Genomic DNA, 57,671 nt, shown 5'->3' on the forward strand with positions numbered 1-57,671 from the left:
GCGCCAGCGCGCCGGCGTCGCGCTCGTTCGACTTCGCGAACCTGGCGTCCGAGGGCATCGCGGCGGTGGAGGTCTACAAGACCGGACGCGCCGCGGTTCCCTCGGGCGGCATCGGCTCGACCATCAACATCCGGACGCCGCGCCCGCTCGATAAGCCGGGCATGCGCGGGTCGCTGGCGGTGAAGGGCGTGCTCGACAGTTCCCGCAACGAGGGCAACCCGATCACGCCGGAAGTGTCGGGCATCATCTCGACCACTTTCGCCGACGATCGCATCGGCGTGCTGCTGAGCGGCGCGTACCAGCGGCGCAAGGCAAGCGCCAACTCCGCAAGCGTCGGCTTCCGGGACGGCTTCTTGGGCTCGGACGAAGGCTGGGGTTCGCTGCCGCTGCCCGGGACTCCCGGCGCCGCCAATATCACCAACCGTCCTGGCCCGAACGACGTCTATGAAATCCCGCAGAGCGCGGCCTATGACCTCATCGACATCGATCGCGAGCGCATCAATGGACAGCTGGTGCTGCAGGCGAAGCCGACCGACACGCTGACCGCGACCGTCGACTTCACCTATTCGAGCAACGAGGTCGAGGTGCGCGACAGCAGCGTCGGCATCTGGTTCAACTTCGCCGACACGTCCAGCGCGTGGACGGATGGTCCCAACGCCGGCCCGCTTTTCTATTCGGAGCGGTTCGGACCGGGTAAGGACCTGTCGTACAGCGGCGCGCTGAGCGCCAACAAGTCCGAGAACAAGTCGCTGGGCGGCAACCTCACCTGGGAAGCTCCGGGCGGCGTCACGGTCTCGCTCGACGCCCACCACTCGACCGCGGAGTCGAAGCCGACCAACAAGTACGGCAGCAGCACGTCGATCGGCAACGCGATCTTCGGCTTGCAGAGCCAGACGATCGACTTCGAGCACGACATGCCCGTGCTCTCCTATACCATGTATCCGGGCGTCGACCCGCTCGACCGGTCACTGATCACGCCGACCGGCAACTCGTTCCGCAACGCCTACTTCAAGGACGAGATCAATCAGGTCCAGCTGAAGGGTCACTACGATCACGAGGGCAGCTTCCTCGACAGCATCGATGCCGGCTTCTCGTTCGTCGATAACAAGGTCCGTTCGGCCTATGGCTTCATCCAGAACGACACCTGGGGCGGGATCGGTCCGGCTTCGGACATCCCGGACGACCTGTTCGAGCAGGTGAGCATCCCGGACAAGTTCGACGGGCTGTCTGGCGCGAATGCGTCGGGCATCATCCCGGCGCTCTACATGTTCAACTTCGAGCGCATGGCGGACCTGCTGGAGAACAACTACGGCATCTGCAGCGATCCGCAGACCGGAACCGCGCAGCCGGGTACCTGCCTGTCCGACTATACGGTCGATCGGCGGCTCAGCGAGAAGACCATCTCGCCCTTCATCCAGTTCAACACCAAGTTCGACCTGTTCGCGCGCCCTGCGCACCTGATCGCCGGCATCCGCTGGGACCACACCAACATCGACTCCTCGGCACTGGTGCCGGTTCCCGTCGGCACGCGCTGGGTCTCCGCGAACGAGTTCAGCGTGATCTATTCCGGCGAAAGCACCTTCACCCGGCTGAAGGGGAGCTATCAGAACTGGCTGCCGGCCGTCGACTTCGACATCGAGCCGATCGAGAATGTGAAGCTGCGCGCCTCGTACAGCCACACGATCGCGCGCGCCGATTATGGCAGCCTGCAGGGTGGTCGTACGATCGACTCCAATCCGCGTATCGGCGGCGGCACCGGCAGCCAGGGCAACGCAGGCCTGCTGCCGTACAAGTCCAAGAACCTCGATTTCTCGGCCGAGTGGTACTACGATCGCGAAAGCTACGTCTCGGTCGGCTATTTCAACAAGGACGTGTCGAACTTCATCAGCACGACACAGGTGGACACGCCTGCGTTCGGGCTTCGCAATCCGGCGGCCGGTCCGCGCTATCAGGCGGCGGCCAATGCACTGGGCACCACCGATGCGGTGCGGATCCGCGATTATATCCTCCGCAACTTCCCAGACTCGTCGACCGTCACCGGCTCCACGGATGTGGGTGGCGTCACCTACCTGACCGGCGACATCTTCGCGACGGCCGAGGATCCCCTGTTCAACTTCCAGATCGCGCAGCCCTTCAACAGCGATCAGACGGCGAACATCCACGGCTGGGAGTTCGCAATCCAACACCGTCTGTGGGAAACCGGGCTCGGCGTCATCCTGAACTACACGATCGTGGATGGCGACGCGAAGTTCGACAACACGCTCGATCCGAACGTGGGGCAGTTCGCGCTGACGGGCCTGAGCGACAGCGCCAATGCGGTGCTCTACTACGACAAGGGCGGCATCCAGGCGCGCGTGGCCTACAACTGGCGTGACGAGTTCTACAACGGCGGCTCGTTCGATCCCACCTATGTCGAGGCCTATGGCCAGGTGGACGCCAGCGCGAGTTGGGAGTTCGTGCCCGGCCTCACCGCCTTTGTGGAGGCCATCAACCTCACGGGAGAGAGCCGGCGCGGACATCGGCGCTCCGACAATTTCGTGACGTTCGCACAGCCGGGCTATGCTCGCTACTCGGGTGGTATCCGCTTCACCTTCTGATCCGGACGCCCGCCGCCGACACGAAGCTGCGAAAGGGGTCGGCTCGAAAGAGTTGGCTTCTTTCGCGCTTCGGCGGCACCTTCGCTGGCGGTGCATCCGCGCCGCCGTGCCAGGATTGAACCGCCGACATGCCCAACCATGCCATTCTGACTGCCGACGCCCACCGCAACCTCAAGGTCCGCAGCGACCGTGCGGGGGACGCCGGGGACGCCGTGATGTGCGCCATGGTCGTGCCGGACGAGTTCCGGCAGGTGCAGAACGAATATCCCATCCTGTTCCGCCGCAACCTGGAGCAGGACAGCTTCGCGGCGTTCGCGATGTTCGGTTTCGAAGATGGCGAGAACCTGTTCCTCGAAGGCAGGCGCTGGGCGGCCCGCTACCTGCCGCTTTCGATCGCGATCCAGCCGTTCCTGATCGGACGACCGGCGGGCATCGATGCGCCCGAGCGGCAGGTACACATCGACCTCGACAGCCCCCGCCTGGGTTCCGAGGGTGTCCGCATCTTCGAGGAGGATGGGAGCCCCACTTCCTATCTAGAGGCCGTGATCGAGAAGCTGCGCGTGCTGGATGCAGGCTATGCCGCGTCTGCCGGCTTCTTTGCGGCATTGCGTCGGTACGATCTGCTCGAACCGCTGTCGCTGGAGGTGCCGCTTCCCGACGGGACCACCCATCGCCTGGTCGGCTTTCACGTCATCGACGAGGCCAGGTTGCGGGCGCTCGATCCAGCCGAAATCGCCGAACTGCATGGCGCCGGGCACCTGATGCCGCTCTACATGGCGCTCGCGTCCCTTGCCAACATCGGCGCGCTGGTAGCGCGCAAGAGCCAGCGCCTGCGCCATGGCTGAGGGCGGAGGCGGCATTTTCGCGGATCTGCCTCCGGTGCCGGGGGAGGCGGTGGCCGATGCGGCCGCACTCGACACGCTGCTGCACACCGCGACCCGGCCATTCGTGGTCCGGGGACTGGTGGCCGATTGGCCGCTGGTCGCCGCCGGCCGTCGATCGGCGCGTGACGCGCGTGCCTATCTGCTGGAGCGGCGGCGCGACCTGCCTTTCACCGTCTCGATCGGCCAGCCGGGATCGGACGGTCGGCTGTTCTACGACGATGCGATGGGGATGAACTTCCGTATCGCGCGTGCCAAGCTACCGGAGATCTTCGCCCAGATCGACCGCGCGGAGCAGGATCCGGCCGCCCCCCCGATCTACCTCGGATCGATCGACGTCCACGGCTTCTTCGACGGCCTGCATGCCGAGAACCACGTCGATCTGGGCGAGCGCCAGCCTCTGGCGAGTATCTGGATCGGTACGCGCACGCGCATCGCCGCGCACAACGACCATCCCGACAATCTCGCCTGCGTCGCGGCGGGGCGGCGACGTTTTACACTCTTCCCGCGCGAGCAGTTTCGTAACCTCTACCTGGGCCCGGTGGACAACACGCCCGCGGGGCGCGCGGTCAGCATGGTGGACTTCAACGCCCCCGACTTCGCCCGCCATCCCCGTTTTCGCGACGCGCTGGCGCATGCGCAAGTCGCCGAGCTGGAGCCGGGCGACGCCATCTACATCCCGTCGATGTGGTGGCATCATGTCGAGGGACTCGCCGCGTTCAACATCCTGGTGAACTATTGGTGGCGCGACACGCCGCGCTGGCTTGGCCAGCCGCAGGACGCGCTCAACCACGCCATGCTCACCATCCGCGACCTGCCCGAGGACGAGAAGCGCCACTGGCGCGACATGTTCGACTATTACGTCTTCCAAAACGGGGAGGAAGTTGTGGCGCATATTCCCGAAGGCGCACGCAGCGTGCTCAATCCGCTGACGCCCGAAAGCGCCGGGCGCATCCGGTCCTTCCTCCTGCGGGCGCTCAGCCGATGATCGGCGGCAAGCGCATGCGGCGCATCGTGGTCGCGGGCGGCGGCACGGCGGGATGGATGGCAGCCGCGGCGATCGCGCGCACCATGGGCCGCGCCGTTGAGGTAACGCTGGTCGAATCAGACGCGATCGGCACGGTCGGCGTGGGCGAATCGACCATCCCGCCGCTCATCAACTTCAACCGGCTGCTCGGGATCGACGAGGCCGCGTTCATGGCCGCCACCCAGGCGACCTTCAAGCTTGGCATCCAGTTCGAGAACTGGATGCTGCCGGGGCACCGCTACTTCCACTCCTTCGGCTTCACGGGGAAGGATCATTGGTCGGCAGGGTTCCAGCATTTCTGGTTGTACGGCCGCACCCGCGGGCACGACGCACCTTATGATGCCTATTGCGTCGAGCTGATCGCTGCGCTGGAGGGCAAGTTCGGTCACCTGCCGGGGGATCGGGCGAACTATGCCTATCAGCTCGACGCCACCCTTTATGCTCGCTTCCTGCGCACGATGGCCGAGGGGGATGGTGCTCGGCGGGTCGAGGGCAAGATCGCGCAGGTCGAACTCGACGGCGAGTCCGGCGACATCGCCGCGCTGGTGCTGGAAAGCGGCACTCGGGTAGGGGGCGACCTCTTCCTCGACTGCACGGGCTTTCGCGCGCTGCTGATCGAGCAGACGCTCCACACCGGCTATGATGATTGGACCCACTGGCTGCCGTGCGACTCTGCGATCGCGGTGCAGACGGACAATGTGGGTCCGCCCGTCCCGTACACGCGCGCGATCGCGCACGACGCGGGCTGGCAATGGCGCATCCCGCTTCAGCACCGCACCGGCAACGGTCTGGTCTATTGCAGCCGCTATCTTGGCCGCGACGCGGCGCTGGAACGATTGCTCGGCAATCTTGAGGGGGCGGTGCGCACCGAGCCCAATCACCTGCGCTTCACCACCGGCGTGCGCCGGCGGCAGTGGGTGCGCAACTGCGTGGCGATCGGCCTGGCCGGGGGCTTCGCCGAGCCGCTGGAGTCGACCAGCATCCACTTGATCCAGCGTGCGGTGCTCCGCCTGATCCGGATGCTGCCGCTGTCCGAGGTGAGCCCGCGCGACATCGCCGAGTTCAACGAACAGCAGCTCCAGGACATGACGCAGGTCCGCGACTTCCTGATCCTGCACTACAAGGCCACCGAGCGGCGGGACAGCGCTTTCTGGCGGCATTGCGCGGACATGGAGATCCCGGACAGCCTCACCCAAAAAATCGAGCTGTTCCGCGAAACCGGCCGCGTGTTCCGCAAGAATGAGGAGCTGTTCGCCGAGAACAGCTGGGTGCAGGTGATGATGGGGCAGGGGATCGAACCCCGCGCCTGGCACCCGATCGCCGAAAAGCTGCGCGACGAGGAGCTTGCGCGGCTGCTCACGACCCTGCGGGAAAATGTCGCACGGACGGTCGCCGCGATGCCGCGGCACGCCGACTATGTGGCGAGCTATTGCGGGGCCGCCCGCGAACAGGCGGCTTGAGGCGGATGGCGCGCCGCCGCCAGCGCGTGACGATCAAGCACGTCGCAGCCGACGCGGGCGTGTCGCTGCAGACCGTGAGCCGCGTCATCAACAAGGAGCCCAACGTCCGCGCGGAAATGGCGGAGCGGGTGCAGGCCTCGATCGATCGGCTCGGCTATGTTCCCTCGATCGCGGCGCAGCGCATGGGAGGATCGCGTTCCTATCTCATCGTGGCGCTGAACGACCGGCAGCGCACCATCGAGGATTGGCGCAACCGGCAGGGCACCGACTGGGTCGACCAGATGCTGCTGGGCGGCATGCTCACCTGTGCCGAGCACGGCTACCGCATGATCGTCGAACTGGTCGACACGCACAGCGACCATATCGAGCGCGAGCTGTCCGCCGCGCTCGCCGCGCTCCAGCCCGATGGAGTGATCCTGACGCCGCCGCACTCGCACAACCCGCTGATCACCGGCTTGCTTGCCGAGCAGCATATCTGCTTTGCGCGCGTAGGTTCGCTGGTCGAGGGCGCGGGCTTCCGGCTCACCATGGACGACCAGCATGCCGCCGTGCTGGCGACCGAGCATCTCCTGGAACTGGGCCACCGCCGCGTCGGCTTCATCGCGGGGCCGAGCGACTATGAACTGAGCGGCTGGCGCACCGAGGGCTGGCGCTCGGCCATGGCCGCAAATGGCTTGGCGGCAGAGCTGCTGGCGGTGGGCGACTTCGGCTATGACTCCGGCCGGGCGGCGGCGGAACGACTTCTGGCCAGCGCCGATCCCCCGACGGCGATCATCGCCAGCAGCGAGCAGATGGCGATCGCCACGCTTGACGCCATTCGCGCGCGCGGGCTGGAGGTGCCGGGCGACGTGTCGCTGGTGAGTTTCGACGACACGCCGATCATGCGCTTTACCCACCCGCCGCTTACCGCCGTGGTGCAGCCGATCGCGGAAGTGACTGCCCGCGCCGTCGAGTTGCTGATCGCGGCGCAGGGCGGCGGGGAGCGCGAGGGCGCGCCGGTGGTGGTGCCGGCGAGGCTGACGGTACGGGAGTCGACGGCGGCACCACGCAGATAGCAGGGGAGCGACGCAGGCCGCTCCCCTTCCGCCACGCTTACAGGTTCAGCAGCGCCGGGTCGCCGCCCTGGGCCGTGATGTTGACCGACACCGCGCGTTCCGTGGCGTAACGCAGCAGCGCGTGCGGGCCGCCCGCCTTGGGGCCGGTGCCCGACAGGCCCTCGCCGCCGAACGGCTGCACGCCCACCACCGCGCCGATGATCGAGCGGTTCACATAGACGTTGCCCGCGGGCACCAGGTCGCGGATCTGCTCGGCGAAGCGCTCGATGCGGCTGTGGATGCCCAGCGTCAGCGCATAGCCCGTGTCGGCGAGCTGCCGGCCGATGCTCTCCAGCTCGTCGGCGCGATAGCGATAAATGTGCAGAATCGGCCCGAACACTTCCTTGCCCAGGAAGTCCGGGCGCGGCACTTCGGCCAGCACCGGGCCGAAGAAATTGCCGCGCGTGCCCCACACGCCGGGATCGACGCGCTTGAGGATCTTCGCCTCGCGTTCCAGCCGGGCGGCGTGTTCCTCCAGCATCGCCTGAGCGTCGGCGTCGATTACCGGGCCGACGTCGGTGGCGGCATCGGCAGGGTCGCCGACCACCAGCGTGTCGACCGCACCGACCAGCGTCGCGATCAGCTCGTCTGCGGACTCCTCCGGTACGAACAACAGCCGCAGTGCCGAGCAGCGCTGCCCGGCCGAACCGAGCGCGGAGACGACCACGTCGTCGACCACCTGCTCCTTGAGTGCAGTGGTGTCGACGAACATCGCGTTGAGACCGCCGGTTTCGGCAATGAACGGCAGGATCGCGCCGGGACGGTTGGCGAGCTGCCGGTTGATGATCCAGGCGGTGTCGGTGCCGCCGGTGAAGGCGACGCCGTGGACCAACGGGTGGCCGACCAGCGCCGCGCCGACGGTCGCGCCGTCGCCCGGCAGCAGCGCGAGCAGGTCCGCGTCGAGCCCGGCGCGGTGGAACAGCCGGATCGCCTCGGCCGCAACCAGCGGGGTCTGCTCGGCAGGCTTGGCGAGCACGGCGTTGCCCGCAGCGAGCGCGGCGGCGATCTGGCCGGTGAAGATCGCGAGCGGGAAATTCCACGGGCTGATGCACACGAAGGTACCGCGGCCACGCAGTTCGAGGTGGTTCGTCTCGCCCACCGGACCGGTGAGCGGCTGGAGCCCGGAGAACTGTTTCTCGGCCAGATGCGCGTAGTAGCGGCAGAAATCGACCGCCTCGCGTACTTCGGCGACACCGTCGTTCAGCGTCTTGCCCGCCTCGCGCGACAGCAGCGCCACGAAGCGATCCATTTCGGCCTCGAGCGCATCGCCCATCGCGCGCAGCACGACGGCGCGACCGGCGCCGCCCTTGCGGTCCCAGGCCGGCTGGGCAGCGCGCGCGACACGGGCGGCGAGGTCGATGTCCTCCGCGGTCGCTTCGCTCACCGCGCCGATCAGGCGGCTGCGGTCGACCGGGCTGGTCATCGGCTGCGGTCCCTTGCCAGCCAGCAGGCGCCCGCCGACGATCGGGCCGGCGGAGATAGTGTCGGCAGCACCGAGATCGGCGGCCAGGCGTGCGGTGGCTCGCTCGCTGTCGCGGCTATAGTCCCGACCGAGCGGATTGCGGCGGGTGGCGCCATAGAGATCGCCCGGCACCGGGATGCGCGGATGGCGGCCGGGCTGCGCCTGCACCGCCGCGATCGGATCGCCGACCACGGTCTCGGCCGGCACGCGCTCGTCGAGCAGGGCGTGGACGAAGCTGGTGTTGGCGCCGTTCTCCAGCAGGCGGCGGACCAGATAGGGCAGCAGCTCCTCGTGCCCACCGACCGGCGCATAGGCGCGCAGGGTGAAGCGGTCGCCGGCCGAGCGGTACAAGGCCTCGCCCATGCCGTGCAGGCGCTGGTGTTCGATGCGGACGCCGGCGCGATCGGCCATGCGCCGCACCGCCGCCAGCGTGTGCGCGTTGTGGGTCGCGAACTGCGGGTAGAGGCTGGGTGCCGCGCGGATCAGCTGTTCGGCGCAGACGAGGTAGGAGAGGTCGGTCGCCGGCTTGGTGGTGAACACCGGATAATCCGGGCGGCCGCCGACCTGAGAGCGCTTGATCTCGCTGTCCCAATAGGCGCCCTTGACCAGCCGCACCATGATGCGTCGGCCGCTCGACTGGGCCAGCGCCTCCAGCCCGGCGATCACCGCACGACCGCGCTTCTGATAGGCCTGCACGACGACGCCGAGGCCGGTCCAGCTGCCGAGTTCCGGCTCGCGCACCAGCCGCTCGATCAGCTTGAGCGAGAGCACCAGCCGCTCCGACTCCTCGGCGTCGATGGCGAGGTTGAGGTCGTGCCTGGCGGCGATCTTCGCCAGCCGCACCATGCGCGGGTAGAGTTCTTCCCACACCCGCGCTTCCTGCACCGCCTCATAGCGGGGGCAGAGCGCCGACAGCTTGACCGAGACGCCGTGGCCGTCCTCCGGCGAAAGCCCGGCACCACGCGCGCGGCCGACCGCCTCGATCGCATCGGCATAGATGCGCTCGTAGCGCGCGGCGTCCTCGGCCGTGCGCGCGCCTTCGCCCAGCATGTCGAACGAGCAGAGATAGCCCTCGCGCTTCGCTCGGCTGAGCGCGCCCTCGATGGTGCGGCCGAGCACGAACTGCTCGCCCATCATCTTGACCGCGGCGCCGACTGCCTGGCGGATCACCGGCTCGCCCACGCGCGCGGCCAGGCGCTTGGCCCAGCCGGAAAGGTCGGTGCGCGCTTCCTCGTCCACGTCGATCAGCTTGCCGGTCAGCATCAGCCCCCAGGTGGAGGCGTTGACGAACAGGCTGTCGGAGCCGCCGAGATGGCTCGCCCAATCGGCCGAGCCGATCTTTTCCGCGATCAGCCGGTCGCGCGTCTCGGCGTCGGGCGTCCGCAGCAGCGCCTCGGCCAGGCACATCAGCGCCAGGCCTTCCTTGGTGCCGAGCGAGAATTCCTGAAGGAAGCTTTCGACCACGCCCTGCTTGCGGGTGGAGGCGCGCGCCGCCTTCACCAGCCCCACCGCATCCTGGCCGATCAGGCTGCGCTCCTCCAGCGACAGCGGAACCGCGCGCAGCAGGTCTGCGACCGTTTCCTCTTCGTCCTGGTACTGCAGGGCATCGAGGTGGTTCCAATCGAACGAACGAAGCATGCGGCTCTCCGGCGGGATTTCTTGCAAGTTGCTCCGGCAGCTATGCGAAAGCCTGCCGATTGTGCTTTGCATTTTGCCGGGTCCCGCCGAATCCTCGGGACCTAATGGCGGTTGAGCCGAAGGATCTTCGATGGACGCAATGGACCGCAAGCTGCTGCGCGTGCTGCAGGAGGACGGGCGCATTACCAACCAGGCGCTTGCCGAACGCTGCGGGCTATCGCCCGCCGCCTGCTTCGACCGGGTGAAGCGGCTGCGCGCCACTGGCGTCATCACCGGCTACACGGCGCTGCTCGATCCCGGACAGCTCGACCGCGCGCTGATGATCTTCGTCGAGGTGCTGCTGGATCGCACCACCGACGACGCCTTCGCCGCCTTTGCCGAGCATGTCCGCCGGGTGCCGGACGTGCTGGAGTGCCACATGGTCGCCGGAGGCTTCGACTATCTGCTCAAGGTGCGGGTCGCCGACATGGCCGCGTACCGCGCCTTTCTGGGAGATACGCTGGTGGCGATGCCCGGCATTCGCGAGACGCGGACCTATGCAGTGCTGGAGGAAGTGAAGGCGACGACGCGGTTGCCGCTGTAAGCGGTCAGCCGAGCAGTTGCCGATACAGCGCCGCATAGCGTGCGCCGCTGTTGTCCCAGGAGAAGTCAGCAGCCATGCCGCGGCGCTGCATCTGCCGCCAGCGCGGACCGTCCCGATACAGCGCGATCGTGCGCGCGATCGCGCCGCGGAGCGCCTGCGGTGTGACGCCGTCGAACTGCACGCCGGTTGCGACTCCGGCGTCCAGCGCGGCGACATTGGCGTCGATCACCGTGTCGGCCAGCCCCCCGGTGCGCGCCACCACCGGCACGCAGCCATAGGCGAGGCCGTAGAGCTGGGTCAGCCCGCACGGCTCGAAGCGGGACGGGATCAGGATCGCGTCGGCACCGCCCTGCAACAGGTGGGACAGCGGCTCGTCATAGCCGATCTCCACGCCGATGCGGCCGGGGTGGCGGTCGGCTGCGGCGCGGAACGCATGTTCGAGCGCCGCGTCGCCGGAGCCGAGCATCGCCAGGCGCCCGCCCATCGCGACCAGATCGTCCAGTAGCCCGGCAAGAACGTCCATGCCCTTTTGCCAGGTCAGCCGGCTGACGACGGTGAAGATCGGACCCTCGCCATTCAGGCCGAAGCGGGCTTCCACGGCGCGCGTGTTGGCGGCGCGCGCATCCAGCGTGTCGGCACCGTACCGCGCGGCCAGCAGCGGATCGGTCGCCGGGTTCCACACCGCTGGGTCGATGCCGTTGAGGATGCCCGTGACCCGGGCACCGCGCGCGGCGATCAGCCCCTCCAGCCCCATGCCGAACTCCGGCCGGCGGATCTCCTCGGCATAAGTGGGGCTCACCGTGGTGATGGCATCGGCCGCCCACAGCCCCGCCTTCAGCAGGCCGACTGCGCCGTAATACTCGACCCCTTCGATGCCCCAGGCATGCTGCGGCAACTCGAGGGCCGGGAACACGCCCGCATCGAAGCTGCCCTGGAAGGCGATGTTGTGGATCGTGGCGACGCTCTTCGTGCCCTGTGCGTTGCCGCCGAACCGCAGATAGGCGGGGGCGAGCCCTGCCTGCCAGTCATGGGCGTGCAGCACGTCGAAGCGCTGGTTGCCGATCGCGCCCGATGCCAGGTCCGCGGCTGCCCGCGAGAGGGCAGCGAAGCGGCGCCAGTTATCGTCCCAATCGCGCCCCGCTGCATCGGCGTAGGGGCCGCCCTCGCGTGCGAACAGTGCCGGTGCGTCCAGCACCCATAGCGGATGTTCACCGAGCGAACCGGCGAGCAACCGCGCCTCCACGCCCAGCAACGCGGGCCAGTGATGCACGACCTGCGCGTCGGCCATCTGCGCCAGGACCTTGGGATAGCCCGGCAGCAGCGTGGTCGTGGCCACGCCGTGCGGCGCCAGGGCATCCGGCAGTGCGCCGACCACGTCGGCAAGGCCGCCGGTCTTGACCAGCGGATAGGCTTCCGACGCGACCGACAGCGCGCGGATCATGCTAGCCGGTCGATCATCGGCTGGGTGATTAGGCACACGCCACTTTCAGTCCGACGGAAACGGCGTGCGTCGAGCACCGGATCCTCACCGACCACCAGCCCGTCGGGGATGTGGACGCCCGCGTCCACCACCACCTTGGTGAGCCGTGCGTTGCGGGAGATCTTGCAGCGCGGCAGGATCACCGCCTGCTCCAGCGTGGCGAAGCTGTGTGCGCGCACCCCGGTGAAGACCAGGCTGTTGCGGATGGATGCGCCCGAGATGATGCAATCGCCCGAGATCAGCGAGCTGGTCGCCTCGCCACGACGCCCTTCCTCGTCATGGACGAACTTGGCGGGCGGGGTGACTTCCGAATAGGTCCAGAGCGGCCAGCTGTGGTCGTAGAGATCGAGCTTGGGGACCACGTCGGTCAGGTCGATATTGGCTTCCCAATAGGCGTCCACGGTGCCGACGTCGCGCCAATAGGCCTCGCGCTCCTCTGGCGCACGCACGCAGGAATCGGAGAAGCGATGCGCCACCGCATTCCCGTGGCGGACCAAATAGGGGATGATGTCCTTGCCAAAATCGCGCGCCGAGTTCGGATCGGCGGCATCGCGGCGCAGCTGTTCGATCAGCAGCGAGGTGTTGAAGACGTAGATGCCCATCGAGGCAAGCGCCACGTCCGGGCGGCCCGGCATCGCCGGCGGATCGGCAGGTTTTTCGACGAAGTCGGTGATGCGGTCCTGCGCATCGACGGCCATCACGCCAAAGCCGCTCGCTTCCAGCCGCGGCACTTCCATGCAGGCGACCGTCACGTCCGCGCCGGACTGGCAATGCTGCTGGAGCATCAGCTCATAGTCCATCTTGTAGATGTGGTCGCCCGCCAGGATGACCATGTATTCCGGCGCGTAGCTCTCGATGATGTCGATGTTCTGGTACACCGCGTCGGCGGTGCCCTCGTACCACTGGTACTCGCTGATGCGCTGCGAGGCTGGGAGGATGTCGAAGCCTTCGTTGCGCTCGCGGCGCAGGAAGTTCCAACCGCCCTGCAGGTGGCGGATCAGCGAATGGGCCTTGTACTGGGTGGCGACCCCGATGCGGCGGATGCCGGAGTTGATCGCATTCGAGAGCGCGAAGTCGATGATGCGCGACTTGCCGCCGAAATAGACCGCGGGCTTGGCGCGGACGTCGGTCAGCTCCGCCAGCCGGCTACCGCGCCCGCCCGCCAGCACATAGGCCATGGCGTCGCGTGCCAGCGGCTGCCCGCGTCTCTCGATCATCGTATCTCTCCCGTTCGCGTTTGTCGTTATGGTTGCAGAACGCTTAATCCGGCGTCCGGGTTCTCTGGCGGCTTCTCTGGAGCAGGTCAGGCGACGTGCCAGATGTCGCGCGCATATTCGCGGATGGTCCGGTCCGACGAGAACCAGCCCATGCCGGCCACGTTGCGGATCGCCGCGGCACCCCAACCGGCGGGATCACGCCAGCGCCGGTCGACCTCGCGCTGGGCGGCGGCGTAGCTCTCGAAGTCCGCCGCCAGGAAGAACCGGTCATGGTCGTAGAGCTCGCCGACCAGCCCCGCATAGCGGCTAGGATCGTCGGGGGAGAAGACGCCGGAGGCGATCGCCGACAGTGCCTGGGCAAGTGCCGGGCAGCGCTCGATCATCTCGCGCGGATGATAGTTGCGGGCCCGTTCGGCGACCTGTTCGGCGGTGAGCCCGAAGATGACGATGTTCTCGTCGCCCACGCGCTCCTTGATCTCGATGTTGGCGCCGTCGAGGGTGCCGATGGTGAGGGCGCCGTTCAGCGCCAGCTTCATGTTGCCGGTGCCAGAGGCTTCCATGCCGGCGGTTGAGATTTGCTCGGAAAGATCCGCGGCCGGCATGATCCGCTCCGCCAGCGAAACATTGTAGTTGGGCAGGAACGCGACCTTCAGCAGGCCCTGTACCGTCGGATCGCCGTTGATCCGTCGCGCGATGTCGTTCGCCAGCTTGATGATCAGCTTGGCGTTCCAGTAGCTCGGTGCCGCCTTGCCCGCGAACAGCTTGACCCGGGGGACCCACTCGCGCTCCGGATGGCTGCGGATCTGGTCGTAGAGCGCCACCGTCTCGATGAGATTGAGCAGCTGGCGCTTATACTCGTGGATGCGCTTCACCTGCACGTCGAACAGCGCGTCCGGATCGAGCGACAGGCCCATCTCGGCCCGGATGTAATCGGCGAGTGCGACCTTGTTGTCCCGCTTCACCGCGGCGAAACGCTCGCGGAAGCTGGGATCGTCCGCGAGCGGAGCGAGGCGCGAGAGCTTGGCGGCATCGTCCTTGAACGCGGGGCCGATCCCGTCGGCGATCAGCGCCGTCAGCCCGGGATTGCACTCGTGCAGCCAGCGACGCGGCGTGATGCCGTTGGTCTTGTTGTTGATGCGCTCAGGATAGAGGCGATGAAGGTCCGCGAACACGGTCTTCTTCATGAGCTCGGTGTGCAGCGCCGCCACGCCGTTGATGCTGTGCGCGCCGGCAAAGGCCAGGTTGGCCATGCGCACCCGCCGCTCGCCGCCCTCGTCGATCAGGCTGATTGCAGCGATCGCGCGGTCATCGATCCCGGGCGTCTCGCGCGCTTCCTTCAGCAGCCGGGCGTTGATCGCGTAGACGAGCTGCATGTGCCGCGGCAGCAGCCGCTCGAACAGCGGCAGCGGCCAGCTTTCCAGCGCCTCCGGCAACAAGGTGTGGTTGGTGTAGCCGAACGTCGCGCGCGCGATGTCCCAGGCTTCGTCGAAGGCCACGCCGTGATGGTCGACCAGCAGCCGCATCAACTCGGCCACCGCCACGGCCGGGTGGGTATCGTTGAGCTGGATCGCGGCTTTTTCCGGCAACGTCGTGATGTCGCCGAAATACTGCATGTGCCGGCGCACGATGTCCTGGATCGACGCGGAGGAGAAGAAATACTCCTGCCGCAGCCGCAATTCCTGCCCCGCGGGGGTGGAGTCGGCGGGATAGAGCACGCGCACCAGCGTCTCGGCCGCGACCTGGCCGGCAAGCGCCCCCTGGTGGTCGCCGGCGTTGAACCGATCCAGCCGGATCGGGTCGAAGGCGCGCGCGGTCCACAGCCTGAGCGTGTTGACCCGCCGTCCGCGCCAACCGACCACGGGGGTATCCACGGCCAGTGCCTCCAGCCCCTCGGCCGGCTTCCAGTGGACGCGCCCGTTGTCCAGGCCGACGACCTCGCCGCCGAAGCCGACCAGATAGGCGCTCTCGCGCCGCTCGAACTCCCAGGGATTGCCGTGCGCGAGCCAGGTTTCGGGCAGCTCGACCTGCCAGCCGTCATCGATGCGCTGGCGGAACATGCCGTTCACGTAGCGGATGCCATAGCCATAGGCGGGCAGGTCCAGGCTCGCCAGGCTCTCCATGAAGCACGCCGCCAGACGTCCGAGGCCGCCGTTGCCCAGCGCCGCATCGGGCTCGATCGCCTCGATCTCGGCAAGGTCGATCCCGAGCTCCTCCAGCGCATCGCGCACCTCGGAGTCCCGGCCGAGGTTGGCAAGTGCGTCACGCAGCAGCCGGCCGATCAGAAACTCCAGGCTGAGATAGTAGACCCGCTTGGCACCGGCGGCGTGGGCGGCCCGCGTGGACTCCATCCACCGATCGATGATGTCGTTGCGCAGCGTCAGGATCGTCGCGGCGAGCCAGTCGTGCGGGTGCGCCGCCCGCTCGTCCTTGCCGATGCGGTGCTTGAGGGTGTCGACGATCTGCGCGGCAAGCGGGGACTGGGTCATGGGTGCGCCGTATCAAAGGGCAGGGAAGGAGCTTGTACCGCGCGGTCCCCCGCTGTCATTACGGAATGATAAGGATCGCGGTCGGTTCGTCGCAGAGCAGGGCGCCGACGCGCGTTTCGACGCCCTCCGGAAGCCCGTCCAGGACGGTATCGGCCCACCAGTCGCGAGCGGGTGTCGGCGTTTTGGTGCCGGCGGTCGCCTCTGCGGTCCGCAGCGCCACGACGGCGAGCAGCCTCTCTTCGCCCGCCGTCCTCGTGAAGGCGAGGACATGGTCGGCCTGGGGACCACGAACGTCGACCGGTCGATAATCGCCGCTGGCGAACAGCGCCGGGTGCTGGCGCCGCAATCCCAGCAGCCTTGCGATCAGCGCAAGCTTCTCCGCACCCTGCCGGCCGGGATCGGCGAGCAGCTGCGCGCGCAGCTCATAGTCGACGGGGCGGCGGTTGTCGGGATCGACCAGGCTATAGTCGGGCAGTTCGGTGCCCTGATAGCAGTCGGGTACCCCCGGGACTGTATAGCGTAGCGCCACCTGCGCCAGCGAGTTGGCGCGCGCCGGGGCCGCCGTCCTGGTGAGGAATGCCTGAAGGTCCGCGAGGAAGTCGCCCGACTTGCCCGGATCGAGCAGCGCCCGGACCAGCCCCTCGGCCGCGCCCTCATAGGCTTCGTTGGGAGCCTCCCACGAGGACCGCAGCTTGGCTTCCCGAAGCGCCTTCTGCTGCCAGGCGACGACGCGGTCGGCAAAGGCGACCAGGCCGTCGGCGTCGTCGATCGCCAAGCCGTCCGGCCAGGCGCCGAACAGGGTCTGGAAGAGCATGTAGACGTCACCCGGATCCACGCCATCCGCAAAGGGAGCGGCCAGGGCGTGCCAGCGCAGCACCGTCTCCCGCCAGGTGTCGGGCAGCTCGCTCAGCACTGCGAGGCGGGCGCGCATGTCCTCGCCGCGCTTGTGGTCGTGGGTGGCGGTCGCGAGCATGCCGCGCGGGAAGCGCTCGGCCCGGCCGACGGCATCGGCGTGAAACTCGGCGATGCTGGCGGAAAAGCGCGTCGCGTCGAAGCCGACGTCGTTGCGCGAGAGCAGGCGGCCGTAGCGGTAGAAGGCGGTGTCCTCCACCGCCTTGGCTGCGATCGGCGCCGAAAGCTGCTGGAAGCGGCGCACCGCCTCCGCCGCGAGTTCGGTGTCCCCCGGCCCTGTGCCGGCGAGCCATTCCAGCACGCGGTCGACCACCGCCTCCTCGCCGGGAGGCACATGGGCGGCGACGCGGTTGCGCGCGATCTCGCGGATCTCGGCGTCGCCCTCGGGCGCGGCGTCTCCGGTTCCGTAGGTGCGGTAGACGGGGAACACCCAGAGCAGGCGCTCGATCGCGCGGCGCAGCATGCCGCGGGTGAGGCCCTCGGTCTCGGGCGTGGAAGCGGCCAGCGCCGTGAAGGCCTGGACGCACCGCGTCAGCTGGCCTTCGAAAGCCCAGGCGAGCATGTGGCGCCGTGCCTCGAGCTCCTCGGCCTCGAAGTCCGCCGGGCGGCCGCTGATCTCCTCCCACAGCCGGTCGAGCGGGGCCTCGCCTTCCGGCGCGTGGAGGAGCGCGGCCACTTCCTCCATGAAGTCATAGCCGCTGGTGCCGTCGACGCCCCAGTCGTCCGACAGGGGCTCGCCCGCGCCCAAAATCTTCTCGATCACCAGATAGGCGGGGCCCGGCGGGGCGTCCGCCGGCCGGGGCGTGGCATCCAGGCGCGCACGCAGGGTACGGCAATAGCCGGCGGGATCGGTCAGCCCATCGACATGGTCGACCCGGACGCCATCGATCAGCCCCTCGGCATAGAGGCGCAAGGGGAGGGCGTGGACGGCCTCGAACACCTCGGGGTCTTCGATACGCAGGCCGGCGAGTTCGCTCACCGTGAAGAAGCGCCGCCAGTTGAGCGCGTCGTTGGCGGTGCGCCACGACGCCAGGCGGTAGTGCTGGCGCTCCAGCAGCGCGCGGATCTCCTGCGGATCGGTGATCGCGTCGCCCGCCTGGTCTTCGTCGCGCAGCGGGAAGCGGTGCTCGCCGTAGGCGGAGACGAAGCGCTTGCCGTCCTCGACGACGACCTCGATCGCGCCCTGCTCCAGTGCTTCCGACAGCGACGTGCCGAGCACCGGCAGCAGCACCGGCTCGCGCCAGTCGATGTCGAAGAAGCGGGCATAGGCGCTGCCCTGCCCGTGGGCGAGCACGTCCATCCACCAGCCATTCTCGCTGCCGGCGACGCCCATGTGGTTGGGCACGATGTCGATGATGACGCCCATGTCGCGCGCGCGCAGCGCCTTCACCAGGCTGCGAAACGCCTCCTCGCCGCCCAGTTCGGGATTGATCGTGGTCGGGTCGACCACGTCATAGCCGTGGGTCGAGCCCGAGCGTGCCGTCGTGATCGGCGACGCGTAGACGTGGCTCACTCCAAGCCGGTCGAGATAGGGAACCAGCGCCTCGGCATCGGCGAAGGTGAAGTCGCGGTGGAACTGGAAGCGATAGGTGGCGCGCGGAGTCATCCGTTCCTCATGGCGTTGATGCGGGCGACGCGCCGGGCGACGTCGGGCCGGTCGAGCAGCTCGGGGGTGGGCGCCGGCATGCGCCGCCGCCAATTGGGGTGTTCGTCGATCGTTCCGGGCAGGTTCGGCTGTTCCTCGGCGCCGATCAGGTCCTCGATCGGCAGGATCGCGAGTTCGCACGGCGTACCGGCGACGAAGGCGAGGGCGGCGTCCACCGCGGGCGCCGAATCGTCGGACGGCTCGGGCGCATCTGCCACGCCCGCGTCGCTGAACGCCTGCCACAGCAGCGCGCGTTCCTCGGCGCGGGTGGCGCGCTCGTCGGCTTCGACGGCATCGGGCCGGGTCCGACCCAGCCGCCAGTTCCAGTCGATGTCGCGCTCGACCCACCAGCCGGCGACGGTCGCCAGGTCATGGGTGCCGGTCATCGCCGCGGCCTCCTGCGACCAGCGGTCTGCAGGGATGAACCCGTCCTCATCGCGCTCGAACGGAAGCACGCGCATGCCCAGCATGCCGCGCTCGTCCATCTTCGGCCGGAAGCCTTCGGGCACGGTGCCCAGGTCCTCGCCGATCACCACCGCACGGGCGCGGTGCGATTCGATCGCGAGCACGCGCAGCATGTCGTCGAGCGGCATGGTCAGATAGGCGCCGTCGCGTGGCGACGCGCCCTCGGGCACCACCCACAGGCGGCGCAGGCCCAGCGCATGGTCGATGCGGATGCCGCCGGCATGGTCGAGCGCCGCGCGCAGCGTCGCGATGTACGGCTCGAACGCGGTCCGCTGGAGCGCGCGCGGGGAAAAGCCGGTGATGCCCCAGCTCTGCCCTTCCGGCCCGAGCAGGTCGGGCGGCGCGCCGAGCGACAGGCCGGTGAGCAGGTCGTCGCGGCGGCTCCACGCGTGGCTGCCGCCGCCGTCCATCCCCACGGCGAGGTCGGCGATCAGCCCCAGCGCCATGCCGCCATCGGTCGCGGCGCGCTGGGCAGCGTCCAGGCTGCGCTTCGCCAGCCACTGGCAGAAGAGGTAGAAGTCCACCTCCTCCGCATGCTCGGCCGCAAAGCGCGCGACGGCGTCGCCGGCAGGATCGTGGAAGACGGCCGGCCAACCCTGCCAACCCGTCGCGCCGCTCTCCTGGAAGAAGTGCGCGTGCAGCGCCTCGAAGCGGGCATGGCGCAGCAGTTCGTCCCCGCCCTTGCGCGCATAGTCGGCTACCTCGGCGCGCACCGCGTCGCTGCGGGCGGCAAAGGCGGCACGCAGCTGGCGCAGCCGGGCAGGGATCGCGGCGCTCCAGTCGATCAGTTCGGCGGAGGCAGGCTCTTCGACGTTCGCGCCAGCCAGCGCGGGATCGGCGTAGAGGATGTTGAGGAACAGCCGGCTCGACGGCGCATAGGGGCTGTAGCGACTGGCGTCCGCGGGGAACAGCGCATGGACGGGGCTGATCGCCAGCGCGTCGGCACCCTTGCCGGCAAAGGCGCGCGCGGCTTCCGCCAGCGTGCCGAAGTCGCCAAATGCACGGTGCGGATCGCGCAGGCCTGCGATCTGAACGGCGGTTCCCCACAGGCGCTTGCCGCCGGCCGCGTCAGCCACCCCGAAGCAGCGGCGCGGGGCGATCGCCAGACGGATCGTGTGGTCGCCCTGCACCAGCTGATAGTAGCCGGGCACGTCGATCGCCGGCAGGCTTAGGCCGGACCGGTCCTTTGTGAGGGTGACGGAACGCCGATCGCCCGCCTCCGTCACGAGCTCAACGGGCCCTTCGCGCAGGCAACCAGCGGGCAGCGCCACCGGCTTGCCCACATCTGCCGAAACGAAGCTGCACGATGCGGCTTGGTCCTCGGCAAGGTGCCGGCGGCTCTCGGCAATCGCGGCGGGGCTGTCCGCGGGCAGGCCGAGCGCCGCGAGCACGGCGACCAGCGCCTCGTCCGACACGCGCTGTGGGTCGCCGGCGGCGTCCTCCCAGTCGATCAGCAGCCCCGCTTCGGTCGCGAGGCTGTGGAGCGGGCTCATGCCTCCACCCAGACGGCGACGCTCGCGGGCGCGCCCGGTTCGCCGTGCGCGAACAGCGGCTGCGCGAGCTCGGGGAAAGAAACCCCCGTGTCGCCCAGGTTCAGCGCGATGGTCAGCGTCGCACCGTCGCCCATTCGCCAACGGGCGACCACCGCCGCCTCGCCGACCGCTTCGGCACCCAGGCTGGTCGTGCCCTTCAGCCGCGGGACGATGTGAGTGTGGCGGAGTCCCAGCAGTTCGCCGTAGAGCGCGCGCCACGCGGCGACCTCCGGTCCGGGCTCCGGACGCGACTGGTCGAAGGTGCTGCGGGCGTTGGGATCGGGGATGCGCGCGCGCGCTTCCGGATCGGCAAAGGCCTCGAACTTCGCGAATTCCTTGCGCCGGCCCTCGCGCACCGCATCGGCGAGCTCGTCGTGGAAGTCGGTGAAGAACAGGAACGGCGCCCGGCTGCCCTCACTGTCACCCATGAACAGCAGCGGGATCTGCGGGCCCAGCAGCAGCAGCGCGGTCGCGGCGCGCAGCTTGTCGGCGTCGGCGAGCAGCGTCAGCCGCTCGCCCATCGCGCGGTTGCCAACCTGGTCGTGGTTCTGGAGGAACGACACGAAGGCCGTCGGCGGCAGGTGGCCGCTCTTGCTCCCCCGCGGCTTGCCATCGTGGTTGGGCGAACCTTCACCCTGGTAGATGAAGCCTTCCGCCAGGCAGCGCGCCAGCCGCTCGGCCGGCTTTTCCGCGAAATCCTGGTAATAGGCGCTGCTCTCCCCCGTCAGCAGGACGTGCAGCACATTGTGGAAGTCGTCGTTCCACTGCGCATTGAACCGATCAGCACCGAGACGCTGGGCGTCGTTTTCCTCATTCTCCAGCACCAGATGCACGTGCCGATCCGGGCCGACCGCCTCGCGCAGCTCGGTTGCCATGGCATCGAGGAAGCCAGGGTTGCCGATCGCGTGGACCGCGTCGAAGCGCAGGCCGTCGATCCGATATTCCTCCAGCCACATGCGTGCGTTGTCGACAAAGAAGCGGTGCACCGGCTCCGCATCGACCGCGACCGCGCCGCCCCAGGGGGTATGCACGTCGCTGTGAAAGAAGCCGCCCGCATAGGCGCCCAGGTAGTTACCGTCCGGCCCGAAGTGGTTGTAGACCACGTCCAGGAACACCATCAGCCCCAGCGCATGGGCGCGATCGACCAGCGCCTTCAGCTCCTCAGGGGACCCATAGGCCTCGGCCGGGGCATAGGGGAGCACCCCGTCATAGCCCCAGTTGCGGGTGCCGCCGAACGCGTTGACCGGCATCAGCTCGATCGCGGTGACGCCCAGGTCGGCGAGCGCCGGAAGCCGTTCGGCGACGCCCGCGAACCCGCCCAGCACGCCCGCATGGACTTCCTCGATCACGGCCTCTTCCCACGGCCGGCCGACCCAGTCGGAAGTGGTCCAGCGATAGGCGTCGGGATCGACAACCACGCTCCAGCCGTGCACGCCGCCCGCCTGCGCACGCGCGGCGGGATCGGGCACCGCCAGGTCCGCGTCGAGGCGGAAGCGATAGCGGGCACCGGCACCGACCGGCGCCTCGGCCGAGAACCAGCCGTCCTCGTCGCGGGTCATGGCGACAGCCTGGCCCCCGTCGATTTCCAGCGTCACCTCCGGCCGGTCGGGTGCCCAGAGGCGGAACCGGGTCCGGTCGGCGGCGACCGGCGTCGCGCCCCAGCTGCTCACGCGGTCTGCTCCTCCGGTGCGGCTTCCGAATCGGCCGGCGCTTCCGGCTCGGCGATGTCGGCGACCCAGCGGATCAGCGCCGCGCTCTGCGGGCCGAGTTCATATTCGTTGCCGATCTCGAACGCGTCCTCCTCCGGCCGGGCGCTGTCCACCAGAACGGTACGCGGCACGTCCGGAGCGGGCAGGGTGAAGGTGATCGCGTCGCCGGACGCGTTCAGCAGCAGCGTCATGCCCTCGATCCGGCCGTCCTCCAGCTGGCGCGCACGGCGCATGACCAAGGCACGGCCTTCCGGATTGTTCCAGTCGTCCGAGCTCAGCGGCTGGCCCTGCTCGTCCCACCATTCCAGGTCGTTGATATCGGTGCCCGGCAGCTTCTCCGCATGGAGGAAGCTCGGCGCTCGCAGCAGCTCGTGCTGGTGACGCAGGGCGATCAGCCGCGACGTGAACGCAAGCAGCGCCTGCCCCTCCGGCGTGTCGCGCTTGCTCCAGTCCACCCAGCCGATCTCATTGTCCTGGCAATAGGCGTTGTTGTTGCCCCCCTGGCTGCGCCCGAACTCGTCGCCGGAAAGCAGCAGCGGCGTGCCGAGCGAGGTGAACAGGGTCGTGAGCATCGAGCGCATGACCCGCTGGCGCGCATCGTTGATCGCCGGATCGTCGGTCGGACCTTCCACGCCCCAGTTGCGCGAGTAGTTCTCGCTGTGGCCGTCGCGATTGTCCTCGCCATTCGCTTCGTTGTGGCGCTGCTCGTAGGCGACCGTGTCGGCGAGCGTGAAGCCGTCGTGTACCGCCAGCGCGTTGACACTCGCCCACGGGCGCCGCGCGCGACGGTCGAACAGGTCGCTCGATCCGGAGATGCGCGCTGCCAGTTCGCCGCGCATTGAAGGATCGCCGCGCCAGTATTTGCGCACGCCGTCGCGATACTTGTCGTTCCACTCGGCAAAGCTGGGTGGGAAGTTGCCGAGCTGGTAGCCGCCGGGGCCGATGTCCCAGGGCTCCGTCGACAGCTTCAGCCGGCCCAGGATCGGATCCTGGCGGATCACGTCGAAGAAGGCGGCGCCGGGGTTGAAGCCATGTTCCTCGCGGCCGAGCGTCAGGCCGAGATCGAAGCGGAAGCCGTCGATCCCGAACGAGGTCGCCCAGTAGCGCAGCGAATCCGCCACCATCTGGATGACGCGCGCCTTTTCCAGGTTGAGCGTGTTGCCCGTTCCGGTGTCGTTGATCGTGTAGCGCGGATTGTCCTGGACGTGACGATAATAGGTCGCGTTGTCGAGCCCGCGCCACGAGAGCGTAGGGCCGCGCTCCGATCCTTCGCAGGTGTGGTTGTAGACCACGTCCATGATCACCTCGAGCCCGGCGGCATGGAGGCGACGGACCGCCAGGCGCAGCTCGTTATGGCTGTTGCCGGCGAAATAGCTCTGCTCAGGCGCGAAATAGCTGAGGGTGTTGTAGCCCCAATAGTTGCGCAGGCCCTTTTCCTGCAGGAACCGGTCCTGCACGAACGCATGGATCGGCATCAGCTCGACGGCGGTGACGCCCAGCCGCTTGAGGTGGTCGATCACCCGCGGGTGGCTGAGCGCCGCAAAGGTGCCGCGTTCCTGGGGCGCGACCTCTTCGAACAGCTTGGTCAGTCCCTTGGCATGCGCCTCGTAGATCACCGTGTCCGACCATGGGGTGTTCGGACGGATGTCGCCCGACCAGTCGAAATGCGTGTCGACCACCACGCCCTTGGGCATGGCGGGTGCGCTGTCGCGCCGGTCGAAGCTCAGGTCTTCGCGGCGCGAGCGGACCTGATAGCCGTGCAGCGCGTCGGTCCAGCGGACCTCGCCGTGCAGCTGCTTGGCATAGGGGTCCAGCAGCAGCTTGTTGGGGTTGAAGCGATGCCCTTCCTCGGGCGCATAGCGGCCATAGGCGCGATAGCCGTAGAGGAGGCCGGGACGGGCCTCGGGCAGATAGCCGTGCCAGACCTCGTCGGTCCACTCGGTCAGCTCATAGCGCTTGATCTCGCGCCGTCCGGTCGGTTCGAAGACGCAGAGCTCGATCTTCTCGGCATTGGCGGAGAAGACGGCGAAGTTTACGCCCAGACCGTCAAACGTCGCGCCGAGCGGATAGGGCGAACCGGCTTCGAGCCGGTCGGGTAGGCTGTTCAACGAGGACCCCCTTCGAATCGTAGCACCACCGCTGCGAGCGGGGGCAACACGACGTCCGCACTGGCCGGCTGGCCGTGCAGGGGCGTCGCGGAGGCGGTAACCATTCCACCGTTGCCGATGTTCCCGCCGCCGTAAATTTCTGCATCACTATTAAGGACTTCGCGCCACTGGCCGGCGCGCGGGAGGCCGATCCGGTAGCCATGGCGCGGCTCGGGCGTCATGTTGAGCAGCACCACGCAGGACGCGGCCCGCCCGTCGCCATAGCGGGCATAGACAAAGACGCTGTTCTCCGCGTCGTCGCCCACGATCCAGTCGAACCCGGACGGGTCGGCGTCGCGGGCATGGAGCGCGGGCTCGCTCGCGTAGAGCGTGTTGAGGTCGCGTATGAGACGCTGGATGGCGGCATGCTCGGGCCGGTCGAGCAGGTCCCACCGCACCTGTGCGTCGTGGTTCCACTCCGTATCCTGGGCGAGCTCGCCGCCCATGAACAACAGCTTCTTGCCCGGATGCGTCCACATGAAGCCGAAGTACGCCCGCAGGTTCGCCAGCTGGCGCCAGCGGTCGCCCGGCATCTTGCCCAGCAGCGATCCCTTGCCGTGCACCACCTCGTCATGGCTGAGCGGCAGCACGAATTTTTCGGAGAATGCGTACACCAGCCCGAAGGTCAGCTCGCCATGATGCCAGCGCCGATACATCGGGTCGCGCTCCACATATTGGAGCGTGTCGTGCATCCAGCCCATGTTCCACTTGTAGGTAAAGCCGAGGCCTCCCTGGTGGACGGGTGCGGTGACGCCCGCCCAGGCGGTGGACTCCTCGGCCAGCGTGATCGCGCCGGGGCAGCGTTCGGCGACCAGCGTGTTCATGCGCTTGAGGAACTCGACCGATTCCAGATTCTCGCGCCCGCCGTGGATGTTGGGCACCCATTCGCCGGCGTTACGGCTGTAGTCGCGGTACAGCATCGAGGCGACCGCATCGACGCGCAGCCCGTCGATGTGGAACGTCTCCAGCCACCACAAGGCCGAGGCGAGCAGGAACCCCGCCACCTCGCGCCGGCCGAGATTGTAGATCAGCGTGTTCCAGTCCTGGTGGAACCCCTCGCGCGGATCGGCATGCTCATAGAGGTGCGTCCCGTCGAACTGGGCGAGGCCGTGCGCATCGGTCGGAAAATGCGCGGGCACCCAGTCCAGGATGACGCCGATGCCGGCGCGGTGGCACGCGTCGACGAAGCCCGCGAACTCTTCCGGAGAGCCGAAGCGCGCCGACGGCGCGAACTGCGACAGCGGCTGGTAACCCCAGGAGCCGCCGAACGGATGCTCCATGATCGGGAGCAGCTCGACATGGGTGAAGCCCATGTCCGCGACATAGGGAATCAGCCGCTCGGTCAGCCCCTGCCAGTCGAGCGTGCCAAGCGCGTCACCGTCGGGCCGCAGCCAGGAGCCGGCATGCACTTCGTAGATCGACAGCGGCGCGTTCGGAGCCTGCCGGCGTCCGCGCTCGGCCATCCAGTCGGCATCGTGCCAGCGGTAGTCCGGTGCCGGCGCGACGATCGAGCCGGTGGCCGGCGGCGCCTCCGTCTGGCGGGCGAGCGGATCGGCCTTTTGCACGATGCGCCCATCCGCGCCGAGGATCTCGTACTTATAGTGGGCACCCGGGCCGATGCCGGGGACGAACAGCTCCCACACGCCGGCACCATGATGGCGGCGCATCAGGTTGCGGCGGCCGTCCCAGCCGTTGAAGTCGCCGATCACCGACACGCGGCGCGCGTTCGGGGCCCAAACGACGAAGCTGACGCCCTCCACGCCCGCGACGGTGCGCGGCTGGGCGCCGAACACGCGCGCCAGATCCCAGTGGCGGCCCTCGTTGAACAGGTGGAGGTCGAGGTCGCCGAGCACCGGGCCGAAGCTATAGGTGTCCTCGATCTCCTGTACCCAGCCGCCCGGCCAGCGGATGGCCAGGCGATAGGGCACGTCCTCGGCAAGCGTGCCCGTCCACAGGCCGCCGTCGCAGCTGAGTTCGCCGAGGGAGCGGCCGTCGTCGCGCGTGATCAGCGCGACCGCCTCCGCACCCGGGTGGAAGCTGCGGACGACACGGCGGCCGTCCTCTTCATGCACCCCCAGCAGCGCGAACGGGTCGTCCAGCGTTCCAGCGCGCAGCGCGCCTGCGAGTGCGCCAACATCGGTCATGCGAAATCCTCGTTGAGCAGGCGGGCCGCGGCGCGGGCGAGGCCCAGCGCCGGCACGGCGATCCAGTCGGGCCGGTTGGCCGCCTCGTAGGCGACCTCATAGGCCGCCTTTTCGAGCAGGAAGAGGTCGAGCAGCGGGTCGCCGGCACCGGAATGGGGGAGCACGCCGCTCTCCGCCGCCGCTTCGCCATAGCCCGCCAGGAACGCCTCGATCGCGGAGCTGCCGAAGCGCGCATAGCGCCGCGTGGCGCGTGCCTCCTCGCGCTCGGCGCTGAACGGCAGGTTGCGCTCTGCCACCGCTGCCGCATAGTCGAACGAGCGCAGCACGCCGGCGACGTCGCGCAGCGCCAGGTCCTTGGCACGACGCTCGGCGAGCGGCTTGGCAGGCTCACCTTCGAAGTCGATCAGCATCACGTCGCTGCCGGTCACCAGCACCTGGCCCAGGTGCAGGTCGCCGTGGATGCGCGTGCGGGCGCGTCCTTCCGCACTGCGCGCGACGGCGCCCACGCGCTCCATCAGCGCGGCACGCTGCTCCGCCAGGCGGGCGAGCGCCGCATCGGCCTCCTCGCTGCCCAGCGACACGCCCTCCAGCATCAGCAGCGCGCGGTCGAGCTGCCCCGCCACGCGACCGCCCAGCCGATCGGCTTCCGCCGCGCTCATCGGCTCGGGCGCGAAGGCGGCGTCGTCGCTGTCCCGCGCCAGGACGGCGTGCATTTCGGCAAGGCGGCGGCCGAAGTTCGTCGCGAAGTTGCGATAGTTGGCGAAGTTCGCATCCTCGTCGGTGGCGAGGCGCTCGAGCACGCCGAGCGTCCACTGCCAGCCGTCGCCCTGGTTATAGACGAAGGCCTGCGCCAGCATCACCAGCGTCTCGCGATCGCCCTCGACGCGGGTCACGGTGCCGAGCATCGGCGGCACGTTGGCAAAGCCGTGGCCGGAGAGATAGCGCACCATCTCCACGTCCGGATGGATGCCAGGTGCCACCTTGCGCAGCAGCTTCAGCACGGCGCGCTGTCCCAGCACCAGCGTGCTGTTCGACTGTTCGGCCGCGAGCCATTCGGGCGCGGCGTCCGGCTCCAGGTCGAAGCCGTCGAACGCGGTGAAGCGCAGCTCGCCGCCGTCTGCGAGCGAGACCACCGTGTTGTGGTGGAGCGCCTGCACCACCGAGCGCCCGAAGCCTTCCAATGCGAAGCCGTCGGTCAGCAGGCCGACCGTGCGGCCGCGGCGCACCCGCGCCAGCGCGAGGTTCGACGCGAACGGCCCGGTGTTCTCGCCCTCCCAGGCGATGCCGAGCGGCAGCATGTAGGTGGCGGTGCCGCTGTCGGTTACGACCTCGATCTCGCCCAGCAGCAGGTCTTCGGCTGCTGGCATCGGCGTCGACCGGACCAGATGGACCGAGGCGATCGTCTCGTCCTTCGCCCCGAACCAGCGGCGCTGGGTCAGGTAGCTCGGCAGCAGGTCCTTTTCGAGGACACCGCGGTTGGCGCCCAATGCGACGTCCGCCAATTCCGGCCGCAGTACGAAGGTGTAGCGCTCGATCTCGCTCGCCGGAGCACCGCTCGACCAGCCGGGACCTTCCGCGTCCGCGGCAAGGCGGAACCAGAGGAAGCCATAGGGCGGCAGCGTCAGCAGATAGGGAAGCTGGCCGACCTTGGGGAAGGGCGTGCTGCCGAGCAGCTCGACGGGGGTGCGGCCTTCGAACTCGTGCAGGTCGAGCTCCACCGCCTGCGCCGTGCGGCCAAGGTTGGCGACGCACAGGATGGTGTCGCCCTCATGCTCGCGCAGATAAGCCAGGATCTTGCGGTTGGCGGGGCGCAGGAAGCGCTGGGTACCGCGCCCGAACGCCTGGTATTCGCGGCGCACGGCGAGCATCCGCTTGAGCCAGTTGAGCAGCGAGTGGCGATCGCGCTCCTGCGCCTCCACGTTCACCGCCTGATAGCCGTAGAGCGGGTCCATGATCGCGGGCAGCGCCAGCGCGGGAGGATCGGCGCGCGAGAAGCCGCCGTTGCGATCCGGCGACCATTGCATCGGCGTGCGCACGCCGTCGCGATCGCCCAGATGGATGTTGTCGCCCATGCCGATCTCGTCGCCATAATAGAGCACGGGGGTGCCCGGCATGGTCAGCAGCAGCGCGTTCATCAGCTCGACGCGGCGCCGGTCGCGCTCCATCAGCGGCGCAAGCCGGCGGCGGATGCCCAGGTTGATGCGCGCGCGCCGGTCTGCGGCATAGGTGTTCCACAGGTAATCGCGCTCGGCATCGGTCACCATTTCGAGCGTCAGCTCGTCATGATTGCGCAGAAAGATCGCCCATTGGCAGTTTTCGGGAATCTCCGGCGTTTGACGCATGATGTCGGTGATCGGGAAGCGATCCTCCTGCGCCACCGCCATGTACATGCGCGGCATCAGCGGGAAGTGGAACGCCATGTGGCATTCGTCGCCCTGCTCGCCGAAATACTGCTGCGTGTCCTCCGGCCACATGTTCGCCTCGGCCAGCAGCATCCGGTCGGGATAATGCGCGTCGAGGTCGGCGCGGATCTTCTTCAGGACGTCGTGGGTTTCGGGCAGATTCTCGTTCGAGGTGCCGTCGCGCTCGATCAGATAGGGGATCGCGTCGAGCCGCAGCCCGTCCACGCCCAGGTCGAGCCAGAAGTGCATCACCGACAGCACTTCCTTCAGCACCTCGGGATTGTCGAAGTTCAGGTCGGGCTGGTGGCTGTAGAAGCGATGCCAGAAATACTGCCCGGCGACCTCGTCCCAGGTCCAGTTCGACTTTTCGGTGTCGAGGAAGATGATGCGGGTGCCGGAATAGATCTTGTCATCGTCCGACCAGACGTACCAGTCGCGCTCGGGCGATCCCTTGGGCGCATGGCGCGCGCGCTGGAACCACGGATGCTGGTCCGAGGTGTGGTTGATCACCAGCTCGGTGATGACGCGCATGCCGCGCTCGTGCGCCGCGGCGATGAAGTCGCGCGCGTCGTCCATCGTGCCGTAATCGGGGCTGACGTCGCGATATTCGGCGATGTCATAGCCGTCGTCGCGCCGGGGCGACGGATAGAAGGGCAGCAGCCACAGCGTGTTGACGCCCAGGTCGGCCAGATAGTCGAGCTTCGACATCAGCCCCTTGAAGTCGCCGATGCCGTCGTTGTTGGCGTCGAAGAACGACTTCACGTGCAACTGGTAGATGACCGCGTCCTTGTACCACAGCGGATCCTGGTCGTGGGCGGCTGCGGCGGTCATGCGAAGTCTCCGGGGGCGATGCGCCAGATGCGATAGGGCTGTTCGGGGTCGAGGCGGATGTGCTGGTGCTTGCCGTGCCAGCGGAAGCGGTGGCCGGCGGCGAGGTCCTCCACCGCGACGCTGCCGTCGTCCGGAATGCCGAACTCCCACAGCGGGATTTCGAACGCGGCATCCTGTCCGTGGTGCGGATCGAGGCTCACCATCACCAGCAGCATCTCGCTGCCGTCCGGCGCGGGCTTGGCGTAGAAGATCACCCGGTCGTTGTGCGCGGGCAGGAAGCGGGTGTTGAGGTGCGTCTGCAACGCCGGATGCGCGCGGCGCAGGCGGTTCAGCAGCGTGATGTCGCCGATGATGTTGCCGGGCGCCTGCCAGTCGCGCGGCTTGACGATATACTTTTCGGAATCGTGATATTCTTCCTTGCCGGGCACCGGCGCCGCCTCGCACAGCTCGAAGCCCGAATAGACGCCGAACAGCCCCGACAGCGTCGCCGCCAGCACCGCGCGGATGCGGAAGCCCGGCCGGCCCGAGGTCTGCAGGAACACCGGGTTGATGTCCGGCGTGTTGACGAAGAAGTGCGGCCGGTAGAACTCCTTGGGCGCGGTCGTCGTCAGCTCGGTGACATAGTCGGTCAGCCCCTGCTTGTCGTCGCGCCAGGTGAAGTACGTATAGCTCTGCGAGAAGCCGATCTTGCCGAGCCGGTACATCATCGACGGGCGCGTGAACGCCTCCGCCAGGAAGATGACGTCGGGGTGTTCGGCGCGCACCTCGCCGATCATCCACTCCCAGAAGGGCAGCGGCTTGGTGTGCGGGTTGTCGACGCGGAAGGTTTTTACCCCGCGCTCGACCCACAGCAGGATCACGTCGCGCAGCGCCGTCCACAGGCCGGGCACCGCGTCGGGTCCGTAGAAATCGACGTTGACGATGTCCTGGTACTTTTTGGGCGGGTTCTCGGCGTACTTCATCGAGCCGTCCGGCCGCCATGCGAACCAGCCGGGATGCTCGGTGAGCCAGGGATGGTCGGGGGAGGCCTGGATCGCGAAGTCGAGTGCGATCTCCAGCCCGTGCGCGCGCGCCGCCTCTACCAGCCGGGCGAAGTCCTCAGGCGTGCCCAACTGCGGATGGATCGCGTCGTGCCCGCCCTCGGCGCTGCCGATCGCATAGGGGCTGCCGGGATCGTCGGGCCCTGCGGTCAGCGTGTTGTTCGGGCCCTTGCGATGCGTGCGCCCGATCGGGTGGATCGGCGGAAAATAGAGCGTGTCGAAGCCCATGTCGCGCACCGCCGGCAGGCGCGCGATCACGTCGTCGAAGGTGCCGTGGCGGCTGGCATCCTCGGTCTGCGAGCGCGGGAACAGCTCGTACCAGCTGGAGAAACGTGCCGTCAGCCGCTCGGCATCGACGATCTGCGGTTCGGAGCGCAGCCGGTGCGGACGGTCGTCGGCCATATCCATCAGCGCGGCGAGCTCGGGCGATAGCAGCAGCGTGGCGCTGTCGGCGCCTTCGCTCGCTGCCTCCAGTCGCGCGTGCCAGTCGGCCAGCGTGGTGCGTGCCTCGCCCTGCGACCGCGCCACCGCCTCGGCCACCAGTGCCCGTCCCTCGGCATGATCGACCGGCTGCGCGACACCGGCGTCGAGCTTCTTGGTGAAGTCGCGCCGGAACCCGCCGAACCGGTCAAGCCAGCCCTCGACCGCATATTCGTAGCGGCCGAGCCGTTCGAGGGCGAAGCTGCCACGCCACAGGTCGTTCGGCAGTTGCGTCATGCGCGCGACGCGCCAGTTCGCCTCGTCCACCGCGCGCCAGTGCAGTTCGACCGCGAGTTGCTCGTGACCGTCGGTGAACACCGTCGCCTCGACCGGCACTTCCTCGCCGACCACCCGCTTGACCGGGAAGGCGCCGCCATCGACGCGCGGGTGGAGGTCCTCGACCACCAGCCGCGGGGAGGCGGCACCAATGCCGACGGCGTCGGGCGTCACCGCGATGCGGATCGGCGACGCACGCCGCGCGGCGACCAGCCGCACTTCGCCTCCGGCGAGCGGCGTGCCGACGTCACCCTCCGCGCTGAGGACGGAGAAGTCTGCGAACGCGGAGCCCATATATTCGCGCACCAGTGCCGGGGAGGGCAGCGGCTTCGGCGTATCGCTGCGGTTCACGAATATCAGCAGCGCTTCGGATGCTTCGCGCACGTCGCTCGCATCCGCGCGCAGCAGCACGCCGACAGGAGCCTGCGGCCCGGTGAGCGCCCGCATCTCGCCATCGAAGCGTTCCGCGGCCTGTGCGACTTCCAGCGCATGGCGCACGGCCTGCGCCAGATCCGGGCTGCCTGCGAACAGGTCGGCCGGCACGATGATGCCGTTGGCGCTTGCGGCCGCCATTGCGAGCGTCCGTGCGAGGGCCGAGGGCGCGTCCGCATCTCCGCTGGTCGGCGCCGACACCTCGGCCAGGAGCGGCGCCTGGCCGCGCAGCTCCTCATACTCCTCCACCAGCCACGGTGCACGAAGGTCCCACCACGCATAGGAGGAGGTGATCGCGGTGAGCCCTGCCGAGGCGAGGGCGCGCACCTGCGGCCGCGACAGCTCCGGCGCCCCGCTGATGAAGCGCGCGTCGGGATGCCGTTCCCGTACGGCCGAGATCAGCCCGATCAGCGTTTCCGGCGGGATGCGATCCGTTCCAAGCAGCCGGAAGCCCGTAACCCCCGCGTCGAGGAGGGCGGAGAGCCGCTCCACCAGCACCGGGAGCAGCAGCGCCGCGGCCTCGGACGTACGCAGCCGCGCGCGCGCCTCGCCGGTCGCCTGTGCAGGCTGGCGGGGATCCACGGGGCCGCCGCCAGCGCTGGCGCGCCGGATAGCAAATGCTTCCGGGTGGCTGGCGAGCAGCGGGTGATCGATCGGTGCGCGGTCGAGGGGCAGCGCGACCAGCAGCGCGAGCCCCGCCTCTGCGCAGGCTCCGGGGAGTGCGGGCGGCACCAGCTCCGCTTCCCCGAGCACCGGGGCGTCTGCGCGCCACAGCACGCCGTCGAAACGGGCGGCAGCGGCATCGGTCAGCAGGCGCTCAGGAAGAGGAAAGGCGGTGATCGAGAGGAGGCGGGAGACGAACTGCGGCAAAAGTGACCTCCATCACGGGAACCTGCAATCAACATCGGCCGGGGCGCATCGTTCCGCCCCCGCCGCAAGGATTTGCGGCAGGCCGGCGGGCGATCCCGTCGAGGGGTTTTGCGCGCGTGCCGCTTCTCGGGCGGCACGCCCGGCGATCAGGCTTTGGCGCTGCCCGATTTGCGCTTGGCGGGGGTGCTTGCCGCCTTCTTCGGGGCGGCCGCTCGCTTCGCCTTGGGCGCCTCCGCGACGGCTGCGACGCCTTCACCCGCCGTCGCGGCCTGGGCGGCCGGCGTCGTCTTGGGCGCGGTGCTCCGCGACGCGCGCGCCTTCTTTGGTGCCGGCGTCACTTCGCTATCCGTCGAGGCCGCGGCCTGAGCGTCGATCTCGCGGCAGGCGGCGTCCCAGTGGCGTTCATGCTCGCCTTCGGGCTGGCCTTCCTCCAGCCACATCGCATGGGCGCGCTCGCGGATACGGTGCTCTCGATCGTTCAACTTCACTCTCCCAGGTCCGGCATGTGCCGGGATTGTTGCCGCAGTCGTTGCGCTTGCGAAAGGGGTTACAGGATCGGCTTGCCGCCCGTCACCGCCACCGTCGCACCGGACACGTAGCTCGCCTCCTCGCTGGCGAGCATCACGTAGACGGGTGCAAGCTCCGCGGGCTGGCCTGCGCGGCCCATCGGCACGTCCTTGCCGAAGTTCTCGACCTGCTCCGGCGGCATCGTGGACGGGATCAGCGGCGTCCAGATCGGGCCGGGCGCGACGCAGTTCGCGCGGATGCCCTTCTCCGCCAGAAGCTGGGAGAGTCCGCCGGTGAAGTTCTGGATCGCGCCCTTGGTGGTGGCATAGGCGAGCAGCGTCGGCTTGGGCGTGTCGGCGTTGACCGAGGTCGTGTTGATGATCGCGGACCCCGGCTGCATGTGCGGCACCGCGGCCTTGGTCAGATAGAACATCGCGTGGATGTTGGTTCGGAAGGTCTTGTCCCACTCCTCGTCCGGAATGTCGGTGATCGCATCGAACGTCATCTGGTGGGCGGCGTTGTTGACCAAGATGTCGAGCCCGCCGAAGGCTTCCACGGCCTTGTCCACGATTGCGCGGCAGTGCGCCGCGTCGCCGATGTCACCCGGCACCAGCACGGCCTTGCGTCCGGCATCCTCCACCAGGCGTGCGGTCTCCCGCGCGTCTTCGTCTTCGTTGAGGTAGGAGATCAGCACGTCGGCCCCTTCGCGGGCGAAGGCGATCGCCACCGCGCGGCCGATGCCGCTGTCGCCGCCGGTGATGATCGCACGGCGCCCCGCCAGGCGCCCGGAGCCGCGGTAGCTGTGCTCGCCATGGTCCGGCCGCGGCTTCATTGCTGCCGTGGTGCCGGGGGGCGATTGCTGCTGTTCGGGCTGCGGTGGCATCGGGCGATCGGTCATGTGTGGCTCCTTCGCTCCGCGAACGGCCGACGGGGAGGCGGGTTCCGGCGTGGTGCGTGCGGCGCAGGCGAATGCTCAGCCGACGGCTTTCTCCAGCTGCGCCTTGCTCATCTTGGAACGACCGGGGACGTCCTGCTTCTTCGCCTTTTCGTACAACTCTGCCTTGGTGGGGCCATCGCGACCGCCATTCCCGCCGCTGCTGCGCTCCCGCCGCTTGGTCTGGGCGAGGCGGCGCTTGTTCTCGGAAGGGCTCTGCTGATTGGACGCGCCTGCCTCGCTCAGTGCGATCGCAACCGCCTGCTTGCGGCTCTTCACCTTGCGACCCGAGCCGGACTCCAGCTCGCCTTCCTTGAACTCGTGCAGGACCCGTTCCATCGTGTCCTTCTGGGCCTTGCTCTGTTTGGCCATGATCGCTCTCCTCGGGCGCATGGAACGCGCGGACCTGCGGCGCGCTCAATTGGTCGACAACGCGCGGAGGCGAGAAATGGCACAGCCGGAACGGGGAGCGGGCGGCGGAACGGTCGTCGGATGGAAGCTGGACGCGAGCGAACGCGCAGCACTGCTGGCGCGGTTCCCGCCGCGCTGGCCGGACACGATCGCGGACCACGTCACCTTACGTTCCGGAACCGACCCAGGGACGCCCCTGCCGACCGTGGAGGCGGGCGAGGTGGTCGGCTGGGCCGACGACGGAGAAGGGCTGCAGGCGCTAGTCGTCGCGATCGGCGGCAGCACCGCCCGGGACGATGGCAGCACCTATCACATCACCTGGTCGCTGGATCGTGACGCCGGACGCAAGCCGGTGGAGAGCAACCGGCTGTTGGCAGAACGCGGCTGGCAGCGGTTGGACGCGCCGATCCCGATCCGGCTGCGGCCTGCCCGCTTCTAACTCAGGGTGCGATCGGCCGCGGCTTCGACACGCCGACGCCTCGGCTGTTCGCGGTCGCAGTCGCGCCGATCATGCCGCACCCTTCGTAGGAGGCGGCAAGCCCGCAGGCGAGATGCGGCATCTTCACCAGCCGCTCGCGTTCTCCGATCGCGTCGATGATGCGCGGGTCCCCCGGCGTGGGTTCCAGGATCGGCACGCGGTACTCGTCGGCATCGCGCAGGGCGCACACGACGATTTCGCCCGATTCCGCATCTGCCTCGCACCGGTACTCGGCCCGTGTCGCTTCCCGATACTGCGCCATTGCGGCGTCCACGTTCGCCTGTTGCGCCATCACCACCAGCAGCAGATCGAACGGCATCGGCACCTCCGGGGGGCACGCGCGAATCGGAACCGGCCGAGTGTGCAGGATCCGACGCGAAACGCCAGCGCCTTCGCTCGACAAGCGGGCGCGCCTTCCCTATCGCCGGCCCATCATCATACGGAGCAGAAGCACAGCCATGCAGACCGCCAGCCAGGTTCTTGATCGCGTCCTCGTGCTGGAGATGGTCCGTGTGACCGAAGCCGCCGCCATCGCCGCCTCCACCCTGGTGGGACGTGGCGACGAGAAGGCGGCGGATGCCGCCGCCGTCGAGGCGATGCGGGAAGCGCTCAATGGCCTCGACATGGACGGCACCGTCGTGATCGGCGAGGGTGAGCGCGACGAGGCACCGATGCTCTTCATCGGCGAGAAGGTCGGCACCGGCCAAGGGCCGGCGATCGACATCGCGCTCGATCCGCTGGAAGGCACCACCATCTGCGCCAAGGCCGGGCCGAACAGCCTGGCGGTGCTGGCGATCGCCGAGGAGGGCGGGCTGCTGAACGCGCCGGACGTCTACATGGACAAGATCGCCGTCGGCCCGGGCTATCCCGCCGGCGTCATCGACCTGGACAAGACGCCGACCCAGAACGTCGAGGCGATCGCCGCGGCCAAGGGCGTGAAGCCGCACGAGATCATCGCCTGCGTGCTCGACCGTCCGCGTCACGAGGCGCTGATCGCGGAGCTGCGCGCGATCGGCTGCGGCGTGGTGCTGATCGGCGATGGCGACGTGGCCGGGGTGATCGCGACCACCGATCCCGACACCACGATCGACGTCTACATGGGCACCGGCGGTGCACCGGAGGGCGTGCTCGCCTGCGCGGCGCTGCGCTGTGTCGGCGGCCAGTTCAAGGGGCGGCTGCTGTTCCGCAACGACGACGAACGCGGCCGTGCCGCCAAGTGGGGCGTCACCGACCTCGACAAGCAGTATGATCTCACCGAACTGGCGCGCGGCGACTGCATCTTTGCCGCGACCGGCGTCACCGATGGATCGCTGCTCGCCGGGGTCAAGCGCATGCGCGGCAAGATGACCACCGAGAGCGTGGTGATGCGCGCCAGCTCCGGCACGGTGCGCTGGGTCAAGGGCGAGCACCGCATCGACGCATGACCCTGGCGCTGCTCGCGCTGGCACTCGCGAGCTACGTCTGGTTCCTGAAGGGTGCGGCGCTGCTGCGGCGCTGGCGCGGCCCAGGGGCAGGCCGCTCCCGCGTGGAGCGGCTGCGGCGCTGGATCGCGCGGGCGTGGCTGCTGTTCGGCGCCTTGCCGCTCGTCGCGGTGGCGCTGCTCGGGCAGCTGGACACCCTGTGGCGGCTCCCGGACCCGTTCGTGCCGCTCGCCCTCGCCGTGCGTACCGCGTTGGTCGGGCAGGGCGTTCCGGCGGACACCGGTCTGCTCGCCGCGGCAGTGGCAGGCGGGCTTGCAGGCGGTGCCAGCGTCGGCCTGCTGATCGCCGCCTGGCGTCGCCGGCGGGGCCGCGGCGACCTCCACATCGGCCACGTCGGCGGGTTGCTGCCGCGTTCCCGCACCGAGCTACGCTGGGGCGCTGCGGTCGCGATCACGGCCGGGATCGTGGAGGAGCTCTTCTTCCGGCTGCTGCTGCCTCTGCTCGTCGCCCAGGTGAGCGGCAGCGCCCTTGCCGGCTTCGGTGTCGCGACGCTGCTGTTCGGGCTGGCGCATGGCTACCAACGGCTTGCCGGCATGGCCGCCACGACGCTGGTCGGCGGGCTGTTTGCCGCACTCTATCTCTACAGCGGCACCCTGTGGCTGGCGATGCTCGCCCATGTGCTGCTCGACCTCAACAGCCTGGTCCTGCGTCCGGCCTTTGCTGGTGCGTGGCGGAGGCGGCATTGACGGCTGGGTGTGTTGCTTGAATACTACGCCGGAATGAAGGGGAAGAACGATGATGCTGGGACGGGCGCTGACGGGAATGGCATTGCTGCTGGCGGGTGCCAGCGCGGGATCGCTGGCGGGCGCCAGGCCGCAGCAGGCGGCACCTGCCGCTCCCCAGGCGCGCTACAGCTACAGCCAAGTGATGGTGCCGATGCGCGACGGCACCCGTCTGCAGACGGTGATCCGCCGGCCGCTCGACAAGCAGGGTCCGCTGCCGATCCTGCTCCAGCGCTCTCCCTATGGCGTGCCGCCTGCCAGCGCGGTCGGCCGGGAGCGCAGCCTCGAGTTCATGGAGCCGGACGGCTATATCCTCGTCCACCAGAACATGCGCGGCCGCTTCGAGAGCGAGGGCAGCTTCACCATGTCGATGGCGCTCCAGCCGCAGGGGGCACAGGGCGTGGACGAGGCGACCGACGCCTATGACACGATCGACTGGCTGGTGAAGAACGTGCCTGCGAACAACGGGCGGGTCGGCATGATGGGCGTGTCCTACCCCGGTTATGCGGCCGCCGTCGCGCTCGCGCGTCCGCATCCGGCGCTCAAGGCCGTCAGCCCCCAGGCGGCGTGGAACGACTGGTGGATCAACGACGATCTGCATCGCTACGGCGCGATGCGGCTCTCCTACGCGACCGACTGGCTCTACCCGCTCCAGAACAACAAGCAGGGCGAGAGCTTCGAAACCGGCGCCTATGACAGCTACGAATGGTTCCTGAAGCTCGGACCGATCGAGAACCTCGACAAGCGCCACTTCAAGGGCAGCGTGCCGCAGCTGACGCAGATGATCGAGCACCCCGATTACGACAGCTTCTGGAAGGGCCAACACTGGACCGACCGGCTGGGCCGCTCGACCGTGCCGACGCTGCATGTGGCCGGCTTCTGGGATCAGGAGGACCCGCTCGGCAGCTGGAAGATCTATGAAAAGATGGAGGCCGATGATCCGGCCAACAACAACATGATCGTGGGCGGCCCCTGGGCGCACGGCAGCTGGCGCCAGGCTGCAAGCGACTTGGGCCATTTCCCGATCCCTGGCACCAGCGGTACCGATTTCCGCCGCGACATCGAGGCGCCGTTCTTCCGCTACTGGCTGCACGGCAAGGGACCAAAGCCGGGGTTCGAGGCGAAGATGTTCCAGTCGGGCAGCTGGACGTGGAAGAGCTATCGCAAATGGCCCGCGCCCGGCACGACCGCGACCGCACTCTACCTGCGCGCAGACGGCTCGCTGTCGTTTGAGGGCGCGGGAGACGCCGGCCAGTGCCGGGAGTTCGTGTCCGATCCTGCAAACCCGGTGCCGTTCCGCGAGCGGCCGATTTCGCCCACCTATCCGTCGCTCGAATGGCGGTGGTGGGAGGCGGCGGACCAGCGCTTCGTCGAGAACCGGCCGGACGTGCTCAGCTGGACGAGTGCGCCGCTGGAGAAGGATCTGACGGTGACGGGCGATGTGGCGGCGACGCTGATGGCCTCCACCTCCGGCACCGACAGCGACATGGTCGTCAAGCTGATCGACGTCTATCCCGACGACGCCGAGCCCACGCCGTCTCCGACGCAGATGGGCAACTACGCCAAGTCGCTCAACGGCTATCGCCTGCCGATCGCGATGGAGGTCCGGCGCGGGCGCTGGCTCGACGACTGGTCGACGGCCAAGCCGCTGGTCCCGAACCAGGTGCGCGCCTGGGACGTCCCGCTGCGCGACCATGATCATGTGTTCAAGGCGGGCCACCGCATCATGGTGCAGGTGCAGTCGAGCTGGTTCCCGGTGATCGACCGCAACCCGCAGAAGTTCGTGCCCAACATCTACAAGGCGAAGCCGGAAGACTTCGTGAAGGCGACGCAGCGGGTGTGCACCGGCAGCAAGGTGACGTTGCCCGTCATGCGCTGAGGCGGCGATCGGGCGCTATTTCCTTGCGAGTGGATCGCAACAGGAAATAGCGCCGCGTCCCGGCGTTGCTCCTTTTCCAGGGAGGAGCGCCCGATGCAGTTCAGGATCAACGGCCAGACTTATACGGCGGAGGTGGACGTGCGCACCTCGCTGCTCGACCTTGCGCGCGAGCATCTGGGGCTGACCGGCAGCAAGAAGGGCTGCGACCACGGCCAGTGCGGCGCCTGCACGATGCTGGTCAACGGCCGTCGCATCAACAGTTGCCTGACGCTGGCGGTGATGCACCAGGACGACGAGATCACGACGATCGAGGGGCTGGGTGCCCCCGGCGCCTTGAACCCGATGCAGGCGGCATTCGTGAAGCACGACGGCTTCCAGTGCGGCTATTGCACGCCGGGGCAGATCTGCTCGGCGACAGGCATGCTGGACGAGGTGGCAAAGGGTTGGCCGAGCCATGTCACCGCCGACCTCGACTCGGTGGAGTTCACCGACGCGGAGATCCAGGAGCGGATGAGCGGCAATCTGTGCCGCTGTTCGGCCTACCCCAACATCGTCGAGGCGATCCGCGAGGCCGCCGAGGGCCAGCGGCTGGCGGAGGCAGCGGAATGAAGCCGTTCCAATATGCGCGGGCGACCACGCCCGAGGACGCGGCACGCGCCGGTGCGGCGGAAGGCACGAAGTTCATCGCGGGCGGCACCAACCTGCTCGATCTGATGAAGCTGCAGGTGGAGACGCCCGAGCAGATCGTCGACATCAGCCGCCTAGACCTGAATCAGGTGGAGGAGACGGAGGACGGCGGCCTGCGCATCGGTGCGCTCGTGCCCAACGCCGATCTCGCCGCCCACCCGCTGGTACGACAGCGGTACGAGGCGCTGTCGCGGGCGCTGCTGGCTGGGGCATCCGGGCAGCTGCGCAACAAGGCGTCGACCGGGGGCAATCTGCTCCAGCGGACGCGCTGCTATTACTTCTACGAGACTGGGGACGCCTGCAACAAGCGGACGCCAGGCAGCGGCTGCGCGGCGCGCGACGGCTTCAACCGCATCCATGCCGTCCTGGGCGCGTCCGAGGCGTGCATCGCGACGCATCCGTCCGACATGGCGGTCGCGATGCGCTTGCTGGACGCGACGGTCGCGACCCAGCTGCCGGACGGCGATCGCCGTCGCCTGCCGATCGCCCACTTCTACCGCCTGCCCGGTGACACGCCGCACATCGAGAATGTGCTTCGGCCGGGCGAGCTCATCACCCATATCGAGCTGCCAGCCCCGCCGCCGGGGCGGCAGCTCTATCGCAAGGTGCGCGACCGCGCTTCCTATGCCTTTGCGCTGGTGTCAGTGGCGGCGGCGATCGCGGTCGAGGACGGACGCATCGCGTCGGCAAAGCTCGCCTTTGGCGGGCTCGCGCACATGCCGTGGCGGGACGGCGCGGTCGAGGAAGTGCTGGTGGGCCAGGCGCCTTCCGACGCGCTGTTCGCGACCGCGGCCGACACGCTGCTGCGCGAGGCACGCGGCTATGGCCATAACGACTTGAAGATCCCGCTCGCGCGACGCGTCCTGATCGCGACCCTCAAGGAGCTCACCGCATGAGCGACAGCACCACGCTCAAGATGGACGTGCCCGTCCCCGCCAGCCTGCTCGATGTCGGCACGCAGGGGCTGATCGGCCGGCCGCTCGACCGCATCGACGGGCCCCTGAAGGTCGGCGGACGGGCGACCTATTCGGCGGAATATGCGCTGCCGGACCTAGCGTACGGTTATCTGGTGCAGGCGAAAGCCGGACGTGCCCGCGTCACCGGCATCGACACGACCGAGGCGCTGGCGATGCCGGGGGTGCTCGACGTGGTGGTCGACCTCGACACGTTCATCCGCAACCCGCAGCAGGGCGGCTCCAACAAGGCGCCGACGCAGGGTGTCGAGGAGATCCACTATTTCGGCCAGGTGGTCGCGATCGTCGTCGCGGAGACCTTCGAACAGGCGCGGGATGCCGCCGCTCGCGTGCACGTGGCCTTGGAGGACAAGCCGGGGCTGTTCGAGTTCGACGCGCGCCTGGAGGAAGCCCACAAACCCAAGGGCGGATCGACCGAGCCGCATGTCGCGACCGGTGACCCGGACAAGGCGCTGGCGCAGGCACCGGTGGTGCTCGACGCCGTCTGGACCACGCCCAGCCAGAACAGCGCCGCGATGGAGCCGCATGCCTCGACGGCGGTGTGGGAAGGGGATGCGCTGACGGTCTATGGCTCGTACCAGATGCCCGCGTCCGACAAGCAGCAGCTTGCGCAGGCCTTGGGGATGAAGCCGAAGAAGGTGCGGATCATCTCGGCCTATGTGGGCGGCGGCTTCGGCTCGAAGCTCGGTATCGCGCCGGAGGTGGTCGCAGCGGCGCTTGCGGCGCGCAAGCTCGGGCGGCCGGTGAAGACGGTGATGAGCCGCCAGCAGGTGTTCGATGCCACGATCCGCCGATCCAACACGCACCAGCGGATACGGCTCGGTGCAGGAGTGGATGGGCGACTGACGACGGTCGTGCACGAAACCGTGTCGAGCAACATCGAGGGCGAGGAGTATTTCGAGCCGGCGGGTGTTTCGACCCACTTCCTCTACGCCGGCGAAAACCGCCGCATCACCCACGATCTGTTGCCGATGAACTGGCTGTTGTCGGGATCGATGCGCGCGCCCGGGGAGGCGGCAGGGATGCTCGCGCTCGAAGCCGCGATGGACGAGCTTGCGGAGAAGCTGGGCATGGACCCGGTCGAGCTGCGCAAGATCAACGATCCCGAGCAGGATCCGCTGAAGGGCGTTCCCTTCTCCACCCGGCAGCTGACGCGCTGCCTGGACGAGGGTGCCGCGGCGTTCGGCTGGAAGGACCGCAACCCGACGCCGGGTGCAAGGCGCGAGGGCGAATGGCTGATCGGTCACGGCATGGCCGCGTCCGCGCGTTCCAACCAGTTGCAGGAGTCGCAGGCGCGGGTCTCGATCGGCGCGGACGGCCGCGCCACGGTCGAAACCGACATGACCGACATCGGCACCGGTACCTACACGATCCTCGCGCAGATCACCGGCGAGCTGCTGGGGCTCCGGCCCGAGTGGATCGACGTGCGGCTGGGGGATACGGACACGCCGCCGGGTGCGGGTTCGGGCGGTTCCTGGGGCGCCAGCAGCAGCGGATCGTCCGTCTATCTCGCGTGCGAGGCGCTCCGCGCAAAGATCGCAGCGGCCATGGGCTGCACCGAGGAGGAACTCACCCTCAAGGACGGGCGCGCGATCGCGCAGAACCGCAGCGTTCCGCTGTCCTCGCTGGTCGGCGAGGGGCTCTCTGCCGAGGGCACCATCAAGCCGGGGAAGCTGGAGGAGGAGCGGCGCCAGGCCTCCTATGGCGCGCACTTCTGCGAGGTGCGGGTGAACGCCGTCACCGGCGAGGTGCGGGTGAAGCGCTTCGTCTCGACCTTTGCCGCCGGCCGGATCCTCAACGAAAAGACCGCGCGATCGCAGTGCATGGGCGGCATCGTGTTCGGCATCGGCGCGGCGCTGACGGAAGAAGTGGTGCACGATCCGCGCTCGGGACGGGTCGTGAACCACGACCTCGCCGAATATCACGTGCCGGTGAATGCCGACATCCCGCAAATCGAGGTGCATTTCCTGCCCGAGCGCGACCAGTTCGCCAACCCGCTCCAGTCGAAGGGGTTGGGCGAGCTCGGCATCTCGGGGGCGGGCGCGGCCGTCGCCAACGCCATCTACAACGCGACCGGCGTCCGGATCCGCGATTACCCGCTGACGCTCGACAAGCTGCTGCCCGGACTGCCGGCCGTATGAGCCGGGACGGTTGCTGCGGGGCTGCGGATCTGCGAGCGGGTGCCGATGGCCGATAACGACAGTGTCCTTTCCGCCGCGCGCGCCTGGCAGGGCGAGCCGCTCGCCATCGCCACGGTGATCTCGACCTGGGGGTCGGCGCCGCGCCCGCGCGGGAGCCACATGCTGGTCCACGCCGATGGACGGTTCGAGGGCTCGGTGTCGGGCGGTTGCGTGGAGAGCGATATCCTCGCCACCGCTGCCGAGGTGATCGCCGGCGCGCCGTTCCAGCGCAAGCGCTACGGCGTCGCCGATGCGGCTGCCTGGGAAGTCGGGCTGCCCTGCGGCGGCGAGATCGAGGTGATCGTCCAGCCGGTCTCGGCAATGGGCTTCGACCCCGAGCTGTTCGACCGCATCGCCGAGGCGCGCGCAGACGGCCAGGCGCTGACGGTCGAGACGGATCTGGAGACGGGGCACAGCACGCTTCGCGACGAAGGCTCGGCCGAAGTCTTCCGCAACCGCTATGATCCGCCGCGGCGGCTGCTGATCGTCGGGGCGGTGCAGATCGCCCAGTCGCTCGCGGCGCTCGCCACGACGCTGGGGATCGCGACGGTGGTGATCGACCCGCGCGCGCGCTTTCTCACCGCAGAGCGCTTCCCCGGGGTGGTGCTCGACGATCGCTGGCCCGACGAGGCGATCGAGGCGTTGCGCCCCGATCCGGCGACCGCGGTGGTCACGCTCAGCCATGACATCAAGATCGACGATCCCGCACTGATCGCCGCGCTTGCGAGCCCCGCGGCCTATGTCGGCGCGCTGGGATCGAAGCGCAGCCATGCCGCGCGGCTGGAGCGGCTGGCCGCGGCCGGCGTGTCCGCCGATGCGCTGGCGCGGATCGACGGTCCGGTTGGGCTCTCGATCGGTGCAATCGGGCCTGCGGAGATCGCGCTGTCGATCGCCGCGGCGATGGTCCAGGCCTTCCATGCTCCGCGCTGAAGACACCGCGCTGGTGCTGCTCGCGGCCGGCCGCTCGCGCCGGTTCGGCGACGTGGACAAGCTCACCGAGCCCTTCCTCGACCAGCCGCTCGCCTATCATGTGGTGACGGCGCTGGAGGCGGTGCCGTTTCGCTGCCGGATCGCAGTGGTCTGCCAGACCAGCCTGGACTTCGCATCGCGTGGCTACACCGTGGTCGAGAACCCGGACGCCGAGGACGGCCAGGCCGGATCGCTCCGGCTGGGCGTGCAGGCGGCGATCGACCAGGGAGCGTCCGCGGTGCTGATCGCGCTCGCCGACATGCCGCGGGTGACTGCCACGCACATCTATCGGCTCCTCGACTATGCGGAGGGGCCGGATGCCGTGATCGCGTCGAGCAACGGCGTCCACCCGACGCCCCCGGCGCTGTTCGGGGCCGATCATTTCCCCGATCTGCTGCGTTGCTGCGGGGACGAGGGCGCGCGCGCCCTGGTGCGTGGCGGGCACCATGTGATCACGCGCGCGGACGAGTTGATCGACATAGACACGCCCGAAGACTTGGCGGCGCTGCGCGCTGCCTATGAGGTCAAGACGGTCATTCGTGCCGGAGCGCGTCGATCGGATTGAGCCCCGCGGCCCGCCGCGCCGGGAAATAGCCGAAGACCACGCCGATCAGCGCTGCGATCGCAAAGGCGATGAGGTTGATCTGCGGTTCGAACAGATAGGGGACCTGCATCACCGGGGCGAGGGCGAGCACCGCCAGCTGCGCGATCACCAGCCCGACGACACCCCCCAGGCAGGACAGCGCGATCGCCTCCACCAGGAACTGCATCAGCACCTCGCGCGCGACCGCACCGATCGCCAGGCGGATGCCGATCTCCCGCGTGCGCTCCGTCACCGACACCAGCATGATGTTCATGATGCCGATCCCGCCCACCACCAGGCTGATCGCGGCAACGGCAGTGACGATGCCGGTGAGGAGCGTGGTCGTGCCGGTGAGCGTCGCCGAGATCTGCGCGGTGTCGAAGATGTTGAAGTCATCCTCCTTGCCGCCGCTGATGTTCCGACGTTCGCGCAGCAGGTCGCTGATCGACGCCTGCACCGTGCTGCTTTCATAGGCGGCATCGACGCCCACCAGCAGCAGCCGGATGTCGCGGCTGCCGGTGAAGCGGCGCTGCACCGTCTTGATCGGCATGATGACCACGTCATCCTGGTCGCCGCCGAAGCCTGCCTGGCCGCGCGTCGAAAGCGTCCCGATCACGTCGCACGAGACATTGCCGATGCGGAACCGGTGGCCGACCGCTTCGCCGCCCCGGAACAGGTTCTGCCGGACTGTGTTGCCGATGATGCAGACCGCCTTGCCCGCCTGTTCCTCGGCCGGCTGGAAGGTCCGGCCGGAGGTGAGCGGCCAGGGCTGCACACGGAAATAGTCGTTGGTGGTGCCGTTGATCGTGGTCGACCAGTTGGCACCGTTGTAGATTGCCGTGGCGGTCGACTGCGCCTGGGGCGCAACTGCATTGACGCCCGCGACCTGCTCGCGGATCGCCTCGACGTCCGCTTCCTTGAAGTCAGGCGGGCGAGGGCCGCCGCCGCCGCGTCCGAAGCCCTGGCCGGGGCGGATCTGAAGGATGTTGGTGCCGAGTGCCGCGATCTGGGACTGCACGGCCGAGGTAGTCGCCTTGCCTAGCGTCACCATTGTGACGACCGCAGCGACGCCGATGATGATGCCCAGCGTCGTCAGGAACGAGCGCAGCTTGTGCCGCAGGATCGATCGGACCGCGAGCAGGATGGTGGTACCCAGCATCAGTCGACCGTCTCGCCCTGGTGATGATTATGGTCGACGCGCTCGACCAGTCCGTCCTTGAAGTGGATGACGGTGCGTGCGAACGCGGCCATGTCCGGTTCGTGCGTGACCATCAGGACGGTGATGCCGCTCTGTGCGTTCAGCTCGCTGAGCAGCTTCATGATCTCGACGGACCGCTCGGAATCGAGGTTGCCGGTCGGCTCGTCGGCAAGCAGCACGTCGGGCTGCGTCACGATCGCCCGGGCGATGGCGACGCGCTGCTGCTGGCCGCCCGAAAGCTCGGCCGGGGTGTGGTCCCACCATTGCTCGAGCCCGACCTTGGCCAGCGCCGCCATCGCCGCCTCACGACGCTGGGCCTTGGCGTCGCCGCGGTAGAGCAGGGGCAGCTCGACATTCTCCAGCGCGCTGGTGCGGGCGAGCAGGTTGAACCCCTGGAACACGAAGCCGAAATAGCGGCGCCGCAACAGCGCCCGCTCGTCGTTCCCGAGGGTCTCGACATGATGCCCGCGGAACTCGAACGTTCCACTCGAGGGGACGTCCAGACAGCCGAGGATGTTCATGGTGGTCGATTTGCCCGAGCCGGAAGGCCCCATCACCGCCACGAAGTCGCCGGCTGCGATGTCCAGGTCGACGCCCTTCAGCGCCTGGAACTGGGTCGCCCCCTCACCATAGACCTTGGTGATGTTGCGCAGGCGGATGATCGGCGCGGCGGGGTCACTGGCCACGCTGGCCTCCCCCGCCGCCGGACCCGCGCTGCGCGCGCGACTGGCCGCCGCCTGCCGGTGCGGTCTGCCCCGCCGCCAGCTGGCCGGTGATGACCTTCATGCCCGGTCGCAGGCCGCCGCCCACCACTTCGGTAACCTGGCCGTTGGTGTTGCCAGTGGAGATCTGCACCGGCTGCGGCTTTCCGTCCTCGCCCAGGATGTAGACGGTCTGCTGACCGCTCTTGGGGGGCGTCGCGCTCTTTTCCGCGCCGCTGCTGCGCCGCCGCGGTCCCGGCAGGAGCGCGCCGGTGATGCCGCCGCTGCCGCCGCCGCTGCCCGCCGCGGCGGTATCGGCTGCCGGCGTGAAGCGGAGGGCGGCGTTCGGCACCAGCAGCACCTGGGGGCGCTCGACCGTGACGATCTCGGCCGTCGCGGTCATGCCGGGGCGCAGCCGCAGCTCCGGGTTTTCTACACTCAGCGTCGCCGCATAGGACACGACCTGGCCGGTGGTGCTGGTCGTCGTGGTGGAGGAGGATGAGGTCGAGCTGGCCGTCAGGTTCGAACCCAGGTCGACCCGGGTGATGCGCGCCGGGAAGGTGGCGCCCGGAAAGGCGTCGACCGTGAAGTCCGCGCGCTGGCCCTCCTTCACCTGGCCCACGTCCGCCTCGTCGATCGCGACCTCGAGCTTCATCGAGGAGAGGTCCTCGGCGATCACGAACAGGGTGGGGGTATTGAAGGACGAGGCGACCGTCTGCCCCGGCTCGATCTGGCGGGCGAGTACCACGCCGTTCACAGGCGAGCGGATGACGGCGCGGGTGCGCTCCGTCTGGTTGGAGTTGAGCTGCGCGCGTGCGGAGACGACATTGGCCTCGGCCGCACGCACGGCGGCGACCGCACGGGCCGCGGCGGCGCGTGCCGTTTCCAATTCTGTCTTGGCCGGAACCCGGCCGCCCGAGAGGCGGCTTACCTCTTCCAACCGGGCCAGCTGCGCCCGCGACTCCTGCTGGGTCGCCTTGGCCGTGGCCACGTCTGCCAGCCGGGCATTCAGCGCCGCCTGGCTCTGCCGGATGGAGTCGTCGAGCCGCTCGGGGTCGATCAGGGCGAGCGGCTGGCCCGCGGTCACACGGTCGTTGACGTCCACCGCCACCTCCGTGATCAGGCCCGAGAGTTCGGAACCGACCTCCACCTGATTGGTGGGGGCGAGCTTGCCGGTGGCGGAGACGGTCACGGTCAATGCGCCCCGGTTCACCGGTTCGGTCGCATAGGACACGCCGTCTGCACCGCGGAAGCAGCGCGACAGTGCGAAGATCAGCAGCAGCAGGACGACCGCGACGACGACCCACTTCAGCCGCTGTCGCCAGCGGGGCACCGGCTTGGCACCCAGGAAGTCGTTGAGTTCGGTGGAGGTGGGGTCGGCCATCAGCGATCCTGCGGGGTCTGTTCGGGCGGGGCGACGGCGGGGAAGCTGCCGGTGATGCGGGGGGTGTCACGGGTGTCGCCGCTGGGAATGGCGGCGGCTTCCCAGCCGCCCCCCAGCGCGGTGAAGAGCTGGACAAGCGCGCTCGCCTGGTCGGCCTGCGCCTGGACGAGGCCGTTGCTCGCCGAAAGCAGCGCGGCTTCGGCCTGGTTCAAGGTCGTGAAGTCGGTCAGGCCCGCACGATATTGGCTGCGCGAGAGGATCGCGCTGTTGCGCGAGGCGTCCAACGCCACCGCGAGTTCCCGGGCGCGGCGCTGCGCCGCGTCGAGCGCGACGATGGCGTTCTCCACGTCCTCCAGCGCCGTCAGTACCGCCGAGCGGTAGGTGAGCAGCGCGCCCTCGGCTGCCGCTTCCTGCGAACGGACCTGCGAACGCAGCCGCCCGCCGTTGAAGATCGTCTGGGTGAGCCCCGCGAAGAGGCCGCCGCTGATCACGTCGGTAAGATCGCTGAGGCTGGTGGCGTTGGTATCGATGCTGCCGCTGATCGCGAGCGCGGGATAGAGCTGTGCCCGCGCCACCCCGATCTGCGCCGTGGCGGCCGCCAGGTTGCGCTCCGCTGCCAGCACGTCGGGACGCTGCCGGAGCGTGTCGGCGGGGATGCCCACGCCGATCGGCGTCGCGGCGATCGGGATCGGGCGCGTGGCCGCCATCGCCTCCTTGAGCGCGCCGGGCGCGCGACCCGTCAGCACGGCAAGACGGGAGACCGCCGAGTTGTAGTTCGCCTCGATCGTCGGGATGGTGGCCGCGGTCTGCGCCCGCTGGGCCCGCGCGGTCTCCTCGTCGAGCGAGGAGACGAGGCCTGCCTGTACGCGGAAGCCGGCGATCTCCAGATTGTCGTCCTGAAGCGCCAGCGAACTGCGGGCGTTAGCAAGCTGTGCCTGGGTAAGCCGTGCGGTGACGTAGTTGCGGGCGATCTCGGCCTGTTGCGCGATCAGCACCGTCGCGTAGTCGAAGCGGCTCGCCTCTTCGCTCGCGCGGCTGGCTTCGATGGTGCGGCCCACTCCGCCGAACAGGTCGGCCTGATAGCTGGCGTCCGCGCCCAGCGTGAAGCTGCCGCCGCTACCGCGGCTGATGTTGGTGACGGTGCCGTCGGGAAGCGTGACCGCGGCATTTCCGCCGCGCACGTTGAAGTTGCGCGAATAGCCGGCAGATCCGGACAGGCTGGGCAGGAGGCTGGCGCGGGACTGCAGCAGGGATTCGCGTGCCTGCCGCAAGCGGATCACCGCCTGGGCCACGTCGAGGTTGGTGGCCGCCGTTTCCGCTACGAGTTGGCCCAGCAAGGGGTCGTTGAAGCGTTCCCACCAGCGCGCGAGATCCTCACGCCGGTTCTGGTCCGCTGCGACGGAGTAGCGATCGGGGACGCCGAGCTCCGCGGAGGAAGCGGGCCGGTAATCCGGCCCCATCGCGCAGGCGGACAGGACGGCGGGAGCGGCGAGGAGAACGGAAAGACGCCGGATCGACATGGGCGCGACAAGAGCCGCGTATGGCGGCTTCGTCCACTGTTTTCTTGTCGCGAATTGTAACGTCGATCCGGCTGTCGATCATGTGGAAGCCCCTGACGGGACGCCGGAGCGCTTGCCGGAAGCGCCCCGGCGACCGCTCAGCGGGTTTCGTTGCTGGTGTTGAAGCCTGCCGCCTTGGGCTCGCCGATCTCCTGCTCGCCGGCGAGCGCATGGTCGACATCGTCCTCCAGCGTCTCGAGGTGCATCAGCCGCTTCACGAAAGGCGACACCAGCAGCACGGCCACGCCGATGCCGATCGTCCACCAGCCGATGGTGTCGTAGACGGCGAGCGTGCCTTCCTTGGTCATCACGCCGCCTTCGCCCCCGGTCGCCTCGCCGATCTTGCCCGCGACGAACTGGCCGACCGCCGTCATGTAGAACCAGGCGCCCATGATCAGGCTGGCCAGCGTCTTGGGCGAAAGCCGGTTCATGGCCGACAGGCCGACCGGCGACAGGCAGAGCTCGCCCGAGGTCTGGAACAGATAGACCAGGAACACGAACAGCACCGGCGTCGCGACACCCGGGCCGACCGAATTGGCGCCCCAGACGAACACCAGGAAGGCAAAGCCCACCTGCAGCAGGGCCAGGCCGAACTTGGCGGGGGTCGACGGTTCGAGCCCGCGCTTGCCCAGCCACACCCACAGCCAGGCGAAGATCGGCCCCAGCAGCACGATGTAGAGGGGGTTGATCGACTGGAAGATCGACGCCGGCACGCCACCGCGATCGACATAGCGGTCGGTGTAGAGGTTGAGCGAACCGCCCGCCTGCTCGAACAGGCCCCAGAACACTGGGTTCAGCGCGATCAGGAACAGGATCACCCACAGCCGGTGCCGTGCCTCGCGGTCCACGCGGAACGACTGGAACAGAACATAGCCCAGCAGCGCGAAGCCGCTGACGGCGAGCAGTACCTCGATCACGTCGCGGTACTGGATCAGCGCCCAGGCGACGGCGATCGAGGCGAGGCCGAGGCCATAGAGCACATGCTCGAAGCGGATGCCGCCGACCTTGCGGGCCAGGGCTGCCGGATCGGGGGACTCGCCATGGCCCAGCAGCAGCGGCTTGAACCCGACGAAGACGATCAGGCCCAGCAGCATGCCGACACCCGCGGCGCCGAAGCCGTAGCTCCAGCCATAGGTCTCACCCAGCCAGCCGGCCAGGATCGTGCCCAGCGTCGCGCCGGTGTTAATGCCGATGTAGAAGATCGTGTAGGCGCCGTCGCGGCGCACGTCGGTGCGCGGATAAAGCTGGCCGACGATCACCGAGATGTTGGCCTTCAGGAAGCCGGTGCCGACGATGATGAAGGCGAGCGCCAGCCAGAAGACGTTGATGGCGGCCCCGCTGTTGCCGCCGCCGTCGCCTTCGAAGCCCATCATCGTGTGGCCGATCGTCAGCAGGATCGCGCCGAACAGCACGGCCTTGCGCTGGCCCAGATATCGGTCGGCGAGATAGCCGCCCAGCACCGGGGTGACGTACACCAGGCTGTTGTAGGCGCCGTAGATCAGGTTGGCCTCGCCGTCGCTGAACAGCCAGTGCTTGGTGAGGTAGAACACCAACAGCGCGCGCATGCCGTAGTAGGAGAAACGCTCCCACATCTCGGCGAAGAACAGGACGTACAGGCCCTTGGGATGGCCTGCGAACTCGGGCTTGCTGCTCATCGCGATGGACGCGCCACCGACGAGCAGTACCAACAGAAAGGCAACGGCGATTGCCGGGATGACAGCCACTAGATTCCCCTTTGAAGCCATGGCGGCGCCCCGGTTTCCCGGGCGCCTGGCGTGCATGGCGCGCGAGACTAGCGGAGAATCGCGGCGTGCCAAGCAGTTGTTGCCTGCGCGCCATGCCGCTAGGTCCGCTGCATGACCTTCAACGACCGCACCACGCCGCTCTCGCTGCTCGCCACGCGCCGCTCGGGCAAGCCGCGCGAGATGGTCGCTCCCGGCCCCACGCCCGAGCAGATCGACGCGATGCTCGCGCTTGCCGCGCGCACGCCGGACCATGGCAAGCTGGCACCGTGGCGGTTCGTCGTGGTGCCGGACGATCGGCGCGCGGCGTTCAACGCGATGCTGGCCGATGCCTATCGCACGGAAAAGCCTGACGCAGGCCGGCTGGAGCTGGATGCGATGGCGAACTTCGGCGTGCCGGCCCCCGCCTTGGTGGTGGTACTGTCCTCGCCCCGCCCGGACAGCCACATCCCGCTTTGGGAGCAGCAGATGTCGGCCGGCGCCGCTGCCATGAACCTGCTGCACGCCGCCCATGCCATGGGCTTCGTCGCAAGCTGGATCACGGGCTGGCCGAGCATGTCGCCGACCGTGCGCGACGCGTTCGGCAGCGATCCGGAACGGGTCGTCGGCTTCGTGTTCATCGGCACGGCAGGCAAACCCCTGGAGGAGCGGCCGCGGCCGGATCTCTCCGCGGTGGTCAGCCGCTGGGACGGCTGAGGGGTGGACGCATTGCTCGGTTGCTGTATTAAGGCAGCATGGCAGTAATCGAGAACGACGACAGCCCCGTCTACCTGAAACTCCGCGCGATCGTGGCTGCCGCCATCCTGCGCGGCGAATATCGGGCAGGGGACCAGCTCCCCTCGGTCCGCGCCTTTGCCGCAGAGCAGGGGGCGAACCCGCTCACGGTCGCAAAGGCCTATCAGACCTTCCAGGACGACGGGTACGTCGAGGTGCGGCGCGGAGTCGGCATGTTCGTGCTGCCCGGTGCCGCCGAACGGCTGCGGCTTGCCGAGCGGGAGCGCTTCCTGGCCGGAACTTGGCCGCGGGTTCGCGAGCAGATCGCGCTGCTGGGTCTGGATCTGCACGACCTGCTCGAGCACGCCTGACGCCTCGTCGGGAACCGCGCACGACTCGGCGACGTTCTCCCCTGTTGATAAAGGGGAAAGATCATGCGGCAGAGCAGCAGTTTCGTGCCCGGCGCGACCGGGTACCGGGTCGCCTACCGGCTATCGGAGACGAATCATTGCCCGGGCTGCGGGCAGAGCCACTGGTTCGTCGGCCGCATGTCGGCCGAATGCGCGTTCTGCCATACCGCCTTGCCGATCAGCGGCGTGCACAGCCTCGGCAACGGAGTGACCCGCACGTCTCCCCGACCGCCGCTCCTGGCGGCCTGACGACTGGCGCGATCGGCTCTTGTCCGCAGGGAGCCCGCAGGATAGCGGCGGTCCCGTGCCGTCGCCTACCGCCCTGCCGATCCCACGCTGCCTGCCGTACGGCCCCGACGCGGTGGCCGAGGCAGCGCAGCGCATCGCCGATGGACAGTGCGTCGCCGTTCCCACGGAGACGGTGTACGGCCTCGCAGCGGACGCCACGAATGCCGAGGCCGTTGCGTCCATCTATGCCGCCAAGGGGCGTCCGAGCTTCAACCCGCTGATCGTCCATCTGCTCGATCGCACCGCGGCGGAGGCGTTGGCCCGTTTCGATGCGTCTGCCGGGCGGCTGGCGGACGCCTTTTGGCCGGGGCCACTGACTTTGGTCCTGCCGCTTCGGGAGGATTCGGAGATCGCCTCGCTGGTGACGGCCGGCCTTTCGAGCATTGCCATCCGGGTGCCGGCGCACCGCGCCATGCAGGCGTTGCTTGCCGCGACGGGCAGGCCGCTCGCGGCACCCTCGGCCAACGCCAGCGGCGGCATCAGCCCGACCCGGGCGGAGCATGTAGTGGCGAGCCTGAACGGGCGTATCCCGCTGGTGCTCGATGACGGCCCGACCGAACGCGGACTGGAGTCGACGATCCTCGCCTGCACCGACGGCACCGTGCGGCTATTACGCCCGGGCCCGATCACGGCCGAACAGGTCTCCGCGGTCACGGGAGCCATGCCCGGCCCGGCCGGGAGCGGGATCGAGGCGCCGGGACAACTCGCCAGCCATTATGCCCCCGGCAAGCCGGTGCGGCTCGATGCTACCGCTGCGGAAGCCGACGAGTGGCTGATCGGCTTCGGGCCGGTCGCGGGCGACGACACGCTGTCGGGCGCGGGCGATCTCACCGAAGCGGCGGCGCGGCTGTTCGACTGCCTGCACCGCGCGGATGCAGCACCGAAGGCGCGGATCGCCGTCGGCCCGGTGCCGCGCGAGGGGCTGGGCGCCGCGATCAATGACCGCCTGGCGCGCGCAGCCGTCTGAGCCGGCGCGGGGATATCCCCGCGCCGTTCATGAAAGTTAGGCTGCGGTCGGTGCCGTGGTCTTGGAACGTGCCGCGAAGCTCTTGCGCAGCTTCTGGAGCTTGGGCGGGATCACCGCCAGGCAATAGGGGTTCCGCTGGCCTTCGCCTTCCCAATATTCCTGGTGATAGCCCTCGGCCGGGTACCATTCGCCCAGCGGCTCGATCGTGGTGACGATCTTGCCGCCGCTTTCGCCCGCGCGCTCGATACCGGCACGCGCGCGCGCTTCCTGATCGGCGTCGTGCGGGAAGATCGCCGACCGGTACTGCGTTCCGATGTCGTTGCCCTGACGGTTCAGCTGCGTCGGGTCATGCGTCGCAAAGAAGATGTCGAGCATCTCGTCATAGCTGATCTGGTCGGCGTCATAGGTGATGCGGATCGCTTCGGCATGGCCCGTGTCGCCGCCGCACACCTGCTTGTAGGTCGGGTTCGGCACGGTGCCGCCGATGTAACCGCTCTCGACCGACTCCACGCCGATCACGTCGCGGAACACCGCCTCGGTGCACCAGAAACAGCCGCCCGCAAAGGTCGCGACTTCGGTAGCCATCAAACATCTCCTGACAAATCCGCGAGCGCGCGCGGAGGGAATTGGATCGAAAGCGGTGCTTCCGACCGCAGCCCCGCACGCGTTCGTCGCCTAGAGATAGGAAGGCGCTCGCCCGGCACAATCACCACTGCTAGGCGGTGCGACCAAAGCAAAGGGGATTGTGCATGCGCGAAGGGTCGATCCTGGTGACGGGCGGGGCAGGGTACATCGGCAGTCATGCCGTGCTGGCCCTGCTGGACGCCGGCTGGCGCGTGGTGGTGGTGGACAATCTCGTGACCGGGTTCGCCTGGGCGGTGGATCCGCGCGCGACGCTGGTCCAGGCGGCGATCGAGGATGAGGATGCGGTGCGTGCCGCCATGCGCGCGCACGATGTCCTGGCGGTCATGCACTTCGCGGGATCCGTGGTGGTGCCGGAATCCGTCGCGGACCCGCTCAAATACTATCGCAACAACACCGCCGCGAGCCGCTCGCTGATCGAAAGCGCGGTTGCCTGCGGAGTGAAGCACTTCATCTTTTCGTCGACCGCCGCGACCTATGGCATCCCCGATCAGGTGCCGATCCGCGAAGAATCGCCCAAGGCGCCGATCAATCCCTATGGCATGTCCAAGCTGATGACCGAGATCATGCTGAAGGACGTCGCCGCCGCGCACCCGATCAACTATTGCGCGCTGCGTTACTTCAACGTCGCGGGCGCGGACCCCCAGGGGCGCTCGGGGCAGTCGACCGCAGGCGCGACACACCTGATCAAGGTGGCGGTGGAGGCCGCGACGGGCAAGCGCAGCCACGTGTCCGTGTTCGGCACCGACTTCACGACTGAGGACGGGACCGGGGTGCGCGACTATATCCACGTGTCGGACCTGGCGGCGGCGCACGTCCACGCGCTCGACCTGCTGATCGCGGAGCCGGGCGAAAGCCGCACGCTCAACTGCGGCTATGGCCGCGGCTATTCGGTGAACCAGGTCCTCGATGCCGTCGACCGGGTGACGAACCTGAAGATCGAGCGCCGCATGGAAGGGCGCCGACCGGGGGACCCCGATGCGCTGGTCGCCGACAACCGCGCGATCCTCGCCGCGCTGCCGTGGCGGCCGCAGCATGACGACCTGGACCGCATCGTCGCCGATGCGCTCGCCTGGGAACGCGCCCTAGCCGAGCGTGCGCAGGGCTGACCCGCGGCGGGCGGTGCGGGCGAGCAGCGCCAGCTCCACCCGCCACCAGCCGAGCGCCCACAGCGCGCCGAAGATCCAGCCGGCGAGCACGTCGCTCGGCCAATGCACGCCCAGGTACACTCGGCTGACACCGATCAGTGCCACGATCGCCATCGTGGCGGCGACCACGAACAGCCGTACGCGGGCCTGCCGGATCATCGGAAACAGCAGCGTCGCGACCGTCAGATAGACGATCGCGCTGTTCGCACTGTGGCCGGACGGAAAGCTGGCCGAGGTCTCGCGCATCAGATGCTCGACCAGGTCCGGCCGGGCGCGTTCGAACAGCTGCTTGAGCAGCGACACCATAGTGCCCCCGCCGATCGTCGCCGCCAGCGTCAGCGCCGCAGTCCGCCAGAGGCGGCGAGCAGCAGCAGGATCGTCGCAAGCGTCACCACCAGGGTAAGCACCGTTCCGCTTCCAAGCGCCGTGATGTCGCGAGCGATCGACGGCAGCTTGGCGGGGCCGATCGGAACGTCCGGATGGCCCGGCACGCGCATTGCCAGGATCAGCGTCTGATCGAACGCCAGCGCGTCGCCGCGTGCGATCACCGAAGCGAGGAACAGCAATCCAAGCAGGGCGATCGCAACGAGCACGCCCGCGATCAGCGGCCATGGCCGGCGGCCGGATGCACGCGTCTCGTGGCCCAAGGGCAGGAGAGAGGGAGCCATGACCTGCGTGTCGCAGCGTACACGCGCCGAGGCAATCGGGGACGGAGGAGAAAGCCTGTTCCGGCGGGGATGCGCAGCGGCGGCGCTTGCGGGGAAGTGGTGGGCTCGCCGGGATTCGAACCCGGGACCTACAGATTAAAAGTCCGTTGCTCTACCGACTGAGCTACGAGCCCTCACCATTCCGTCGTTGCGAACGCACCGGTGTCTCGATCCGGCGCGTGGGAAACGCCCGACGACGCGGTACGTGCCGCGCGCCCTACGGAGCCGGAGCCGCCGGGTCAACCGCCCGGGCGCGCCGCAGTCTCTGCGCGAGCTGGCGAATACGGAGCCCGCTTATCGGGTCGCGCCAGTCGGGCACGAGTTGCGCGAGGGGGGTGAGCACGAAATCACGGGTTCGGAATGCCGGGTGCGGCACGATGAGGCCGCGGCTCGCCCAGGGCCCTCCCGACCAGAGCACCAGGTCGAGGTCGAGCACCCGCGTTCCCCAGCGCCGCCCGCGCCGCCTCCCGAAGCTGCGCTCGATCGCCTTGCACCGTGCGAGCATCTCGGGCGGGGAGAGCGGGCTTTCCACCAGCGCGACCGTGTTGGCGTAGCGCCGCAGCGAGGGGCCGAGCGGCGCGCTGCGGATCACCGGCGCGACGGCGACCACGCCGCCCAGCGCCTCCAGCGCAGCCGCTACCTCACGCTCCGGGCTGCCGTGACGGCCACGGCGATTGGACCCGATCGCGATCGCATAGCTTGCCCTTGCCATGCCCTCGCGCCTACCGCAGCGCCATGTCTGCTGCCAGCCCGCTTCGCGCCACCGAACCCCCTCATGATTGCCCGCTCTGCCCCCGCCTGGTGGCTTTTCGCGAATCGCTGCGGCAGGAGTATCCGGACTGGTGGAACGCGCCGGTGCCTGCGTTCGGCGATCCGGATGCCTGGCTGGCGGTGGTGGGCCTCGCGCCCGGCAAGCATGGCGCCAACCGCACCGGCCGGCCCTTCACCGGAGATTATGCCGGCACGCTGCTCTACGACACGCTCGCCAAGTTCGGCCTGTCCGAAGGGGTGTTCGACGCCCGGCCCGACGACGGGCTGGAGTTGAAGGGCGTGATGCTCGTCAACGCGGTGCGCTGCCTGCCGCCGGAGAACAAGCCCACGCCGGAGGAAATCCGCACCTGCCGCCCGTTCCTGGAGGCGCCGATCGCCGCGCTGCCGCGCGTGCGCGTGTTCGTGGCGCTCGGCCAGATCGCCCACCAGTCGGCGGTGAAGGCGCTCGGCGGCAAGCTCCCCAAGGCCAAGTTCGGCCACCTCGCCGAGCACCGCATGCCCGATGGCCGCATCCTGATCGATAGCTATCACTGCTCGCGCTACAACCAGAACACCGGCCGGTTGACCCAGCCGATGTTCGAGGCGGTGTTCGAGCGGGCGCTGCAGCTGCGCGACGCGGTTGCCGCCTGACGCAGCGGCGTCAGATGTCCTGCGTGAGCCGCCCGTAGAGCTCCGGCCGGCGATCGCGGAAGAAGCCGAAGGCGGCACGGTGGCGCGCCACGCGATCGAGGTCGAGCGTGGCGGTGATGACGCCTTCTTCCTCACGGTCCAGCTCGGCCAGGATGTCGCCGCGCTCGTCGCAGATGAAGCTGGTGCCGTAGAAGG

General features: G+C 68.7%; 46 protein-coding genes and 1 tRNA gene (2 of these 47 cut by a window edge). 21 read left to right on the forward strand and 26 right to left on the reverse strand.

Going from position 1 to position 57,671, the window contains the following annotated elements; genetic code table 11:
- The 5 genes from MHZ35_RS07420 to MHZ35_RS07440 form a co-directional block, all read left to right on the forward strand.
- Positions 1–2,597 carry the 3' portion of a TonB-dependent receptor gene (locus tag MHZ35_RS07420; RefSeq protein ID WP_446741025.1) on the forward strand. 442 nt of this gene lie to the left of the window's left edge, so 2,597 of the gene's 3,039 nt are visible here — the last part of the coding sequence; the start codon falls outside the window, past its left edge; the stop codon is at positions 2,595–2,597.
- Positions 2,598–2,725: 128 nt separating this feature from the next.
- Positions 2,726–3,442: a SapC family protein gene (locus tag MHZ35_RS07425; protein WP_239435034.1), complete on the forward strand. Its 717-nt coding sequence runs from the start codon at positions 2,726–2,728 to the stop codon at positions 3,440–3,442.
- Positions 3,435–4,466: a cupin-like domain-containing protein gene (locus tag MHZ35_RS07430; RefSeq protein WP_239435035.1), complete on the forward strand. Its 1,032-nt coding sequence runs from the start codon at positions 3,435–3,437 to the stop codon at positions 4,464–4,466. The genes MHZ35_RS07425 and MHZ35_RS07430 overlap by 8 nt, the downstream gene beginning before the upstream one ends.
- A gap of 14 nt (positions 4,467–4,480) precedes the next feature.
- Positions 4,481–5,965, forward strand: a complete 1,485-nt coding sequence (locus tag MHZ35_RS07435; protein ID WP_239435036.1) for a tryptophan halogenase family protein — start codon at positions 4,481–4,483, stop codon at positions 5,963–5,965.
- A 5-nt stretch (positions 5,966–5,970) separates the two neighbouring features.
- Positions 5,971–7,020 carry a LacI family DNA-binding transcriptional regulator gene (locus MHZ35_RS07440; RefSeq protein ID WP_239435037.1) on the forward strand — a complete coding sequence of 350 codons (1,050 nt, stop codon included), beginning with the start codon at positions 5,971–5,973 and terminating at the stop codon, positions 7,018–7,020.
- A gap of 37 nt (positions 7,021–7,057) precedes the next feature.
- Here MHZ35_RS07440 and putA read toward each other — a convergent pair whose 3' ends face one another.
- On the reverse strand, positions 7,058–10,159 hold the full coding sequence (gene putA / locus MHZ35_RS07445; RefSeq protein WP_239435038.1) for a bifunctional proline dehydrogenase/L-glutamate gamma-semialdehyde dehydrogenase PutA: 3,102 nt from the start codon (positions 10,157–10,159) through the stop codon (positions 7,058–7,060).
- 130 nt (positions 10,160–10,289) lie between these two features.
- On the opposite strand from putA, the gene MHZ35_RS07450 reads away from it, so the two are divergent.
- Positions 10,290–10,742, forward strand: a complete 453-nt coding sequence (locus MHZ35_RS07450; protein ID WP_239435039.1) for an Lrp/AsnC ligand binding domain-containing protein — start codon at positions 10,290–10,292, stop codon at positions 10,740–10,742.
- Between the two features lie 4 nt (positions 10,743–10,746).
- Here MHZ35_RS07450 and glgA read toward each other — a convergent pair whose 3' ends face one another.
- From glgA to MHZ35_RS07515, 13 genes are all read right to left on the reverse strand, one after another.
- Positions 10,747–12,183: a glycogen synthase GlgA gene (gene glgA / locus MHZ35_RS07455; RefSeq protein ID WP_239435040.1), complete on the reverse strand. Its 1,437-nt coding sequence runs from the start codon at positions 12,181–12,183 to the stop codon at positions 10,747–10,749.
- Positions 12,180–13,436, reverse strand: coding sequence for a glucose-1-phosphate adenylyltransferase (glgC, locus tag MHZ35_RS07460; RefSeq protein ID WP_446741027.1), 1,257 nt, complete (start codon positions 13,434–13,436; stop codon positions 12,180–12,182). The genes glgA and glgC overlap by 4 nt, the downstream gene beginning before the upstream one ends.
- 89 nt (positions 13,437–13,525) lie before the next feature.
- Positions 13,526–15,925 carry a glycogen/starch/alpha-glucan phosphorylase gene (locus MHZ35_RS07465; RefSeq protein WP_239435042.1) on the reverse strand — a complete coding sequence of 800 codons (2,400 nt, stop codon included), beginning with the start codon at positions 15,923–15,925 and terminating at the stop codon, positions 13,526–13,528.
- A 58-nt stretch (positions 15,926–15,983) separates the two neighbouring features.
- On the reverse strand, positions 15,984–18,443 hold the full coding sequence (treY, locus tag MHZ35_RS07470) for a malto-oligosyltrehalose synthase (RefSeq protein WP_239435043.1): 2,460 nt from the start codon (positions 18,441–18,443) through the stop codon (positions 15,984–15,986).
- A complete protein-coding gene (gene malQ, locus MHZ35_RS07475; RefSeq protein ID WP_239435044.1) occupies positions 18,440–20,440 on the reverse strand; it encodes a 4-alpha-glucanotransferase in 2,001 nt (666 codons plus the stop codon). Before malQ ends, treY begins: the two co-directional genes overlap by 4 nt.
- Complete coding sequence (gene treZ / locus MHZ35_RS07480; protein ID WP_239435045.1) at positions 20,437–22,149, reverse strand: malto-oligosyltrehalose trehalohydrolase; 1,713 nt, start codon at positions 22,147–22,149, stop codon at positions 20,437–20,439. The genes malQ and treZ overlap by 4 nt, the downstream gene beginning before the upstream one ends.
- Positions 22,146–24,296 carry a glycogen debranching protein GlgX gene (gene glgX / locus MHZ35_RS07485; protein WP_239435046.1) on the reverse strand — a complete coding sequence of 717 codons (2,151 nt, stop codon included), beginning with the start codon at positions 24,294–24,296 and terminating at the stop codon, positions 22,146–22,148. The genes treZ and glgX overlap by 4 nt, the downstream gene beginning before the upstream one ends.
- On the reverse strand, positions 24,293–26,479 hold the full coding sequence (glgB, locus tag MHZ35_RS07490) for a 1,4-alpha-glucan branching protein GlgB (protein WP_239435047.1): 2,187 nt from the start codon (positions 26,477–26,479) through the stop codon (positions 24,293–24,295). Before glgB ends, glgX begins: the two co-directional genes overlap by 4 nt.
- A complete protein-coding gene (treS, locus tag MHZ35_RS07495; protein WP_239435048.1) occupies positions 26,476–29,712 on the reverse strand; it encodes a maltose alpha-D-glucosyltransferase in 3,237 nt (1,078 codons plus the stop codon). Before treS ends, glgB begins: the two co-directional genes overlap by 4 nt.
- Positions 29,709–32,810: an alpha-1,4-glucan--maltose-1-phosphate maltosyltransferase gene (locus MHZ35_RS07500; protein WP_239435049.1), complete on the reverse strand. Its 3,102-nt coding sequence runs from the start codon at positions 32,808–32,810 to the stop codon at positions 29,709–29,711. Before MHZ35_RS07500 ends, treS begins: the two co-directional genes overlap by 4 nt.
- Positions 32,811–32,956: 146 nt before the next feature.
- Positions 32,957–33,292 (reverse strand): DUF2934 domain-containing protein, encoded by a 336-nt coding sequence (locus tag MHZ35_RS07505; protein ID WP_239435050.1) that lies wholly within the window; start codon positions 33,290–33,292, stop codon positions 32,957–32,959.
- A gap of 65 nt (positions 33,293–33,357) precedes the next feature.
- Positions 33,358–34,215, reverse strand: a complete 858-nt coding sequence (locus MHZ35_RS07510; protein ID WP_239435051.1) for an SDR family oxidoreductase — start codon at positions 34,213–34,215, stop codon at positions 33,358–33,360.
- Positions 34,216–34,290: 75 nt separating this feature from the next.
- Positions 34,291–34,623 (reverse strand): DUF6496 domain-containing protein, encoded by a 333-nt coding sequence (locus MHZ35_RS07515; protein ID WP_239435052.1) that lies wholly within the window; start codon positions 34,621–34,623, stop codon positions 34,291–34,293.
- Positions 34,624–34,699: 76 nt separating this feature from the next.
- Between MHZ35_RS07515 and MHZ35_RS07520 the strand changes: the two genes are divergently transcribed.
- Positions 34,700–35,101 carry a hypothetical protein gene (locus MHZ35_RS07520; RefSeq protein ID WP_239435053.1) on the forward strand — a complete coding sequence of 134 codons (402 nt, stop codon included), beginning with the start codon at positions 34,700–34,702 and terminating at the stop codon, positions 35,099–35,101.
- Position 35,102: 1 nt separating this feature from the next.
- On the opposite strand, the gene MHZ35_RS07525 is transcribed toward MHZ35_RS07520, so the two are convergent.
- Complete coding sequence (locus tag MHZ35_RS07525) at positions 35,103–35,459, reverse strand: hypothetical protein (RefSeq protein ID WP_125959147.1); 357 nt, start codon at positions 35,457–35,459, stop codon at positions 35,103–35,105.
- Positions 35,460–35,598: 139 nt separating this feature from the next.
- On the opposite strand from MHZ35_RS07525, the gene glpX reads away from it, so the two are divergent.
- The 8 genes from glpX to MHZ35_RS07565 all read left to right on the forward strand — a co-directional run bounded on the left by glpX (position 35,599) and on the right by MHZ35_RS07565 (position 44,597).
- On the forward strand, positions 35,599–36,564 hold the full coding sequence (gene glpX / locus MHZ35_RS07530) for a class II fructose-bisphosphatase (protein WP_239435054.1): 966 nt from the start codon (positions 35,599–35,601) through the stop codon (positions 36,562–36,564).
- The gene (locus MHZ35_RS07535; RefSeq protein WP_239435055.1) at positions 36,561–37,307 is read left to right on the forward strand and encodes a CPBP family intramembrane glutamic endopeptidase; all 747 of its coding nucleotides are present in this window, start codon (positions 36,561–36,563) and stop codon (positions 37,305–37,307) included. The genes glpX and MHZ35_RS07535 overlap by 4 nt, the downstream gene beginning before the upstream one ends.
- A 49-nt stretch (positions 37,308–37,356) precedes the next feature.
- Complete coding sequence (locus MHZ35_RS07540; protein ID WP_239435056.1) at positions 37,357–39,222, forward strand: CocE/NonD family hydrolase; 1,866 nt, start codon at positions 37,357–37,359, stop codon at positions 39,220–39,222.
- A gap of 93 nt (positions 39,223–39,315) precedes the next feature.
- The gene (locus MHZ35_RS07545; RefSeq protein ID WP_239435057.1) at positions 39,316–39,831 is read left to right on the forward strand and encodes a 2Fe-2S iron-sulfur cluster-binding protein; all 516 of its coding nucleotides are present in this window, start codon (positions 39,316–39,318) and stop codon (positions 39,829–39,831) included.
- Positions 39,828–40,805, forward strand: coding sequence for an FAD binding domain-containing protein (locus tag MHZ35_RS07550; protein ID WP_239435058.1), 978 nt, complete (start codon positions 39,828–39,830; stop codon positions 40,803–40,805). The genes MHZ35_RS07545 and MHZ35_RS07550 overlap by 4 nt, the downstream gene beginning before the upstream one ends.
- Positions 40,802–43,024: a xanthine dehydrogenase family protein molybdopterin-binding subunit gene (locus tag MHZ35_RS07555; RefSeq protein WP_239435059.1), complete on the forward strand. Its 2,223-nt coding sequence runs from the start codon at positions 40,802–40,804 to the stop codon at positions 43,022–43,024. Before MHZ35_RS07550 ends, MHZ35_RS07555 begins: the two co-directional genes overlap by 4 nt.
- A 45-nt stretch (positions 43,025–43,069) precedes the next feature.
- Entirely contained in the window at positions 43,070–43,993 is a 924-nt protein-coding gene (locus MHZ35_RS07560) for an XdhC family protein (RefSeq protein WP_239435060.1), read from the forward strand.
- A complete protein-coding gene (locus tag MHZ35_RS07565) occupies positions 43,980–44,597 on the forward strand; it encodes a nucleotidyltransferase family protein (protein ID WP_239435061.1) in 618 nt (205 codons plus the stop codon). Before MHZ35_RS07560 ends, MHZ35_RS07565 begins: the two co-directional genes overlap by 14 nt.
- Here the strand turns inward: MHZ35_RS07565 and MHZ35_RS07570 are convergent.
- The 5 genes from MHZ35_RS07570 to MHZ35_RS07590 all read right to left on the reverse strand — a co-directional run bounded on the left by MHZ35_RS07570 (position 44,566) and on the right by MHZ35_RS07590 (position 51,202).
- Positions 44,566–45,774 (reverse strand): ABC transporter permease, encoded by a 1,209-nt coding sequence (locus MHZ35_RS07570; RefSeq protein WP_132882447.1) that lies wholly within the window; start codon positions 45,772–45,774, stop codon positions 44,566–44,568. The genes MHZ35_RS07565 and MHZ35_RS07570 overlap by 32 nt on opposite strands.
- Positions 45,774–46,499: an ABC transporter ATP-binding protein gene (locus MHZ35_RS07575; protein WP_239435062.1), complete on the reverse strand. Its 726-nt coding sequence runs from the start codon at positions 46,497–46,499 to the stop codon at positions 45,774–45,776. Before MHZ35_RS07575 ends, MHZ35_RS07570 begins: the two co-directional genes overlap by 1 nt.
- Complete coding sequence (locus MHZ35_RS07580; protein WP_239435063.1) at positions 46,489–47,898, reverse strand: efflux RND transporter periplasmic adaptor subunit; 1,410 nt, start codon at positions 47,896–47,898, stop codon at positions 46,489–46,491. The genes MHZ35_RS07575 and MHZ35_RS07580 overlap by 11 nt, the downstream gene beginning before the upstream one ends.
- Positions 47,898–49,418 (reverse strand): efflux transporter outer membrane subunit, encoded by a 1,521-nt coding sequence (locus tag MHZ35_RS07585; RefSeq protein ID WP_239435064.1) that lies wholly within the window; start codon positions 49,416–49,418, stop codon positions 47,898–47,900. Before MHZ35_RS07585 ends, MHZ35_RS07580 begins: the two co-directional genes overlap by 1 nt.
- 137 nt (positions 49,419–49,555) lie before the next feature.
- Positions 49,556–51,202: a peptide MFS transporter gene (locus tag MHZ35_RS07590; protein ID WP_446741026.1), complete on the reverse strand. Its 1,647-nt coding sequence runs from the start codon at positions 51,200–51,202 to the stop codon at positions 49,556–49,558.
- 111 nt (positions 51,203–51,313) lie between these two features.
- Here MHZ35_RS07590 and MHZ35_RS07595 point away from each other — a divergent pair, with 111 nt between their 5' ends.
- The 4 genes from MHZ35_RS07595 (at position 51,314) to MHZ35_RS07610 (ending at position 53,578) form a co-directional block, all read left to right on the forward strand.
- Positions 51,314–51,895: a nitroreductase family protein gene (locus MHZ35_RS07595; protein WP_239435065.1), complete on the forward strand. Its 582-nt coding sequence runs from the start codon at positions 51,314–51,316 to the stop codon at positions 51,893–51,895.
- 38 nt (positions 51,896–51,933) lie between these two features.
- Positions 51,934–52,284, forward strand: coding sequence for a GntR family transcriptional regulator (locus tag MHZ35_RS07600; protein ID WP_239435066.1), 351 nt, complete (start codon positions 51,934–51,936; stop codon positions 52,282–52,284).
- 63 nt (positions 52,285–52,347) lie between these two features.
- Positions 52,348–52,572 carry a hypothetical protein gene (locus tag MHZ35_RS07605; RefSeq protein WP_125959132.1) on the forward strand — a complete coding sequence of 75 codons (225 nt, stop codon included), beginning with the start codon at positions 52,348–52,350 and terminating at the stop codon, positions 52,570–52,572.
- Positions 52,573–52,627: 55 nt separating this feature from the next.
- Positions 52,628–53,578 (forward strand): L-threonylcarbamoyladenylate synthase, encoded by a 951-nt coding sequence (locus MHZ35_RS07610; RefSeq protein WP_239435067.1) that lies wholly within the window; start codon positions 52,628–52,630, stop codon positions 53,576–53,578.
- A gap of 36 nt (positions 53,579–53,614) precedes the next feature.
- Here MHZ35_RS07610 and msrA read toward each other — a convergent pair whose 3' ends face one another.
- A complete protein-coding gene (msrA, locus tag MHZ35_RS07615; protein WP_239435068.1) occupies positions 53,615–54,163 on the reverse strand; it encodes a peptide-methionine (S)-S-oxide reductase MsrA in 549 nt (182 codons plus the stop codon).
- Between the two features lie 164 nt (positions 54,164–54,327).
- Between msrA and galE the strand changes: the two genes are divergently transcribed.
- Positions 54,328–55,329, forward strand: a complete 1,002-nt coding sequence (gene galE / locus MHZ35_RS07620) for a UDP-glucose 4-epimerase GalE (protein ID WP_239435069.1) — start codon at positions 54,328–54,330, stop codon at positions 55,327–55,329.
- Here the strand turns inward: galE and MHZ35_RS07625 are convergent.
- The 4 genes from MHZ35_RS07625 to folK all read right to left on the reverse strand — a co-directional run bounded on the left by MHZ35_RS07625 (position 55,306) and on the right by folK (position 56,787).
- The gene (locus tag MHZ35_RS07625) at positions 55,306–55,674 is read right to left on the reverse strand and encodes a phosphatase PAP2 family protein (RefSeq protein ID WP_239435070.1); all 369 of its coding nucleotides are present in this window, start codon (positions 55,672–55,674) and stop codon (positions 55,306–55,308) included. The genes galE and MHZ35_RS07625 overlap by 24 nt on opposite strands.
- Before the next feature lie 29 nt (positions 55,675–55,703).
- Positions 55,704–56,036, reverse strand: a complete 333-nt coding sequence (locus tag MHZ35_RS07630; protein ID WP_239435071.1) for a hypothetical protein — start codon at positions 56,034–56,036, stop codon at positions 55,704–55,706.
- Between the two features lie 97 nt (positions 56,037–56,133).
- Positions 56,134–56,209 (reverse strand) — tRNA-Lys (locus tag MHZ35_RS07635).
- An 83-nt stretch (positions 56,210–56,292) separates the two neighbouring features.
- Entirely contained in the window at positions 56,293–56,787 is a 495-nt protein-coding gene (gene folK / locus MHZ35_RS07640; RefSeq protein WP_239435072.1) for a 2-amino-4-hydroxy-6-hydroxymethyldihydropteridine diphosphokinase, read from the reverse strand.
- A gap of 23 nt (positions 56,788–56,810) precedes the next feature.
- Here folK and MHZ35_RS07645 point away from each other — a divergent pair, with 23 nt between their 5' ends.
- A complete protein-coding gene (locus MHZ35_RS07645; RefSeq protein WP_239435073.1) occupies positions 56,811–57,476 on the forward strand; it encodes a uracil-DNA glycosylase in 666 nt (221 codons plus the stop codon).
- A gap of 10 nt (positions 57,477–57,486) precedes the next feature.
- Here MHZ35_RS07645 and aguB read toward each other — a convergent pair whose 3' ends face one another.
- Positions 57,487–57,671 carry the 3' end of an N-carbamoylputrescine amidase gene (aguB, locus tag MHZ35_RS07650; RefSeq protein WP_239435074.1) on the reverse strand. It continues 664 nt past the right edge of the window, so 185 of the gene's 849 nt are visible here — the last part of the coding sequence; the start codon falls outside the window, past its right edge; it ends in the stop codon at positions 57,487–57,489.

The sequence above is a fragment of the Sphingomonas sp. ACRSK genome, from assembly GCF_022346685.1.
Lineage (GTDB): Bacteria > Pseudomonadota > Alphaproteobacteria > Sphingomonadales > Sphingomonadaceae > Sphingomonas > Sphingomonas molluscorum.

Bases quoted from the DNA above. Each gene is read 5' to 3' on its own strand.
- MHZ35_RS07630 (WP_239435071.1), bottom strand. From the start codon at position 56,036: ATGGCTCCCTCTCTCCTGCCCTTGGGCCACGAGACGCGTGCATCCGGC.
- malQ (WP_239435044.1), bottom strand. From the start codon at position 20,440: ATGAGCCCGCTCCACAGCCTCGCGACCGAAGCGGGGCTGCTGATCGAC.
- MHZ35_RS07605 (WP_125959132.1), top strand. From the start codon at position 52,348: ATGCGGCAGAGCAGCAGTTTCGTGCCCGGCGCGACCGGGTACCGGGTC.
- MHZ35_RS07580 (WP_239435063.1), bottom strand. From the start codon at position 47,898: ATGGCCGACCCCACCTCCACCGAACTCAACGACTTCCTGGGTGCCAAG.
- MHZ35_RS07450 (WP_239435039.1), top strand. From the start codon at position 10,290: ATGGACGCAATGGACCGCAAGCTGCTGCGCGTGCTGCAGGAGGACGGG.
- MHZ35_RS07595 (WP_239435065.1), top strand. From the start codon at position 51,314: ATGACCTTCAACGACCGCACCACGCCGCTCTCGCTGCTCGCCACGCGC.
- MHZ35_RS07585 (WP_239435064.1), bottom strand. From the start codon at position 49,418: ATGTCGATCCGGCGTCTTTCCGTTCTCCTCGCCGCTCCCGCCGTCCTG.
- glpX (WP_239435054.1), top strand. From the start codon at position 35,599: ATGCAGACCGCCAGCCAGGTTCTTGATCGCGTCCTCGTGCTGGAGATG.
- MHZ35_RS07560 (WP_239435060.1), top strand. From the start codon at position 43,070: ATGGCCGATAACGACAGTGTCCTTTCCGCCGCGCGCGCCTGGCAGGGC.
- MHZ35_RS07645 (WP_239435073.1), top strand. From the start codon at position 56,811: ATGTCTGCTGCCAGCCCGCTTCGCGCCACCGAACCCCCTCATGATTGC.
- glgA (WP_239435040.1), bottom strand. From the start codon at position 12,183: ATGATCCGCGCGCTGTCGGTCGCGTCGGAAGCCTATCCGCTGGTCAAG.
- MHZ35_RS07435 (WP_239435036.1), top strand. From the start codon at position 4,481: ATGCGGCGCATCGTGGTCGCGGGCGGCGGCACGGCGGGATGGATGGCA.
- galE (WP_239435069.1), top strand. From the start codon at position 54,328: ATGCGCGAAGGGTCGATCCTGGTGACGGGCGGGGCAGGGTACATCGGC.
- MHZ35_RS07540 (WP_239435056.1), top strand. From the start codon at position 37,357: ATGATGCTGGGACGGGCGCTGACGGGAATGGCATTGCTGCTGGCGGGT.
- MHZ35_RS07535 (WP_239435055.1), top strand. From the start codon at position 36,561: ATGACCCTGGCGCTGCTCGCGCTGGCACTCGCGAGCTACGTCTGGTTC.
- MHZ35_RS07600 (WP_239435066.1), top strand. From the start codon at position 51,934: ATGGCAGTAATCGAGAACGACGACAGCCCCGTCTACCTGAAACTCCGC.
- treS (WP_239435048.1), bottom strand. From the start codon at position 29,712: ATGACCGCCGCAGCCGCCCACGACCAGGATCCGCTGTGGTACAAGGAC.
- MHZ35_RS07550 (WP_239435058.1), top strand. From the start codon at position 39,828: ATGAAGCCGTTCCAATATGCGCGGGCGACCACGCCCGAGGACGCGGCA.
- MHZ35_RS07520 (WP_239435053.1), top strand. From the start codon at position 34,700: ATGGCACAGCCGGAACGGGGAGCGGGCGGCGGAACGGTCGTCGGATGG.
- folK (WP_239435072.1), bottom strand. From the start codon at position 56,787: ATGGCAAGGGCAAGCTATGCGATCGCGATCGGGTCCAATCGCCGTGGC.
- MHZ35_RS07425 (WP_239435034.1), top strand. From the start codon at position 2,726: ATGCCCAACCATGCCATTCTGACTGCCGACGCCCACCGCAACCTCAAG.
- MHZ35_RS07465 (WP_239435042.1), bottom strand. From the start codon at position 15,925: ATGACCCAGTCCCCGCTTGCCGCGCAGATCGTCGACACCCTCAAGCAC.
- glgB (WP_239435047.1), bottom strand. From the start codon at position 26,479: ATGACCGATGTTGGCGCACTCGCAGGCGCGCTGCGCGCTGGAACGCTG.
- MHZ35_RS07545 (WP_239435057.1), top strand. From the start codon at position 39,316: ATGCAGTTCAGGATCAACGGCCAGACTTATACGGCGGAGGTGGACGTG.
- MHZ35_RS07565 (WP_239435061.1), top strand. From the start codon at position 43,980: ATGCTCCGCGCTGAAGACACCGCGCTGGTGCTGCTCGCGGCCGGCCGC.
- MHZ35_RS07525 (WP_125959147.1), bottom strand. From the start codon at position 35,459: ATGCCGTTCGATCTGCTGCTGGTGGTGATGGCGCAACAGGCGAACGTG.
- MHZ35_RS07555 (WP_239435059.1), top strand. From the start codon at position 40,802: ATGAGCGACAGCACCACGCTCAAGATGGACGTGCCCGTCCCCGCCAGC.
- MHZ35_RS07625 (WP_239435070.1), bottom strand. From the start codon at position 55,674: ATGGTGTCGCTGCTCAAGCAGCTGTTCGAACGCGCCCGGCCGGACCTG.
- MHZ35_RS07440 (WP_239435037.1), top strand. From the start codon at position 5,971: ATGGCGCGCCGCCGCCAGCGCGTGACGATCAAGCACGTCGCAGCCGAC.
- MHZ35_RS07590 (WP_446741026.1), bottom strand. From the start codon at position 51,202: ATGGCTTCAAAGGGGAATCTAGTGGCTGTCATCCCGGCAATCGCCGTT.
- MHZ35_RS07570 (WP_132882447.1), bottom strand. From the start codon at position 45,774: ATGCTGGGTACCACCATCCTGCTCGCGGTCCGATCGATCCTGCGGCAC.
- MHZ35_RS07515 (WP_239435052.1), bottom strand. From the start codon at position 34,623: ATGGCCAAACAGAGCAAGGCCCAGAAGGACACGATGGAACGGGTCCTG.
- putA (WP_239435038.1), bottom strand. From the start codon at position 10,159: ATGCTTCGTTCGTTCGATTGGAACCACCTCGATGCCCTGCAGTACCAG.
- msrA (WP_239435068.1), bottom strand. From the start codon at position 54,163: ATGGCTACCGAAGTCGCGACCTTTGCGGGCGGCTGTTTCTGGTGCACC.
- treY (WP_239435043.1), bottom strand. From the start codon at position 18,443: ATGACTCCGCGCGCCACCTATCGCTTCCAGTTCCACCGCGACTTCACC.
- MHZ35_RS07430 (WP_239435035.1), top strand. From the start codon at position 3,435: ATGGCTGAGGGCGGAGGCGGCATTTTCGCGGATCTGCCTCCGGTGCCG.
- MHZ35_RS07510 (WP_239435051.1), bottom strand. From the start codon at position 34,215: ATGACCGATCGCCCGATGCCACCGCAGCCCGAACAGCAGCAATCGCCC.